Consider the following 57,671-nt stretch of genomic DNA (forward strand, 5'->3'; position numbering starts at 1 on the left):
TATTTGTAGGCCAGCAGCAAGTCCTTGAGCAGTTGCTTCATCGGTACGCGACCACCCTCGAACCGCTGTGGGTCATAGTTGGTGTTCGCAGAGATCGACTGGTCAACGAACTTCTGCATCACGCCAACCAACTTCAGGTAGTCGTCGTTACCAGGCATTTGCCACAGCAACTCGTACTGATCCTTATATTTTTCAAATTCAGGCACCACCTGACGCAAGATACCGTCCTTGGACTGCTTGACGGATACCAGACCACGCGGAGGCTCAATACCGTTGGTGGCATTGGCAATCTGGCTGGAAGTTTCCGAAGGCATCAAGGCGGTCAGGGTGGAGTTGCGCAGACCGTGCTTGACGATATCAGCACGCAAGGCTTCCCAATCCAGGTGCAGCGGCTCGTTGCAGATACCGTCCACATCTTTCTTGTAGGTGTCGGTAGGCAGCAGACCCTTGGCATAGGTTGTTTCGTCAAAGGCATCGCAAGGACCGTATTCACGCGACAACTGTACCGAAGCCTTCAGCAGGTAGTACTGGATGGCTTCAAAGGTACGGTGGGTCAGGCCCAACGCTGCCGGGTCGGAGTAACGGGTGCCGTTCTTGGCCAGGTAGTAAGCGTAGTTGATGACGCCAACGCCCAGGGAGCGACGCTTGTTGGTTGCGTTCAGCGCAGCCTTGACCGGGTAGTCCTGATAGTCCAGCAAAGCATCCAGAGCGCGAACAATCAGTTCAGCCAGACCGTCCAGCTCGTCCAGGGACTCCAGAGCACCCAGGTTGAAAGCCGACAGCGTGCACAGCGCGATTTCGCCTTCGGGATCGTTCAGATCGTTCAAAGGCTTGGTGGGCAGAGCAATTTCCATGCACAGGTTGGACTGGCGCACGGGAGCGCGGTCGGCCTGGAATGGGCTGTGCGTGTTGCAGTGGTCCACGTTCTGAATGTAGATACGGCCAGTGCTGGCACGCTCTTGCATCAGAAGGGAGAACAGCTCCACGGCAGGCAGGCTGCGCTTGCGGATGGCAGGATCTTGCTCGTACATCTCGTACAGACGCTCGAACTCGTCCTGGTCGGCAAAGAAAGCTTCGTACAGGCCGGGCACGTCGTGCGGCGAGAACAGCGTGATATGGCTGCCCTTGATCAAGCGTTGGTACAGCAAGCGGTTGATCTGAACACCGTAGTCCAGGTGACGGATACGGTTTTCTTCCACACCGCGGTTGTTCTTCAGAACCAGCAGTGTTTCCACTTCCAGGTGCCACATGGGGTAGAACAAGGTTGCCGCACCACCACGCACGCCGCCTTGCGAGCAGGACTTCACAGCCGCCTGGAACATCTTGAAGAAAGGCAGGCAGCCGGTGTGCTGAGCCTCTCCGCCGCGAATTTCGCTGCCGACGGCGCGAATGCGGCCACCATTGATACCGATACCGGCGCGCTGCGATACGTAACGAACAATGGCGCTGGTCGTAGCATTGATGCTGTCCAGGCTGTCGTCACATTCGATCAGCACGCAAGAGCTGAACTGACGGGTGGGTGTGCGCACGCCAGCCATGATGGGCGTAGGCAAGGAAATCTTGAATTGCGATACCGCGTCGTAGAAACGTTTGATAAAGCTCAGACGTGTGTCGGCTGGGTAACGGGCGAACAGACACATGGCCACCAGTATGTACAGGAACTGGGGGCTTTCGTAGATGCGCTTGGTCACGCGGTTTTGAATCAGATACTTGCCTTCCAGCTGCTTGACGGCACCGTAGGAGAAGTTCATGTCACGCCAGTGATCCAGATGAGCATCCAGCTCATCGAACTCGGCGCGCGTGTAGTCTTGCAGCAGATGCGGATCGTAGCGACCTTCCTTGGTTTGCAAGGTCACGTGATCGAACAGGCTTGGAGGTTCAAACTGACCAAAAGCGATTTTGCGCAGATGGAAAATCGCCAGACGGGCAGCCAGATATTGGTAGTCAGGCGTATCTTCGGAGATCAGATCCGCAGCCGACTTGATGATGGTTTCATGGATGTCGCTAGTGCGAATGCCGTTATAGAACTGAATGTGAGAGCGCAGCTCTACTTGGGAGACGGACACATTACTCAGACCTTCAGCGGCCCAATCAACCACTCGGTGAATCTTGTCGAGGTTAATAGGTTCTGTACGGCCATCTCGTTTGGTGACCATTAGCTGTTCGGTTGATTGCATGTCAGTCTCTGAAATCGGGGGTGATTGACGGAAGACGCGGCTTTTGCAGCCGCCAGCGTCAGTTGATGCACACCATATATAGTGTGATATTGGCGTCATTCTACTACATATAGCGGATTGAGCGAATAGCGGTTTTGCGACTGCAGAGCAGATTCAGCGCATAAAAATGCAACTAATCTTTGCTCTGCTAACAATTTCCTATTGCGTCTGGAGCTCTTGAACGCAGCGCAGCAAAGCCTCGCCATAGGCCTCTCTTTTGCGTACGCCTATGCCTGTAATCGGCTCCAGATCAGCCTCTGAACTAGGGCAGCGAATGGCCACTTCGCGCAAAGTAGCATCATGGAAAATGACATAGGCTGGCACACCATGTTCGCGTGCGGTGGCCGCACGCCAGGCGCGCAAAGCCTCGAATCGTCTTTGTTGATCGGGTTCAAGAGCAGGTCCGGCAGGCGCCTGACCTTTTACTCGGTGTGCAGCCGGTCCGCGTGTTACGGTTTCGCGCCGCAACATCAGGGTGCGCTCCCCTTTCAGCACTTCGCGGCTGGCCTCGGTCAGCAACAAGGTGCCGTAGCCCTCCGGGTCCACCGTGACCAAGCTATGCGCCAGCAACTGGCGCAGCACTCCGCGCCAGGCTTGATCGGTCAAATCCTTGCCCACACCAAAGACGGTCAGCTTGTCGTGCTCGTGCTCTTTGACACGATCCGTCAGCTTGCCCAGCAGGATGTCGATCAGGTGCCCGGCCCCGAAGCGCTGACCGCGCTCACGCCATAATCTATAGATGGTGGAGAGCATTTTCTGCGCCGCCACTGTGCCATCCCAGGCTTCTGGCGCTTCCAGACAGGTGTCGCAGTTACCGCAAGGTTCTATTTGCTGGTCAAAATACGCCAGCAAGCGCTGGCGACGGCAGGAAATGGTTTCGCAAAGGCCCAACATGGCATCCAGCGCCTGTCCCTGCTGGCGTCGGTGTGCCGCATCGCCTTGCGACTGGTTAATCATGCGGTGCAATTGCACCACGTCCTGCAGGCCATAGGCCAGCCAGGCCGTGGCCACTTCGCCATCGCGCCCTGCCCGCCCGGTTTCCTGGTAATACCCTTCTACCGATTTGGGCAGGTCAATGTGGGCTACAAAACGCACATCCGGTTTATTGACGCCCATGCCAAAAGCAATGGTCGCCACCATGACCACCCCTTCTTCTCGAAGGAAGCGAGCCTGGTTGATGGCGCGCTGCTGCGCGTCCAGTCCTGCATGATAGGGCAAGGCATGAATACCGTTCTTGCACAGGAACTCGGCCGTGTCTTCCACGCGCGAGCGCGACAGACAATACACAATCCCCGCATCTCCGGAGTGCTCTTCCTGAATGAAACTCAAGAGCTGCTTGCGCACCTCGTTCTTTTCAATGATGCGGTAGCAAATATTGGGACGATCAAAACTGGCAACAAAATGCCGGGCATCCTCCAGCTTCAGGCGCTGGGCAATTTCTACCCGCGTCAACTGAGTGGCGGTAGCGGTCAAGGCAACCCGTGGCACACCTGGCCAACGCTGGGCCAGCAAATCCAGACCCAGATATTCAGGGCGAAAATCGTGACCCCATTGCGATACGCAGTGGGCTTCGTCAATGGCAAACAGGGAAATCTGGCCGCGTGCCAGCAAATCCAGGCAGCGGTCTGTCAGCAAACGTTCGGGAGCCACATAGAGCAGATCCAACTGCCCCGTCAGAAATTCGCGCTCGACCTCGCGGGCAGTTTGCCAATCCTGGGTGGAATTCAGATACGCCGCGTTAACGCCCAACTCGTTGAGGGCGTCCACCTGATCCTGCATCAAGGCAATCAGGGGAGACACTACCACGCCGGTGCCGGGTCTCACCAAAGCAGGAATCTGGTAACAGAGCGACTTGCCGCCGCCGGTGGGCATCAAGACCAGGGCGTCGCCGCCTTGGATCAGGGTCTCGATAATCTCGTGCTGAGAACCACGAAAACTGTCATAACCAAAAACTTCCTGAAGAACCTCAAGTGCTGACTGGGCCATGCCGCCTGCTTAAAAAATCGGAATAGAAAAACGCAGCGCGATGTTCGACTGACGACTTTCCAGATGACGGCGAGCTTGCAAACCCACCCTAAGGTGGGGACTGTACCAGAACTGCTGCGTGACCCCAAGGTAGCGGTTCTCCCCGCCGGCAACTACCTGCTGCACCTCGTACTGAGTCTTCACTTCACCCCAGCGGCGCAGGGGCACGGACAGACCGACAATCTGCCGACTGCTGGCCGCATCCACCTTCATGCCCTGGTAACGGCTCAAATCCAGAAAATTGTCCTGGTAGCGTTCACCCTGCCACTGCAGGTGCAAATCATCCAGCACATCCAGGCCGTAGGCTGCCTGATATCGCCACCCCTGCCCCACCGCATGGGAAGCTTTGGCCACGCTGGCTTGCCACACGCCAAAGTCCGGCGATCGATAGGTTGCACCCAGACCGGTCAGCCCAAAATCACGAGCGCTTTCCATCTGGGTATCAATACTGGTACGACTGGTGACATCGGTACTGAGCATCAAGCTGCCAGCCGAAGAGCCATACACAAGATCCCCGTTATCCTGCTTGCCCGTCATGTCCAGCGCGCCAACGGCCAGGGCATAGCGCCATGGCCCGGCCGGGCCCTGCTCGAACTGCTGAGTGATATTGATACCGCCCAGTTCCACGGGCCGCGCCCAGTCCGGTGCGGTAACCGTGTCATTGCCCAGGGTCAGTTGCAGCCCGTCTTCATTCACATAGCGCCAGTTGCGCTCGCCAAACTGCCAGACCTGGTCGGGCGCGCTGCTCAACCAGCGGGCACTCCAAATTGGAGAGGACTGCTGACTATATTGGATGGAGCGCGCCAGACTGGCGGTGCTGGCACCGCTCAGACTGAAATCGGAAAATGTGTAATCCATGGAGGCCGCTGGACTGAGCAGGTCCTGATCTCCTTGGCGATGCCACTGCGTAGCATCAAAAAATGGCTCCACGGGCGGGAGCTCCTGGGCCGGGATGGCCTGCGCCTCATCCACGCCATACACGCGGGTAGCAGACAAATTCTCCAGCCCAACACGATTTTGAGCGGTGGCCAATGGAACAGCGAACAGCATGGCAAGACCGACCAACAGCCCGCCTGCCAAGCCTCGCTGGCAAGCTTTTGTACGCATGATTTATGTCACAAAAAGAGTTTAGCGCCGGGCATCCAGCATCACTTCGCCGCTCGCATCCAGGGAGCGTTTGATGGCGGAGTATTTTTCCAGCACAGCAGACTTATAGACTACACCAATCAGACGGCCCGAGCCGTCACCATTCAATACAGGCAGACGCTCCCCGGCAAAGCTCACAAAGTGTTCCTGAGCCTCGTCCAGACTCATATTCGGGTAGAGCGTCTTGACGAAATCCATGCGCAGAATATCGCCCACCACACGCTCCTGGGCAGCGTTGTCGTCCAACAACATTCGAGTCAGGTCAGGCTGAGCAATCACACCTTGATAAACTTGCTCCTCGTTCACCACATACAAATAGCGCACGGGGTAGTCCAGAAACATCTGCAAGGCATCACGCATCTGGGTGGTGGTGCTGACGACGGTATCAGCCGGACGTACCAGCTCGGCCAAGGTGGTGTGACGCAACTTGTGGCGCAGCAAGGCATCGCGCTCGCGCACCAGGGTGACTTCATACATGGCGACCTCGGCCACACCACGGGACACAAAATAAGCCATGACACAGGCCACAATCAAGGGCAGCACCAACTGATAGCTCAACGTCATTTCAAACAACATCAGTATGGCCATGAAGGGAGCGCTGGTGGCGGCCCCCAGAAACGCGCCCATGCCCACCAAGGTGAACAAGTACAACGGTAAATCCAGACCTGGCAAGATCAGCAAAGTCAGTTGACCAAACAAGGTACCGAAGGCCGCGCCCACAAAGATGGCGGGGGTAAACACACCGCCGACAGCGCCCGAACCAACTGTCAGCCCTGTGGCCAGAACCTTGAACGCCAGGATAAGCAGCACGCTGTACCAGGCCCAGTCGCTGTGCAGCATGGAGGACACTACGCTAAAGCCATTACCCGCCACGCGCGGCATGACAATCAGCAAAAGTCCCAGCAACAAACCACCCAAAGCCAAGCGCAAAGGCAAACCCAGGCCAGTACGCTTGAACAGGGTACGGAACAGATTCAACAATTTCAGGAAAGCGGGTGCAGCCAGACCAATCAGCACACCCAGGACCAGAAAGGGCAAGATGTCCCAACCCGCAACGGCCTGAACATTCGTCATTTCGTAAGGGGCATGATAACCACCCAGCATACGCATGGTCAGGTGAGCACTGACAGCCGCCATCAACAGGGGGCCAAAGCTGCTCATGGTCATGGTGCCCAGCACAATCTCGGCCACAAACACGGCACCGGCGATCGGGGCGCCATAAGCGGCAGCTACACCGGCTGCGGCGCCACAGGCCACCAGCAGGCGCAGACGGGCTTCACCAAACAAGGTGAAGCGGCCAATCGCGGAAGCGGACAAGGAGGCCAGATGCACCATCGCCCCTTCGCGGCCAATCGAGCCGCCCGAGGCCACCGTCATCAAGGACGACAAGGATCGCAGCAGCCCCTGGCGAATGGACAAGCGGCCATCGCCAATGGCCACAGCTTCCATATAGTCAGAATTGCTTCCCGACGGCAGACGCCCTGCCAGCCATAGCAGCATACCGGCACACAAGCCGCCCAAGGTGGGAAACAGGAGGCGCATGTACCAGGGCAGACTTTCCGTGACTGCGACGATCCCCCCGTGCTGACCCGTGACAACTTGCTGCACCAAGCGCATGCCCTGATGAAAGGCCAAAGTCGCCAAAGCACCCAAAATACCAGCCAAGACCGCCCAGGCCAGCATGGCGGGCATATCAGACAACCACTTGAAACCCTGCAGACGCTTGCGCATCGACAGCACGGAATGGGCAATCATAAAAAAGGTCAGCCTTTAAAGCTGGGCGGCAAAGGTGGGCGAGACAATCCAAACATGCGCCAGTACACCCACACGTTGAAAATCAGCACGATGGGCAAGGTAATCACAATCGCCGACAGGATCAGGCTCAGGGCTGGCACCCCGGCAGCGGCGTCCCAGATCGTCATCTCGTCCAGGATCAGATAGGGGAAGAAACTGAACGCCAACCCGGCCATGACGGACACCATCACGAACAGGGTCAGCAAAAAGGGCAAGGTCGTGGTGCGATAGCTGCTGTTGATCATGCGCTGCAGGCTCATTTCAATCGACACAAAGCAGCTGAGAATCAAGGCCCACAGGAACAATACCAAGCCCCAATACGGCCCGTCGCTCCATTTAAGCAGCACGCCGGCATTCACAAAGGCCAACACGACGGACACACCCACGGCACCGGCTGCAAACCAGCGTACCGAACGACGGCCCCAATTGACCGCTCGGGCACGCAGCTCGCCGGCTTCACGCATGATGAGCCAGCTAGCGCCTAGCAAGCAGTACGCGGCAATAGCACAAAAGCCCATGAAGACAGAGAACCAGATATAACCCGCATCGCTCTGAAAGCCCACTACGACCTGCGCCAGCAGCACACCATGGGAAAACGCCGTCAACCAGGACCCCAGGGCAAAACCCATTTGCCAGCGGGACTGACGCTCTACCGGCGCGCGCAGTCGGAATTCGAAGGAGACGGAACGGGCAAAAACGCCCACACCCAGCGCACATAACGGTCCGTACAGGCCGCCCATCACCGCCCCCCAGGCTTTGGGGAAAGCGCAGACAAACAAACCCAGGCCCAGAAACAGCCAGAACTCGTTGGCATCGCGCCAGGGGCTCAGCAATGACAGCATGCGGGGACGCAAGGAGTCTGGTGCCAGCAAGGACAGGCAGCCCACGCCAATATCGAAGCCGTCCAGAACCGTACCGGCCACAATGATCAAAAAGAACAGGGCCAGAAACGCCAGCGGCATCCAGAACGCCGGATCATGGGCACCCAGGCCCAGCGCATTTGCAAAAGAGTCAATCATGCCCGCCCCCGATGACGTGCGATCGGTACCACACCAAAACGAACGGCATGTCGCAACTTCTGGAAAAAACCAATCATGCACAAGACGTAGACCAGACCGTAACTCAGCAAACCCAGCCCGACGGTAAAGACGCTCTCGGTGCTTTGCACTTGCACGGCCTGAATATCGTTACCGACCAGATAAGGCAAAAAGCCCAACAGGACGTAGGCTGCGCCACCCAGCAACATGATCCAGCCCAACACCGAGGCGACCACCATGAGCTGACGTTCTCTATAAGAAAGAGAGTGCGGGTCCAGGCCATAACGGCGAGTGCGCAACAAGACCCACAACAGCAGGAACAGCATCAAGGCTCCTGCCAGCACGGCTACACGGAAGGACCAGAAGGTCAGGGTGACGGGCGGCATGGCGTCGGAAAACTGATCCAGACCCATCAAAATGCCACTGTCATTACGACCCAACCAGCGTCCACCTGCATGAGACCAGCGCAGCACACCCAGAACACTGTCCTGCATGGCGGAGGGCGCCGCCACCAGAATCAAATCAGGCTGCGAGCCGCTTTCCCAGTACGCCGCCGCAGCCGCTGCCTTGGCAGGCTGATGCTCCGCAGTCATGAAACCATTGCCTATCACGGCGAGGATCAGGGCCAGCCAAGCCACCCCGCCCAGAAACAAGGCACTGCGAAAGGCCAGACGCTCCTGATCGGTAACCGGCTTTTGCATGGTCTGGGCGCAGGTTACACCCAACATGAAAAAGGCCACCGTCAGCAAACTGCCTGCAAACAAAAGACCGGCATACCAGGGCAAGGCGGGCGTGCTGAGCACATCCAGCCATTCCATCACCACATAATGGCCTTCAATCACATCGACACCCGTTGGCACCTGCATCCAGGCCACAATCGCCACCAGCCAGAACGCCGTGACGGTAACTCCCAGGGCCACCATCAGCACCACCACGGTATGAACCAGATTGGACAGCATGCGCTGGGCAAACAGCATCACACCCAAAAAGCAGGATTTGAAAATGAACAAGGACAGCATGGAGGCGGCCAGCATGGGACCGATGACATCGCCCACCTGCTCCATCAGGCCCGGCCAGACACTGCCAAACTGAAGCAGCACGGGCATGGACGCCGCAAAGCTTAAAATAAACGCCAGCGCAAACAGACGCACCCAAAAACGGTACGCCCCCATCCAGGCCGCGGCCTTGTTGCCAAAGGTTCTGATCTTGAAATACAGCAACACCCAGGCCAGTCCCAGCTCCAGGGCCAGAAACAGCAGCATGAAGCCCAGGCTAAGGAAAAACTGGGCATGAGACAGAGAAAGGGCGGAGTGCGTCATAATGAGCGCTAGTGTAGGGTGAATTAGCCTGCAAACGCCACCATACTACCCCAAGTTCTTCCCTGATTTTTTAGAACCCGTTCATGGGGTAAATACCCCTCTAAAACAAGAACGTGGCAAAATGGTCGATTAGTCTGTCGGCTTCTTTATTTCAAACGTGTATGACCTCTGACACCACTCCCGCTCCCGTATCTAATTTTCTGCGCACGATCATCGACCAGGATCTGAGCGCTGGCCGTTACGCACAAAAATCCTGGGCCGGTCAGCCAGGCCCGGCCAGTACCCAGGAAGGGGCGGCTGTTGATGCCGCGCGTATCCGTACGCGCTTTCCCCCCGAGCCCAACGGCTATCTGCACATTGGGCACGCTAAAAGTATCTGTTTGAACTTCGGACTGGCCAGCGACTACCAAGGTGCCTGCCACCTGCGCTTTGACGACACCAATCCTGAAAAAGAAGAACAGGAGTACGTGGACGCCATTATCGACATGGTGAAATGGCTGGGCTTTGACTGGACCTTCAATAAAGAAGAGAACCTGTACTTTGCCAGCGACTACTTCGACTATATGTACCAGTTTGCCGAAGCCCTGGTGAACGCGGGCCATGCCTACGTTGACGAGCAAAGCGCTGAAGAAATGCGTGCCAATCGTGGCACCCTGACTGAAAAAGGCGTGAACTCGCACTGGCGCGACCGCCCTGCCCAGGAGTCCATCAAGCTGCTGCGCGAAATGCGCGACGGCAAGCACCCCGATGGCAGCATGGCCCTGCGCGCCAAGATCGATATGGGCTCGCCCAATATCAATATGCGCGACCCGGTCATGTACCGTATCCGCCATGCCGAACACCATCGCACTGGCGACAAATGGTGCATCTACCCCATGTACAGCTGGGCGCACCCCGTGGAAGACGCGCTCGAGCGCATCACCCACAGTCTGTGTACCCTGGAATTTGAAGACCAGCGTCCCTTCTATAACTGGATTCTGGAACGCCTGGTCGAACTGGGTCAGTTGTCCGACCCGCTGCCCAGGCAGTACGAATTCTCGCGTCTGAACCTGTCCTACGTGGTCACCAGCAAGCGCAAGTTGCGCCAGCTGGTTCAGGAAAACCACGTATCGGGCTGGGACGATCCGCGCATGCCTACCCTGGCCGGTTTGCGCCGCCGTGGTTACAGCGCCGGTGCCATCCGCCTGTTCACCGACCGCCTGGGTGTGTCCAAGGCAGCCCAACACGTGGACTACAGCCTGCTGGAACAAGCCCTGCGCGATGATCTGGACCCGGTGGCCGACCGCAGCGTTGCCATCCTGGACCCGATCGAACTGATCATTACCAATTACCCGGAAGGCCAAAGCGAGCTGTGCCACGCACCGCGCAATCCGCACAATCCGGAAGCCGGTCAGCGCGAGTTCCCCTTCTCAGGTCGCCTGTACATCGAGCGCGAGGACTTCAAGGAAGATCCACCCAAAAAGTACTTCCGCCTGTTCCCCGGCAATACCGTGCGTCTGAAGTACGGCTATGTCGTGCGTTGCACCGGCTGCGTCAAGGACGAGCAAGGCAATGTCACCCAGGTTTTGGCGGAATACCTGCCCGACACCAAGAGCGGCACGCCCGGCGCGGACTCGGTCAAGGTCAAGGGCAATATCACCTGGATCAGCGCCGAGCACGCGATTGCCGCCGAGATTCGTCTGTACGATCGTCTCTTTGCCCACCCTCAGCCCGATGCAGCCGACCAGGACTTCCTGGAGCACATCAACCCGAACTCGCTGCGCGTGATTCAGGGGTGGCTGGAACCCGGCACCAAGGCCACGCCCGATGCCCGCTGGCAGTTTGAACGCCTGGGCTACTTTGTGGCGGACCGTGTGGACTCCACGCCAGAAAAACCCGTTCTTAACCGTACTACGACTCTGAAAGACACTTGGGTCTAAGGCTATTGACGTGAACGATCAGACTCATGCCAAAGGGCCGCAGGCCCTGGATTTCAAAAGCGCCACGCTGTACGCCGTACGGGTGGTCCTGCGTTCGGCTGACACGGCCGAGCAGTTAGCCGCTCTGTCTCAACGCATGAAAGACGCTGGCTCCTTCTTTGAGGACGAACCCGTCGTCATTGATGCCAGCGCGATTGATGCGCCGGTGGATTGGGCCACCCTGGTTGCCGCTTTGCGTGAGCACAAGCTGCACCCGGTGGGTATCATTGCCCACCCTGACCATGCCGATAACGCCATCGACAGCGGCTTGCCGCATGTGGAGTTGTCCAACCCACCAGCCCGCCCCCAAACCCAGGCCGCACCGGACAAGGAAGTGCCCGTGTTGTCGCAAGCCTCCCAGCAAGAAGCACCAGCGGCGGTCGCCCCGCCACCGCCCGCTATTGCTCCGGCTGCGCTCATCATCAACCGTCAGCTGCGTTCCGGCCAGCGCATCTACGCGCGCCACACGGATCTGATCGTGATCGGGGCGGTCAGCCAAGGTGCAGAAGTGGTAGCCGATGGCAATATCCACGTCTACGGTCCACTGCGCGGCAAGGCCATGGCTGGTGCCCGTGGCGATGCAAAAGCACGCATCTTCACCACCGAGCTGGACCCGGAACTGATTGCCATTGCCGGTGTGTATCGCATTATTGAAACGCGACTGGATGCACAGCTACGCAACAAGCCCGTTGTCGTCACGCTGGAAGAAGATACGCTCAGATTTGATCCTCTGAGCTCCTAGCAGTACAAGGCGCCGGCTTTTACCGGCGCTTTTTATAGAGGCTTGCACTGAGAGCCCGCATGAGAGCAAGCAAGTGCAAGCGCAACCGTGTAAGCTGACACGGAACAAAGCAATTGATATGTTTTGTTTCTAAGCAGTAGGCTAAGTGGCAGAACGGATGTCAAAATTAGGCCCGTTATGCTTTACGATTATGTGACTTGAAAAACAAAGGAATCCGATTGTCATGGCGCGTATAGTTGTAGTGACCTCCGGCAAGGGTGGTGTGGGCAAAACCACCACCAGTGCCAGTTTTGCATCTGGTCTTGCGATGCGCGGTCACAAGACCGTGGTCATCGACTTTGACGTTGGCTTGCGCAACCTGGACTTGATCATGGGTTGCGAGCGACGCGTGGTGTATGACTTCGTCAACGTGATCCAGGGCGAAGCCACATTGAACCAGGCCCTGATCCGTGACAAGCAGCTGGAAAATCTGTTCATCCTGCCCGCTTCCCAGACGCGTGACAAAGACGCGCTGACCCGCGAAGGTGTGGAGAAAGTACTGGAAGAGCTCAAGGGCATGGGTTTTGAATACATTGTGTGCGACTCGCCCGCAGGTATCGAAACCGGCGCCTTGATGGCCTCCTACTTCGCAGATGATGCGCTGGTTGTGACCAACCCCGAAGTGTCCTCGGTTCGTGACTCGGACCGCATCCTGGGCATTCTGGCCGCCAAATCGCGACGTGGTGAACAGGGCAAAGAGCCCATCAAAGAATATTTGTTGTTGACCCGTTATAGCCCCAAACGCGTGTCGGACGGCGAGATGCTGTCCTTGCAAGACGTTGAAGATATCTTGCGCATCAAGCTGATCGGTGTCACCCCCGAGTCGGAAACCGTGCTGCAAGCATCCAACCAAGGAGTACCCGTTATCCATATCAAGGAAAGTGATGTGTCCCAGGCCTATCAGGACATCGTAGATCGTTACCTGGGTGGCGAAAAACCATTGCGTTTTGTGGATTACGAAAAGCCAGGTCTGTTCAAGCGCCTGTTCGGAGGAAAGTAATATGTCTTTCCTGTCCTTCCTGCTCGGTCACAAGAAAACGTCGGCAACAGTTGCCAAGGACCGTCTGCAACTGATCCTTATTAACGAACGTGGCCAAGGGGGTGTTGCTCCGGACTACTTGCCCCGCTTGCAAAAAGAGCTGGTCGAAGTGATCTCGCGCTACGTGAAGATTAATCCCGATGACATCAAGGTGAACCTTGATCGCCAGGACTCGCTGGAAGTGCTGGAAGTTAAAATCGAAATGCCGCAAATTGATGCCAGCACGCTGGAAAACAAGTAAAGCGTTGCTGACAGAAAAACTTTGCTGCTTGAAATGGCCATCCGCAAGGGATGGCCATTTTCATGGCTGCTCCCTATACCAAAAGCAAGCCGCAAAACACCTGCAACGAGCAGCGCAATGCGGCTAGGCGGCTAATAGATCAGGTACAATTTTCCCTTGGTAATCGGCCCGTTCCGATTTTTCTTCGCGCCAGAGATGGCAAGTAGTGCCATCGATGTCCCCTGAGGCCTGGCTTATTGACCCATGCGGAGGGAATCATGACCGAGCTCGGTCAGATGGCACGTCTTGTGCCCGCTCACCCCCAGCTTCCTGTTAGCGCCTATTTCGACCACGCTCTGTTCGAGCGCGAACAAGAGCGTATTTTTCAGCAGTCGGCCTTGTACGTCGGCAATGAAAAACTTGTTCCCGAACCCGGCGACTGGCGCACCTTGATCCAGGAAAACGCTGCCCGTACTCTGATACGCAGCCAACACGGCGTAGAACTGCTCTCGAACGTCTGCAGGCATCGCCAGGCCCTGATGCTTGGTGGCATGCCCGGCCAGTCCAATCAGGCCAGCCACGGCTCCCTGAGCAGCACAGGCGGCAATATTGTCTGCCCCCTGCACAACTGGACCTATAACGCGCAAGGCGACTTGCTGGCGGCTCCCCGTTTCAAGGACAAGCCCTGTCTGAACCTGGAACGCTACCCCTTGCGGGATTGCCATGGCCTGCTGTTTGAAGGCCCGCGCGATCCAGCCCAGGATATGGCCGCCTTGTTCAGCCGCCCTGAATTCGACTTTCAGGACTATGTGCTGGATCACGTCGAAATCCACCAGTGCAACTACAACTGGAAAACCTTTATCGAGGTCTATCTGGAGGACTATCACGTCGCTCCCTTTCACCCTGGTCTGGGTCAGTTCGTAACCTGTGACGATCTGGAGTGGGAGTTCAGCGACTGGTATAGCCTGCAACGAGTCGGCGTGCATCAGGCCCTGGCCAATCCAGGCTCAGCTACCTATCGCCAATGGCATGACAATCTGCTGGCCTACCGCCAGGGCGAAGCACCGGATTTCGGTGCCGTCTGGGTAACCTACTTCCCCACCCACATGATCGAGATCTATCCGCATGTGCTGGTGCTCTCTACGCTGTACCCCAAGGGGCCGCAGGAAACCATGAATGTGGTGGAGTTCTACTACCCGGAAGACATCGTGGCCTTCGAGCGTGACTTTGTGCAAGCACAACGCGCCGCCTATATGGAAACGGCCATAGAAGATGATGAGATTGCCGAACGTATGGATGCCGGCCGCCGCGCCTTGATGGAGCGTGGGGTCTGCGAGGTAGGCCCCTACCAGTCACCGCTGGAAGACGGCATGAAGCACTTTCACGAATGGTATCGCTCCATGATGGACGAGCGGCACCACCCGTAAGACATCACCGCAAGCCTGCTTACTGCCCTAAGCAAGAAAAAAGCCTCAAAGCCGGGAGGGATCTCCCAGGCTTTGAGGCTTTTAATCCGATGAGCGTTTCAGCTCAATCAGAGAATTTGAATTTAGCGGTTCTTGCCGATCTGATCGCCGATCACGCCACCAATCGCTGCGCCACCGACCGTACCCAGAACGCCACCATTAGTGATGACTGCACCAGCCACACCACCCAGACCAGCGCCGGTTACGGCACCCTTTTGACGTTTGCTCATACCATCCCAGGAAGAGCAGCCCGCCATCACGACGGCCAGAACCGTGGCCATACCCACTTTAGTGATAGTCGTCATTTTCATCCGTAAACCTCCGTGAAGTATCCGTGCTCAACACGGCATTAAAGTCTATCTTCACCCTACGGAGCCAATTAGTCCAGACCCTATTGTTAGGCAACGCAACAGATGTAATTCAGCTTTTGTTCAGTTTATTTGATCAGGGCCAGAACCTGCTTGAATACGGGGTTAGCCGGCGTTTCCAACAATTCAAACATGGCCATTTCGGCGCTAACGCGCTCCAATCCATGCATCGCCCAGCGATCCCAGGCAGCTTGTCGGGACTCGGGATGGCGCGAGCCTACGCAGTCCCCGACCAGCACAGGTTCATAACCACGCTCCATCAAACCCAGGCCAGTTTGTAACACACACACGTGAGACTCTGTACCCAGTAACAAGACTCGTGTGCGCCCTACCGGCAAGGCAGGCAAAAAATCGGCTTCGCGCGTGGCATCGAAGTGGGTTTTATGCAGCACTTTATCAATATGTGGTAACAAAGAAGCATCGGTTGGGCCGATTTTCTCGGCCCAATGCTCGGTTGCCAGCACCGGCACCCCTAAAAGACGCGCCGCCTGTGCCAGCTTCCCGGCCCGTTCGACCAAGGCTTGGTGGTCTGCAATGGCGGGCAGGAGCCCCGTTTGCATATCCACAATCAGGACGAAAGACTGGTGAGCATTGAGCACAGGCATGGCACTTTCCTTATTTCAGGGACTTGTAGCGGATACGACGAGGTTTGGCAGCATCTTCGCCCAGACGCTTCTTCTTGTCTGCTTCGTATTCCTGATAGTTGCCATCAAAGAATACGACCTGCGAATCACCCTCAAAAGCCAGAATGTGGGTGGCGATACGGTCCAGGAACCAGCGATCGTGACTGATCACCATGACCGAGCCGGCAAACTCCAGCAGGGCATCTTCCAGAGCACGCAGGGTTTCCACGTCCAGGTCGTTGGATGGTTCGTCCAGCAGCAAGACGTTGCCGCCTGCGATCAGGGTCTTGGCCAGGTGCAGACGACCACGCTCCCCGCCAGACAGATTGCCCACGATCTTGTTCTGATCCGCGCCCTTGAAGTTGAAGCGGCCCAGGTACGCACGCGATGGCATTTCAAAGCGGCCCACGGTCAGCAGGTCTGCGCCATCGGCAATCGCGTCAAAGACGGTCTTTTCATTAGCCAGGGCATCGCGCGACTGATCCACATAAGCCAGCTTGACGGTTTGGCCCAGTTTGACCGTACCGGAATCAGGCTGCTCTTTACCGGCCAGCATGCGGAACAAGGTGGACTTACCTGCGCCGTTAGGACCAATAATCCCGACGATGGCACCAGCTGGCACCTTGAAGCTCAAGTTGTCGATCAGCAGACGATCGCCATAGCCCTTGCTGACGTTTTCAAACTCAATAACTTCATTACCCAAACGCTCGGCCACAGGAATGAAGATTTCCTGGGTCTCGTTGCGCTTCTGGTATTCGTGCGAGGACAGTTCCTCGAAACGGGCCAGACGGGCCTTGGCTTTGGCCTGACGTCCCTTGGGGTTCTGGCGCACCCACTCCAGCTCTTTCTTGATGGTGCGCTGACGAGCACTTTCCGACGCCTCTTCCTGCTTCAGACGGTCGTCTTTCTGCTCCAGCCAGGAGCTGTAGTTGCCCTTCCAGGGAATACCGTGGCCACGGTCCAGTTCCAGAATCCACTCGGCGGCGTTGTCCAGGAAGTAACGGTCGTGAGTGACTGCTACTACAGTGCCGGGGAACTGGCGCAGGAACACTTCCAGCCAATCCACACTTTCCGCGTCCAGGTGGTTGGTGGGCTCATCCAGCAGCAACATATCAGGCTTGGACAGCAGCAACTGGCACAGGGCCACGCGGCGCTTTTCACCACCGGACAGGTTTGCAATGGAGGCATCCCAAGGTGGCAGACGCAGCGCATCGGCCGCGATTTCCATTTGGGTTTCGATGTCGTCCGCACCACTGGTCGCGGCGGCGGCAATAATGGATTCCAGTTCGGCCTGTTCGGCGGCCAGAGCGTCAAAATCTGCGTCGGGCTCGGCGTATTCGGCGTAGACCTGTTCCAGACGCTGACGCGCCTCGAACACCTGACCCAAACCGGCCTGCACGGCTTCGCGCACGCTGTGTTCGGGATTCAGCTGAGGTTCTTGTGGCAGGTAACCGATCTTGATCCCCGCCATGGGGACGGCTTCGCCCTCGATCTCGGTATCTACCCCGGCCATGATCTTTAGCAAGGTGGATTTACCCGAGCCGTTCAGGCCCAGCACACCAATCTTGGCACCTGGAAAAAAAGACAAGGAGATATTGCGCAGAATCTGCCGCTTGGGCGGCACAATCTTGCCCACGCGGTTCATCGAATAAACGTATTGAGCCATATAAACCTAAAAAGGAAAAACAGGTCGTGTTCGGAAAACTGGGATTGTAGGCGTTTGGCGCCCGAAAGGTGCGCTTCTGTCAGGTTCAGAACGAAACACCCGGCCTGAGTGCAGGCCTGTCTCAGGTAATATACTCACTTTTGCTGACAATCCAAAAACGCCATGCCCACACCTGACGCCCCTGAACTTGTATTTACCACCGAAGAGATCGAAACCCTGGGCCGCACTGCCGATGCGCTGAGTGCCTACCTGGGTCGTGCCGTCCTGGCCGAGATCGTGGGAGCGGAAGAAACCGGCTTTGAATGGGTCATCTTTGCCATGCCCCTGGACAAGAATGAAGACGAAAGCGAATTCACGATTGTGCAGGTAGGCGGCGAACAGGCCCGCATCGTGGGCAACCGCGGCGGCTTGGACCCCAAGGACACGGCGGTCTATGCCTGCCGTTACCTGTGGGCCATCCAGTTAAGCGATGCCGAGCCTGTGCGCTTTATCAAAGTGGACGAAGAAGGCGAGGAAGTCGCCTGGACCGAGACCCTGGAAGAATTGCTGCCCTTCGCCCTGAGCGAAGATGCCTTCGCCGTCGAGGATGAGACGGATGAAGACGACGAGGACGACGATGATGACAGCCCGGAACCGGGCGTGCACGGCCACACCCTGCACTAATCGCGTTCAGGCCCGTCGCTTGTCCCGCAGATATAAAGCAACACCCACCGGCCACATCAAACCCACCAGCAGATAAGACGCCAGGCCTTTCAAGCCATAGCCTGCTGGTGGCTTGCGCCCACTGGCACGCAGGTGCAGCCCAAAGCGGGTGTAACGCGCGGCAGCCATCAAGAACGCCTTGGGCTCGTAGCGGAACCAGGGCAGACACTTCACCACCGTATCCTGCGCCAGCAGCCACAAGCCCAGTGCATGTTGCTGGCTGGTTTTGCCTTGCACCGACAAGGAGTCCGGGCTGTCGTGGTAGACACGGAATACGGTGTTCACAAATCGGTTCTTGTAGCCCGCACGGGCAATCGCCCGCCACACCAGGCTTTCTGGCACAAAGCCGTCGATCTGATCGGGAAAGGGAAACTTGCGCAACACAACGGTACTCAAACAGCCGAACTTCTCGCCCCGCACGTGGTAGCGAAAACTCATGTCCAAAGAGCTGGCATCAAAAATATCCTGGGGGAACATATCACCGACGACCTTACCATCCGGTCGCACACACAGGCCTGTAATGCCCGCATAGCCCGCTCGTTCTGATACGGGGATGTCGGCCCAGATCTGCGCCATATCGTAGAGCGCATTCACCAGCAGGGTGTCATCACTGTCCAAAGCAACGACCAGTTCACCTTGGGCCAGAGCCACGCCGTGATTGAACGCCGCCTTCTTGTGACGATTTTCCTGCCAGGCATAATGAATCGGAAAGGAGGCTTGCTGTTGCCAGCCTTGCACCAGTTCCCTTGTCCCGTCTGTGGAACCATCGTCAATGACCACCCATTCAAAATCCTGACAGGTTTGCTCGCACAAGGAAAGATACACGCGCTCCAAGGTGTGAGCGCGGTTATAGCTAGGTGTCAGGACGGTGAACAAATGGCGCCATTCCATACGCGGGTGTCCCCATAAACCACTGTTTTGATTATTGTTACGGGCAGCTACTTAGATCTGCATCAGAATGACATCATCATAAAGCAAGCACGGCGCTGTGCAGCGCACTATCTGCAGGGCTCCAGACAAACCCGAAGCAAAATCAAACGCGCACAAAAAAACCACAGGCAAGCCTGTGGTTTTTTTGCTGCTGGGTGTGATTTCAAGCTGAAAAATCAGGTTTCTGCTTGTACACCGCTCAAGCCAGGCACTTAGACGCGCTTGACCTTTTCCAGCATTTTGAAAACGCCCTTGGGTGCGCGCACAAACAGACGTTTGAATGCTTTACCCAGGCAACGACGCTCCAGCGTGTTGCGGCGAGTGCGTTTGATTTCCGCCATGGTGATCTCCGATCTTAATGTAAGCCCTGCCGGATGATCCCGACAAAAGCGCAATAGCTAACCAGAAATTCTACCGTAATCCGCGTTAAGATACAAAGGCTAGAGTGTGCATCCCTGGCAACACCTTGCTGGCGTGTACCGCTCTCACTGGCGCATGGGGCCTGTTTGACAGGCCTTTTCGCTGCCGCTTCCCTACTCTGCCCTCTCCAGAAAGCCGACCTTGCCATGAGCTCAGAAATTCGCATTTTTGGCGCCCGCCAGAACACTCTGAAAAACCTGAATGTACGTATCAAAACGGGCGAGTTATTGGTTATTACCGGCGTTTCCGGCTCAGGCAAAAGTTCGCTGGCCTTTGACACTCTGTATGCAGAAGGCCAACGACGCTATGTAGAAACCTTCTCCCCCTATGCGCGCCAGTTCCTGGACCGCATGGACAAACCTCAGGTCGATCGCATTGAAGGCATCTTGCCCGCCATTGCCATTGATCAGGTGAACCCGGTACGCAACTCGCGCAGCACCGTGGGCACCATGACGGAGCTGAACGATTACATCAAGCTGCTGTACGCCCGCTTGGGCGAGTTGTATTGCCGCCAGTGCGCCCAGCCTGTGCGCCGCGACAATGCCGACAGCATCGCCAAGCAGATTCGCAAGCTGGCAGAGGACCACGATGACCCACGCCTGGTTCTGACCTTTGCCGTCAAGGTTCCGGCCAACTTCACGCAGCAAGAAATTGAAACCTTGCTGCATCAGCAGGGCTACACCCGCCTGCACCACGAAGAAACACAGACCGTCACAGCCAGCAGCAGCACGAAAAAGGGCAAAAGCAGCAAAGCCGCCCCCACGGAGCAAAAGCTTCTCTATGTGATTCAGGACCGCTTCCGTGCCAGCACGGTAGAGCCGGAACGTTTCATGGAAGCGATCGAAGCGGCCTTGCGCCACGGACAAGGCAAGTTGACGGTGTATGCTTCGGCCAGTGTCGATGGCCCGGAAACCGCCTGGCGTTTCAGCCAGGGCCTGCACTGTGCTCAGTGCGATATTGAATACAGCACGCCCGTAGCCAGCACCTTCTCCTTCAACTCGCCCCTGGGCGCGTGTGAATCCTGCCGTGGCTTTGGCCGCGTGATGGGTATTGATTACGGCCTGGTCGTTCCCGATCCCAGCAAAAGCCTGCTGGAAGGTGCGATCCGCCCTTGGCAGACAGCCAGCTACAAAGAATGTCAGGTCGAGATGGAGCGCTACGCTCCGGCAGCCGGTGTACGCCTGAGCGTGCCCTGGAAAGACTTGAGCCAGGAAGAGCGCGACTGGGTGATTAACGGCACCCCGGACTGGAAAGGCGGCAATCAGGCCTGGAAAACCCAGTGGTACGGCGCGCAACGCTTTTTCGACTGGCTGGAGTCGCGCGCCTACAAGATGCACGTGCGTGTGCTGCTGTCCAAATATCGCAGCTACAACACCTGCCCGGCCTGCGCCGGCTCGCGTCTGAAACCCGAAGCCAGCTTGTGGCGTGTAGGCGATCAGGCGGCCCCCGCCGATTCCCGCTACCCACGTTTCATGCCCGTGCATTCCAACTGGCTGCGCGAGCAACTGGATGCCATGCCCGGCCTGAGCGTTCCGGACCTGATGCGTTTGCCTATAGAGCACGTACGCAGCTTTTTCCAAGGCCTGCACTTTGGCGATGCACGCGATGCGGCCATTGATCTGCTCTTGAAAGAAACCCTGTCCCGCCTGGATTATCTGTGCGATGTGGGCCTGTCCTATTTGTCGCTGGACCGCCAAAGCCGCACCCTGTCTGGCGGTGAAGTGCAGCGTATCAACCTGACCACGGCACTGGGCACCTCGCTGGTAAACACCCTGTTCGTGCTGGACGAGCCCTCGATTGGCCTGCACCCACGCGATATGCACCGCATTATTGAAGTAATGCATCGTCTGCGCGGCAATGGCAACACCCTGGTGGTGGTCGAGCACGACCCGCAAGTGATGGTGGCCGCCGACCGTATTCTGGACATGGGCCCCGGCCCTGGCGAGCGTGGCGGTCAGATTCTGTTTGATGGTTCGCCCCAAGCCTTGCGCGGTGCAGAAACGCTGACAGGCCGCTACCTGAGTGGCGAGCTGAGCATCGAATCGCCCCGCCCTATGCCTGTGGCCGACAACACCCCGCGCCTGCTGCTGGAAGACGTGAGCGCACACAATCTGCGCCATATCTCCGTCTCCATTCCGCTGGGCCGTCTGGTCTGCGTAACGGGCGTCTCCGGCTCGGGTAAGTCCACGCTGATTCAGGACGTGCTCTACCCGGCCATCCTGAAACAACAAGGCAAACCAACGGAAGCCCCTGGCCCTTACGGTGCCTTGCTAGGCGCCGAGCAAATTGCCGAAGTAGTGATGGTGGATCAGACGCCTATCGGCAAAACGGCCCGCTCCAACCCGGCCAGCTATGTCGGTGCCTTTGACCCTATCCGCAAGCTGTTTGCCCAGGCTCCGCTGTCCAAAGAACGCAGCTACACGCCCGGCACCTTCAGCTTCAATAGTGGCGATGGCCGCTGTCCAACGTGCGGCGGCACGGGCTTTGAACATATCGAAATGCAGTTCCTGTCGGACGTGTACCTGCGCTGCCCGGATTGCGATGGCAAACGCTTCCGCCCCGAAGTGCTGGAAGTGCGTATCGAACACTTTGGTCGCAGTGCCTCGATTGACGAGGTGCTGGACATGACCGTGCATCAAGCCATGGAGTTCTTTGAAGGCCTGCGCGATGTGCAAACCGGCCTCGCGCCATTGGCCGATGTAGGTCTGGATTACCTGAAACTGGGCCAACCTGTGCCTACGCTCTCGGGCGGTGAGGCACAACGCTTGAAACTGGCAGCTTATTTGGCCCAGGCTTCGCGCACCCGTCTAAGCCAGGTGAAGGTCGCCAAGAAAGGCAATCTGTTCCTGTTCGACGAGCCCACCACCGGCCTGCACTTTGACGATATTGCCCGCCTGATGCGCGCCTTCCGCAAGCTGCTGGCCGCTGGTCACAGCCTGCTGATTATTGAGCACAATCTGGACCTGATCCGCGCGGCAGACTGGATTATTGATCTGGGCCCCGAAGGCGGCGAACATGGCGGCCAATTGCTGGGCACGGGTACGCCGGGCGACATCATGGCGCTGGAGCAATCGCACACCGGCCATGCCCTGAAAGAATACGAACAAGCCATTCTGGGTAAAGGCTCGGCCCTGTTCCAGGAACCCGAGGTGGATTACAAGGCCAGCTCGGGCGGCAGCAACGATGGCCAGATCGCCATCCTGAATGCGCGCGAGCACAATCTGAAAAACATATCGGTGCACATCCCGCACAATACCTTCACCGTCGTGACAGGTGTCTCCGGTTCGGGCAAATCCACCCTGGCCTTCGATATTCTGTTTAACGAAGGCCAACGCCGCTACCTGGAATCCCTGAACGCTTACGCCCGAGCGATTGTGCAGCCTGCCGGTCAACCCGATGTGGACGCAATCTACGGTATTCCGCCTACCGTTGCCATTGAGCAGCGCACCAGCCGCGGGGGCCGCAAGTCCACCGTGGCCACCATGACGGAAATCCACCATTTCCTGCGCTTGCTGTATGTTAAGCTGGCCACCCAATACTGCCCGGACTGCCATGTGCCTGTGGCCCCGCAAACGGCCGAGCAAATCGCCGCGCAATTGCTGCGTGATCATAAGGGTGAGCATATTGGTTTGCTGGCTCCCCTGGTCACCGCTCGCAAGGGCTACTACACTGACCTGGCCAAATGGGCGCAGGGCAAGGGCTATACCCATTTGCGCGTGGATGGCGAGTTCATCCCCGTCAACCCTTGGCCGCGCCTGGACCGTTACAGCGAACACACGCTGGAACTGCCGGTGGCCGACCTGATTATTGACCCTCGCCACGAACTGCAACTGCGCCAAGCCATACGCGAGGCGCTGGAGCTGGGTCACGGCTCCTTCAGTGTGCTGGCTCCCCTGACGCCATCGGGTTCCATGTCGCTGGAGCAACGCCGACAAGGTCAACCGCTGTCCACGGCCAGCCAGCAACACTTCTCCGTCAAGCGGGCTTGCCCGTGCTGCGGCACCAGCTTCCCCGAGCCGGACCCACGCATGTTCTCCTACAACTCCAAACACGGCTGGTGCAAGGACTGCTTTGGTACGGGCTTGAAGCTGACCGGCTTCGACCAGGAACAAACGGGCGAAGAAAACAGCTGGAATAACGGCTACGAAGGCGAAGCCGTGGAATGCCCAAGCTGTCACGGCCAACGCTTGAACCCGGTCTCTCTGGCTTTTGAATGGCGCGACCAATCCATTGCCAAGCTGGCCGGTTTGCCCGTGGATGAAGCGCAGACCTTTTTTGGCAGCCTGAACATGAGTGGCCGCGAGGCCGATATTGCGCGCGACATTCTGAACGAAATCCGCAGCCGTCTGGACTTCATGCACGAAGTGGGCCTGGGATATCTGGCGCTGGATCGTGCCGCCCCCACCTTGTCGGGTGGGGAAGCCCAGCGTATCCGTCTGGCGGCCCAGTTAGGCTCAAACCTGCAGGGCGTGTGCTATGTGCTGGATGAACCCACGATCGGTCTGCACCCGCGCGACAACCAGATTCTGCTGAACGCCATGGCGCGTCTGGAAGGCAACGGCAATACGCTGGTGGTTGTCGAGCACGATGAAGACACCATACGCCGTGCCCAGCACATTATTGATATGGGCCCCGGTGCGGGCAAACGCGGCGGTGAAGTCATCGCCCAAGGCACGCTGGCAGAAATCGAGGCCAACCCCAATTCGCTGACTGGCCGCTATCTGCGTGAGCCGCTCAAGCACCCCATGCAGGCACGCCGTCCCGTCCAGGCCGATGCACCCATGCTGACGGTGCACGATGCCAGCCTGCATAACCTGAACAAGGTCCAGGCCGGTATTCCGCTGGGCAAGCTCAGTCTGGTGACGGGCGTGTCAGGTTCCGGCAAATCCACCTTTGCCCGCGATGTGCTGCTGGATAACTTGCAACGTGTTGTCGGCAGCAAAGAAAAACCGGTGTGGCAGGGTTGTTCCAGCATCAGCGGCTGGGAAAGCCTGGACCGCGTGCTGGAAGTGGACCAAACCCCCATTGGCAAAACACCCCGCTCCTGCCCGGCCACCTATATCGGCTTCTGGGACGAGGTGCGCAAACTGTTTGCCAACACCAACGATGCCCGTCTGCGTGGCTGGAGCGCCTCACGCTTCTCCTTTAATACCGGCGATGGCCGTTGCCCCTTGTGCGAAGGCCAAGGCATGCGCACCCTGGAAATGAGCTTCCTGCCGGATGTGAAGGTTCCTTGTGACGCCTGCCACGGCCAGCGCTTCAATCCGGAAACCCTGGCGGTGACCTGGCGCGACGTCTCCGCCGGTCAGCTTTTGCAAATGGATGTGGATGAGGCGGTTGAATACTTTGCCGCACATCCTAAAATATTGCGCCCCCTGCAACTGATGCAAAGCGTGGGCCTGGGTTATCTGACCCTGGGCCAACCCTCCCCCACCCTGTCCGGTGGCGAGGCGCAGCGCGTCAAGCTGGTCAGCGAACTGGTCAAGGCTCGTTTGGACGAAGGTCTGACTCGCACAGGCCGCGCCTACAAGGCTCCGCACACCCTATACGTGCTGGATGAGCCTAGCGTGGGCCTGTCCATGGCGGATGTGGAAAAGCTGATTGTGGTGCTGCACCGACTGGTCGATGCCGGCCATACCGTGCTGGTGATTGAACATAATCTGGATTTGATTGCCGAAGCAGACTGGATTGTCGATCTGGGCCCCGAAGGCGGCTCGGGCGGCGGCAGACTGGTGGTGCAAGGCACGCCGGATCAAGTACAAGCCAACCATGCCTCGCATACCGGCATGGCCCTGGCGGAATTTTTAAAGGAACACGGCGCATGTATGGCCGATTTGAAGACAGACTAAAAGGCTATGCGCTGGAAATGCAGGGCTACCTGGGCCATATCCAGGCTCGTAGCCCTGAGGACTTAAGTACTGCTTTTGAAAAAATCGAACAGGCTCGCCAAGCCGGCCACTGGGTGGCCCTGGCACTGGACTACGAACTGGCCGAGTTGTTCGAACCCCGTCTGTCTGCGCGTGATGCAGCGTCCCATGCGCCCCTGAATGCGCTGGTGTTTGAGCAGGCTCAGGAAGTGGCTTTATGGGATAGTCAGGCAAAGCCCGAATTGAAGGTCAGCCTTCAAATCAGTCAGAAAGACTATCGGGATGCGCTGGCCCAGGTTCAGCAAGGTTTGCAGGCCGGGGATTTTTACCAGATCAACTACACCATGCCCCTGTGCATTCAATCCGGCATGGCACCGCGTGATCTCTATACCGCACTGGCCAGCCGCCACCCTGTAGCCTACGGTGCTTATCTGGATCTGGGTGATCGTCATATCCTGTCGCTGTCACCCGAGCTGTTTCTGGAAAAACGTGGCAACACTGTGCGGACCCGCCCCATGAAAGGCACCCGCCCGCGCGATACCGACCCTGTTCAAGATCAGAAAAACGCCCATGATCTGCAGAGCAGCCTGAAAGACCTGGCTGAAAACCTGATGATTGTGGATTTGCTGCGCAACGATCTGGGCCAGGTAGCCCGCACCGGCACCGTACAAACCACCAGCTTGTTCGATGTAGAGCAATATGCCTCGGTCTGGACCATGACATCCAGCATTCAGGCAGAGGTAGACCCGGACTGCAGCCTGGAGACCCTGCTACGCGCTCTGTTTCCCTGTGGTTCGATTACCGGCGCCCCAAAGCTGGCCGCCATGCAATGCATACGCCAACTGGAAACGCAGCGACGCGGTATTTACTGCGGCTCGGTGGGGTATCTCAGCCCCCAGGGCGACTTGTCCCTGAATGTCAGCATCCGCAGTCTGGAGCTGAACAATCATGGTCAAGGAACATTTGGCGTGGGCGGTGGCATTGTGCTGGATTCGGACCCGGACCAGGAATGGTTGGAGTGCTTGTGGAAAGCACGCGTATTGCAGGCCCCTGTAACACTGATTTAAAGGCAGCATCATGAGCCAAAGCAAACCTGAATTGATAGAAACCTTGCGGGTAGATGCAGACGGCCAGATCCCCCTGCTGGAACTGCATCTGGAGCGCGTGGCACGCAGCTGCGCGGAACTGGGCTACGACTGGGATGCACAAACCTGGTTGCAGGCCATGCATACGGCGCTGGGCCAGGCTCCGGTCAACACACCCTTACGACTGCGTATCTTGTGGGGTGCCGACGCCAGCGCCCAGGCACAGGCGAACGCACTGCCAGCACTGGAAGGCCCCTTACAGCTATGCCTGTCCCGCACACCCCTGCCCGCTCAGGACCCGCTGCTCTCGCACAAGACGACGCATCGCCCCTGGTATCAAGAGGCCAGCGCCCTGCTGGAAAAGCATCCCCAAATCTTTGATGTGATCTATCTGGATACACAGAATCGGGTTTGTGAAGGCAGCCGCAGCAATATTTATATTCAGGACGAACAGGGCCAGTGGTGGACACCGCCCGCCCAAGGCTGGCTCTTGCCCGGCGTGCAACGGCAGGCGCTTCTCAATAGCAAGCTGGTTCGTGAAACCGAGATTTCCCTGGAGGATTTACTGAACGCCAAGGCAATCCGAGTCTCGAATGCCTTGCGTGGCTGGCAGGACGCCTTACTGGTTCAGTATCCGGTTTAAGGCGTAGTCGGCGGCCTGCATGCCCATGCTGGCCGTCACAGTGACCCCGGAGCCATAACCCGCGCAGGCCAGTCCTTGCAGCGCACCGTCTTCGGCCTGGGTCCAGTTCTGTGGCAGACGCGTTTCCTGCTCGAACCACAGGCAATCCACTCCCATGCGAGGCACACGCTTCAAGGCGCGGCCCTGAGCATCGCTGCCACGTGCAAAGCCATGCTGCTTGCGCAGGATCTGGCGCAGCTTGCCCAACAAGGCATCATGGCGTGCTACCGACAAGTCTCCCCGGCGCAACGTCAGCGGGTCGGTTTTGCCTCCTGCCCCGCCGCAGCTCAGCAGGGGCACCTTGCAGCGCCTGGCCTGCAAGATCAGAGCAATCTTGGCACTGGCCTGGTCAGTGCAATCCAGAAACACGTCGGGACGCTGCTCCATCAGGCTGGCCGCATTATCCTCAGTGACAAAATCTTCAATCAGCTGCAGCTGGCACTGAGGATTGATCTGCGCAATGCGCTGGGCCATGGCTTCAATCTTGGCCATGCCCAAGGTGCTGTCCAGGGCAGGCAACTGGCGGTTGATATTCGATTCGGCAATATTATCCAGATCAATCAGGGTAATCCGGCCCACAGCAGAACGGGCCAGCGCTTCCACCGCCCAGGTTCCCACGCCCCCGATACCCGCCACCATCACATGGGCGGCCGCCAGACGCTCGCGCGCTCCGGCTCCATACAAACGATCCAAACCGCCGAAACGGCGTTCGGCATCCATGTTGTGCTGCTCTGTCATGCAATCTGTCCATCACCGGCCCATGCGGCCAAACCCGTTAATTCTACGTCTAATTGCCCCTGACCAGCCTGTGAAACGGGCCTTATGCCCTGGTGGCTTGACTGTGCCCTGCCAAATAGCAACACTCATATAAGCAAATTAGTATTTTTCCTTAGTTATCAGCATCAAAGCCCGCTACAGTGGACTGTGCTTGCTCTACAATTGTCATAGGTTTCAAGCATCTGTGATTTTGGCTTACCACCCCTTTTTGCCGTGAACATCGATTCTATTTCCGCCTCGCCTTCCGCCGTACCCACACCGTGCAGCTTTCGTGTCCTGACTGACGAAGAGCGCAACGCCTCTTTGCGTCAATCCTTGGAAGAGGTGCAGTGGTGTGAAAAACAGGACCTGTGGGTCTATGGTTACGGCTCTCTGATCTGGCGTCCCGATTTTGAATTTGCCGAGCAGCGCCAAGCCTTGCTGCGCGGTTACCACCGGGCGCTGTGCTTGTGGTCACGTATCAACCGCGGTACGCCCGAGCAGCCCGGTCTGGTTTTCGGGCTGGATGTAGGCGGTTCTTGCCGGGGCATGGCTTTTCGTATTCCCGCCGAAAGCGTACCCAAGGTATTTGACGCCCTATGGCTGCGCGAGATGCCCAGCGGTGCCTATATTCCTCGCTGGTTGCGCTGCCGCACCAGCCAGGGCGATATTCGTGCCCTGGTCTTTACCATGAACCGCAAGACCGACGCCTACGTCCCCCGTATGCCGGACGAACAGCTGCGACAAGTGGTGTACTCGGCCCAGGGAACCAACGGCCCTTGCATCGAATACGTCATGGAAACCGCCTCGGCGCTGCAACGCTCTAAAATTCTGGATAAACGCCTGCAATCAGTGGTTCAATTACTACAGAGCCAGACTGCACTGCTTAATCCTCAACAAGCCTGAGAGCGCCCCATGTCCCTTGCCGATTTGCGTAACGAATACGAACGCTTTTCCCTGAGCGAAAACGAACTCTGTGCCGATCCTAGCCAGCAATTTCAACGCTGGCTGGATCAGGCGATTGAGCTGAAGGAAGTCGAACCCACGGCGATGACGCTGGCCACCGTGAACCCGGAAGGTCGCCCATCGGCGCGCATTGTTCTGCTCAAAGGTTACGACGAACAAGGCCTGGTGTTCTTTACGAACTACCAATCTCGCAAGGGTACGGACCTGGACCATAACCCGTGGGCCAGCCTGTCCTTTTTCTGGGCCTCCATGCAACGCCAGGTGCGTTTTGAAGGCCGCATCAGCCGCATCAGTGCGGCCGAGTCCGACGAATACTTTCACAGCCGTCCTCTGGGCTCGCGCATTGGTGCCTGGGCCTCGCCGCAAAGCCAGCCCATCAGCCGCGCAGAGCTGGATGCCCGTGCCAAGCAGTACACTGAAAGCTTAGGTGAACATCCCGCCCGCCCTGAACACTGGGGTGGCTTCCGACTGACTCCAGACCATGTCGAATTCTGGCAAGGCCGTGCCTCGCGCCTGCACGACAGGCTGGTGTTCGACCGCAAGGACACATCTGACTGGCAGGTGAGCCGACTGGCTCCTTAAGCCGTTCCCTTGGGGACGCCTGCCCTCAGCATTGATGCAATGACTGTTTTTTCTTCTACCTTCGATAGCGACTTCTTCCGTTCGGCACTGGGCCGTTTCGCCACTGGCGTGACGGTCGTGACCGGTGCCAACAAAGACCACCCGGATCAGGCCATTGGCCTGACCGTCAGCTCCTTTAACTCTGTTTCCCTGGACCCACCTCTGGTGCTGTGGTCGCTGGCCAAGCGCTCCCAGTCCCTGCCACACTTTGTGGACGGCCAGGGCTACGTGATTCACGTTTTGGGAGCCAGCCAGCTATCGCTGGCCAAGCGCTTTGCCTGGGGCGATCAGGCCGAGCGTTTTCGCGATCACCCCATCAAGCGTTCCCCGCACGGCTTGCTCATGCTGGACGACGAGCGTTGCAGTGCCTGGTTCGAGTGCAAGCCTTATGCCGTGCATGAGGCAGGCGATCACCTGATCTTTATCGGTGAAGTCACCCACTGCGAACGTAGCGCCCATCAGCCCCTGATCTACCATGCGGGCGACTTTGACCTGACTCCCTCCCTGGCGTGACGGGGTGTTGCAACGCAGCCCTGACGCCGACAGCATGGCGGGAGTACACTACGCCTTTTGCTCCAACGCGCCAATAAGGTCCTGATTCATGGCAAACGATGTCGATTGCATAGTGCTGGGAGCGGGAGTCGTAGGTTTGGCCTGCGCCCGAAAAATGGCCCAGCAAGGCATGGAGGTTCTGCTGATCGAGCAAACCGCCAGCATTGGCAATGGCGTCAGCTCCCGCAATTCAGAGGTCATACACGCGGGCATTTACTACACGCCGGGCAGCCTGAAGGCTCGCCTGTGTGTAGAAGGCAAGGCCCGGCTGTATGACTACTGCCAGGAGCACCATATAGCCCACGCCCGTTGCGGCAAGCTGATTGTGGCGACCACGCCCGGACAGGAAGCCGATCTGCTCAAGCTGCAGGCCCAGGCGCGCGCTTGTGGCGTGGACGATTTGCAGTGGCTGGATGCCGCCCAGGCCCATGCTCTGGAGCCGGCCTTGAATTGCAGCGCCGCCCTGCTCTCTCCTTCCACCGGCATTGTAGATACCCATGCCTTGATGCTGGCCCTGCAAGGCGATGCAGAAAACCACGGTGCCCAACTGGTCTTCAATACGCCTTTTGTCAGTGCGCGAGTCCTGCCCGGACAAGGTTTCGAAGTGCATGTGGGTGGCGCAGAAGCGTTCAGCCTGACAAGCACCCATCTGATCAATGCGGCTGGTTTGGGCGCGGTCGCCGCCGCACGCCAGATCGAGGGGCTGGATGCCAGCCATATCCCGAATGCCTATCTGTGCAAAGGCAGCTATTTCTCTTTGGCGGGTCGCTCGCCCTTCAAGCACCTGATCTACCCCATGCCCAATAAAGCCGGGCTGGGTGTGCATCTGACGCTGGATCTGGCCGGTCAGGCCCGCTTTGGCCCGGACACCGAATGGGTACAGGACGAGAACTACGATATGGACCCGCAACGAGGCCAATCTTTTTACGCCGCTGTGCGTGAATACTGGCCCGCTTTGCCCGATAACAGCCTGAACCCCGCCTATAGCGGTATCCGGCCTAAAATTGTGCCCGCAGGTCATGCGGCAGCCGACTTCGTCTTTTCAGGTCCCGCCGAGCACGGCATACCCGGACTGCTGAATCTGTTCGGCATCGAATCCCCCGGCCTGACCGCGTGTTTAGCGATTGCACAACACAGCCAAGAAACCCTGGCCCAGGCAGCTTAAAAATTTTTCTGAAATCTTTACAATACTGTCGATGAACGATTACATCTTGACCCTATCCTGCCCGGATCGTACCGGCATTGTCCACAGCGTATCGGGCTGGCTGCTTGAGCAGAACGGCAACATTCTTGAGGCACAGCAGTTCGGCGACGCCGCCACCAACCGCTTTTTCCTGCGCATCCAGTTTTCCCTGCCCGAAAAGCAGGACGTCAACGCACTGCAAACCAGCTTCGCCCCCATTGCTGAAAAATTCAGCATGGACGCCAATATTTATGACGCCCAGCGCAAAGCCCGCCTGCTGATCCTGGTCAGCCGCCAAGGCCACTGCCTGAACGATCTGCTGTTCCGCGCCCACAGCGGCCAACTGCCGGTGGAAATTGCTGCCGTGGCCTCCAACCATACCGATCATGCCGGTCTGGCTTCTTCTTACGGCATCCCCTTCCATCACCTGCCCGTGACACCGGAAACTCGCCCCGAGCAAGAGCAGCAAATCATCGACCTGGCTCGTGATCTAAAGATTGATCTGGTTGTGCTGGCCCGCTACATGCAGATTCTGTCCACCAATCTGTGCCAATCCCTGTCTGGCCGCGCCATCAATATTCACCACAGCTTCCTGCCCAGCTTCAAGGGCGCACGCCCCTACCATCAGGCACATGCTCGCGGGGTGAAGATTATTGGTGCTACCGCCCACTACGTAACAGCTGACCTGGACGAAGGCCCGATCATCGAGCAGGACGTGGAACACGTGACCCACTCGGTCAGCCCAGCCGAACTGACCCAGATCGGTAGCGATGTGGAGTCTCTGGTTCTGGCCCGTGCCGTGCGCGCCCACGTGGAGCACCGTATCTTGCTGAACGATCAGCGCACGGTGGTATTCCGCTAAGCAGCGAGATCAGGCCTACCTTAAGCCTAAAAAAGCCCTCAATGCTGTGGATACAGATCCACGCATTGAGGGCTTTTTAATGGTCTCCCATTTTTCAAAATGCCAGACGATTTGAGCCTGCTAGCTACTTGGCAATCAGCTCTACCAGCCTCAGGCAACGATCGACTGCTGTCTCTACCAATCTCTGACGAGTATCTGCTTCAAATCGCCAACAGCCTCTCCCGCATACTGGCTGCTTCCCCAAGTCCACCATACGCTTACAGCATGTCTCGTCGGCAAGACCCATGTTTACCTCGGGTACACGGCTACAAGCTCTGCTTATTGCCCTAACGCCAAACCTTCACGCCGGGGGTCTACCCCGGCCTCCAGTCCATCCTGAGTCCAGCGAATCACATGCGTACCGCTAGGAAAAGGCTGCTCACGCACCTCGTGCCCCATTGCCCTCAAAGCCTGCGCCTGTTCCGTCACAGCGGTCCCAGCCTCCAGCTCTGTCGCCCAATTGCGGCTGCCGTAATGGGGCAGGCTGACTGCCTGTTGAGCATCCAGATTCCACATCAACATGCCGGTCAGGGCTTGAGCCACATAAGGAATAATGGCACTGCCACCGGGTGAGCCCAGGGCAATGACAGGACGGCCATCCTGCATCACCATCATCGGTGCCATGGAACTACGTGGACGCTTGCCGGGTTCCACCCGATTCACGGACAGGCGTCCCATTTCGTCTTTGGGGCTCAAGGCAAAGTCAGTCAGCTGATTGTTCATCAAGAAACCATGCACCATGATCTTGCTACCAAAAGCTGACTCGACCGAAGTGGTCATGGACACCACTTGCCCCTTGGCATCCGCCACGGACAAATGCGTCGTGGAAGGCAGCTCGGGCGTGTTGTCGCTGGCAGCTTGTGAGTCGGCCAAGGGCTTACCCGGTTGAGCGTGTCCCATGGATCGGTCTGGCTGAATCAAGGCAGCGCGGGATTTCAGATACTCCGTAGCCAGCAAAGCCTGCTGAGGGACAGACACAAATGCCGGATCGGCCACCCAGGCATCCCGATCCGCGAAGGCCAAACGCCCCGCTTCAGAGAAATAGTGAATCGCTTCCACAGATTGCGGCTTCGCTGCAGCAATGGGCGTGTGCTGCAAGATACCCAGCATCTGCATCACACTGATAGCCCCGGAACTGGGCGGTGCCATGCCACAGAGGGCCACTTGCTGCCAGTCCATACAGAGGGGTTCACGACGCAAGGCGCGGTACTGCGTCAAGTCAGACACGGCCAGATCGCCCGCAATGGGATCGGCAGCGACGGCAGCCACCATATCCTGGGCAAGTTCACCTTGATAAAAAGCCTGTGCACCCTGCCTGGCCAACAAGCGCAGCACCTGCGCGTATTCCTTGTTCTGCAAACGATGACCAACTGGCCAGGGCTTGCCTTGCTCGTCCAGAAAATAGGCACGTGTAGCCGCCTTGTCAGCCAGTTCAGGATTATCGGCAATCAAGGTATTCAAGCGTGGGCTGACCTCAAAACCGACCTCGGCAAGCTCAATCGCCGGGTCAAACAAATTCGCCCACGGCAGCACGCCACCGTCTTTATGCATCAACTCCAGGGCACGCAGCAAACCCGGCACGCCTACCGAACGACCACTATTGACCGCCTGCTTGAAGGACATGGTTTTACCGTCCAGCTCGAAGCGATCCAGACTGCTGGCTGCGGGCACCGTTTCCCGTCCGTCATAGCTCATCAGGCCGGTCTTGGGCTGGAACATCAGCAAGAAGCCGCCACCGCCAATGCCGGAAGACTGTGGTTCCACCAGCCCCAGAACCAACTGAGCCGCAATGGCTGCATCCACCGCACTGCCTCCCTGATCCAGGATGCGCAAACCCGCTTGTGTCGCCAAAGGATGTGCCGTCACCACCATGCTTTTCTGGGTGACAAGCTTGTCACGCTGCATGACACTGCTGGCGGTTTCCGGGTTCAAATGCTGGCTGGCTGCTTCCCCAGCATGCGCAGGTAGCGCCAGAGCCAAGGTCAAGGCAGCCGACAACAGAGCCGGTTTCCAGTGCAATCTCATGTGTTCTCCTTTTGGTACTCAAGCAGCCATTGTTCCAGCAAAAGCACCGCTTCGCTGGGCTCATTGGCCGTAGGATAACTAAAAAAATAGGCCTCACTGACAGGCATGGCATGATCCAGCGGCATGATCAGCTCGCCCTGCTCCAGCGCCTGTTGCACCAGAAAACGCGGCATCAAGGCCACGCCCATGTCGGCATGCAATGCCGACATCACCAGGCTGAAAAGCTCGTAACGCGGGCCGGAACTGACACGCAAATCAGGCTCCAGACCGGCAGATCGATACCAGTCCGACCAGCTATCGGGGCGAGTGGACATATGCAGGTGAACCAGCTTTTGCCAATCGCCACTGGCGGCCAGCTTGGGCGAGCAGACCGGCACCAGTTCGCCTTCGTCAAACAGCTTGATCCCTTCAGTTTGCGGCCACAACTGCCGTCCATGATAAATGGCAGCATCAAAGGGGTGGTCGCCAAACTGAAACGGAGTGGTACGCACGGACAGGCTGACGGTGATATCCGGATAGCGCTGGGAGAAACGGGCCAGACGCGGCATCAACCACACGGTCGACAAGGTAGGCAACACGGCCAGATGGATGCTGCGGCCCACACCGGCGCGTGCAATCAGGCTGAAAGTATCCTTGCCGATTTGCTCCAGATGGTGACGGATGCGAGCAGCATAATCGCGCCCTGCCGGAGTCAACACCAGACGCCGCCGCACCCGTGTCAGCAAGGTCACACCCAGCCGCTGCTCTAGGCCGCTTACCTGCCGGTACACCGCGCTATGCGTCAAGGACAATTCCTCGGCCGCACGGGAAAAAGTCCCCAAACGGGCCGTGGCCTCAAAGGCCTGTAATGCGCCCAAACTGGGTACGCCTTGTCTCATAGGTCTTCCTCTTAATCATGCCGCCTCCGCCCTCCTCATTCAGTGCAGGACCGGATCGTTACGCCAGAACACGACATTGTGCAATTTTATCAATTGCCTTGTGCGCTTTATGCACACTATGCTGAGACTTTATATTGATCTCGCTGATTCACAGCCACCTGATGATGCGCTTGCTGCTCATAGTGGCGACTGTCAGCGATACTTAAGCAGCTCTTTTCTATTTTCCAGACTGATGGCGCCCATCCAGGCTCCACCTGACTGACCCTCTTTGATCTTCCCGGAGTACCTCTATGTCTGCCAATCCCTCTTTCCATTGGGACGACCCCCTGCTGTTGAATCAGCAGTTGAGCGATGAAGAGCGCATGGTGCGCGATGCCGCCCACGCCTATGCACAGGAAAAGCTGCTGCCACGCGTACTGGAGGCCTTTCGCCACGAACAGACTGACCCCGCCATCTTTGCCGAGATGGGCTCGCTGGGCCTGTTGGGGGCCACCATTCCCGAAGCCTATGGCGGCGCTGGTCTGAACTACGTCAGCTATGGTTTGATCGCCCGCGAAGTGGAGCGTGTGGATTCAGGCTACCGCTCCATGATGAGCGTGCAATCCTCTCTGGTCATGGTGCCGATTTTTGAATTTGGCAGCGAAGAACAAAAACAGAAATATCTACCCAAGCTGGCCAGCGGCCAATGGATTGGCTGCTTTGGCCTGACTGAACCCAATCATGGCTCAGACCCCGGTGCCATGGAAAGCCGCGCCGTAAAAGTGGACGGTGGCTATCGTCTGAGCGGCAACAAGACCTGGATTACCAACTCCCCCATTGCTGATGTGCTGGTGGTCTGGGCTAAAGTCGTGGGCGGTGACGACGACGGCAAGATCCGCGGCTTCATTCTGGAAAAAGGCATGAAAGGTCTGTCCACCCCGGCCATTCACGGCAAAGTAGGCTTGCGCGCTTCCCTGACCGGCGAAATCGTCATGGCCGATGTGGAAATTGCAGACAGCCAGATGCTGCCCCATGTCTCGGGTTTGCGTGGCCCTTTCACCTGCCTGAACTCGGCCCGCTTCGGGATTGCCTGGGGTGCCTTGGGCGCCGCCGAATCCTGCTGGCATACCGCCCGCCAGTACACCCTGGACCGCAAGCAGTTTGGCCGCCCCTTGGCGGCCAATCAGCTGATCCAGAAAAAACTGGCTGATATGCAGACCGAAATTACACTGGCGCTGCAAGGCTGCCTGCGTCTGGGACGCATGAAAGACGAAGGAACAGCAGCGGTCGAAATCACCTCCATCATGAAGCGCAACTCCTGCGGCAAGGCACTGGATATTGCCCGACTGGCACGCGACATGCTGGGCGGCAATGGTATTTCTGACGAGTTCGGTATTGCCCGCCACCTGGTCAATCTGGAAGTGGTGAACACTTACGAAGGCACCCACGACGTACATGCCCTGATTCTGGGACGCGCACAAACCGGGATTCAGGCTTTCTTCTAAAGCAAACCAAACAGGGCAAAGCCAAAGGCTTTGCCCTTGTCCGGTTCAACCCGAACAAACTGGTGAATTACATGCTGTAAGGGGATTTCTCTCCCGTCTGCATTTGCGGTTATTACTACCGAAAGACTCGAGGTAAACAGCATCCCTTCATAAGCAGCGGGCAAAAGGTCTGGAATGAAGGCTCTTTCCAGTCGCAGGGCCGTCTCAAGAACAAAGTGGCCGCTGGAAAGTTGGTAAACCAAAACTATGCGGTGGGGGTCTTTTTATTCTTGTTAGGACTTCAACTCAAACATGCTGGTCGCTTCCATTTCCAGCACCAGCTCATCACGCTGATTGAACACATTCCAATTCCAGCGAATGATGCCCAGATCTGAACGGCTGCTGGACACACGCTTGGACACCACCGTGGCCTCCAGACGGATTGAATCACCGGCTCGCACAGGCAAGACCCAGCGCAGACGCTCCAGACCGGGCGAACCAAAGGACTCGGAATCGTGCAAGGCAGAATCCACGGCCATGCGCATGGTTTTGCCACAAGTGAGCCAACCGCTGGCGATCAAACCGCCCCAATGGCCTTCTTCGGCCTGCTTGTCGTCAATATGAAAGGACTGCGGATCGTATTTCTGGGCAAATTCCAGCATTTCTTCGCGAGTCACAGGGACAAGTGGGTGCTTGATGACCATACCCACTTCAAATTCAGCAAATTTCATGTTGTTGTACAACGAAAAAAGCCCCCACGCTGCGCCTTCGGCTTGCTGCCCCAAGGGGGAGCTTTCACCTTGGGACGGCCCGGCGGCAAAAAAGATCGAGAGCGCCACTCTACCATCTCTGCCAGAATTTGCAGCCCCTGCCCCTACTGCGCCACAAACCGCAGCAAACTGTCCACATCCGGTATCAGGAGAAGCCAGCCTGTGCGTCTTATACCAATCTATGGCATAAAGAGAGTTTCCTGATTACTAATTACCTGAGCGCCCGGTTTGTTCGGGGCTATGCACAACCAAGGCTATGACAACACTCGATTCATCTTTGCAATTTGCGAGCCTGACTCAGGGCTCACAAGCCATCCAGCTGGAATATCAACGCATTGCCCCCGAACGGGAAACCGCCCCTTTGCTGGTGTTCCTGCACGAAGGTCTGGGCTCGATTGCCATGTGGAAAGACTGGCCGGCACAACTGTGCGAACAAACCGGCTGTAGCGGCCTGATGTATTCCCGCTATGGCTATGGCCGCAGCACCCCTCGCCCGGACAATCGCCCCAAAGAGCCCGACTACCTGCATGAGCAGTCGCTGGACGTGCTGCCTCAACTGCTGGAGCAACTGGGCGAAGACGGCAAGAAGCGCCCGATTGTACTGGTCGGCCACAGCGATGGTGGCTCGATTGCCCTGCTGGCGGCCAGTGGCTTTAGCGACAAGCTGCAAGGCATTGTAGTGATGGCCCCGCACCTGTTCGTGGAAGACATTTCCCTGCGCGGCATTCTGGTTGCCCGCGAAGCCTACGAGCAAGGCTTTTTACGCGAACGTCTGGGCCGCTATCACGATGATGTGGAATCCGCTTTCTGGGGCTGGAACGCCACCTGGACCGATCCCCGATTCCGCGACTGGAATATTGAACAAGAGGTCAGCCGTATCACCTGCCCGATTCTGGCGATTCAGGGCGTGGATGATGAATACGGCACGCTGGAACAGATTCGCCGCATCAAGGAGCTGGTGCCCCACACCGAGCTGCTGGAACTGGAGCAATGCGGTCACCTGCCCTACCGGGATAAGGAAGCGCAGGTGAACCAGGCGATTGTGGACTTTCTGAAACGAACAGCCCGCTAAGTAGCGAACTCACTCAGTCCCTAAGCTCAGCCCTTAAAGCACACACGCACTACTAAACAGCAGACTTATTCAAAGGCTGCTGCTGCTCGGCCCAGGCGGTCATTGACCGCCTGCCAGTCCGGCGTATCCGGGCAACGCTGCACCCAAATATGCTGATACTGGCCTTGGTCCAGACGACGCAACATAGCGTACAAGTCCTGGGCATAAAGCTGCGCATCCGGGCTGCACACATACCAGTCGTGCACCTCCGCCGAAAATGGCGGCAAGGAGGCAAAAGCGACAATGGCCTGCTTGCCCCCCTGGCTCAAAGCAGCCTGCACCGCAGCCGCGCTGTCTTCATCAAACAAAGATAAAGGGGTACGCGGCGCATAGTGCGCTTTCAAGCTGCCCGACACTTGCGGGGCTTGTTGATCCGGACTGGCGGGTTCGTAGCCGATGACCTCGGCAATCATGGCTGCCGTGATATGGCCGGGCCGCAACAGCACCGCACCCACGCCTTGATGGGTACGCGAGGCGTCCACAATGGTGGACTCTATACCCACTTCCGACGGGCCCGCCTCCACAATCAGCAGTTCCTCTGCACTCATGTCCGCAAATTCATCGCGCACATGCTTGGCGGCCGTAGGCGATACCTGACCAAACTTGTTGGCCGAAGGCGCCGCCACACCCGCCTGACCGCTGGGCTTGAGTTCCGCCATGCGCTTGAGCAAGGCTTGAGCCACCGGATGGGAAGGACAACGAATACCAATGCTGCTTTGTCCGCCACTGACCGTATCCGGAATAGCCGGATTGCGCGGCAAGATCAGCGTCAAGGGACCGGGCCAGAAGGCATCCATCAATTGCTGCGCCACGGGCGGAATATCCGTCACCCAGTAACGCAGGTCGGCACCCGGGGCCACGTGCACAATCAAGGGATGATTCGCAGGGCGGCCCTTGGCCTTGTAAATCAGTTGCACTGCAGCCGGGTTTTCTGCATCCGCGCCCAGACCATAGACCGTCTCGGTTGGAAAGGCCACCAGCCCCCCTTGTGCCAGCACACGGGCGGCTTGCTCTATCTGCTGCTCGGAAGGGCTACGGGTGGAATCACTCATGATCAAACGCGATACGCAAGGCAGCGGCGGCTCGGGCAGTGCGTTCACGCACTTGCTGATCCGACTCGCCCACAATATTGACGTGACCCATCTTGCGGCCAACACGGGCCTCGGCCTTGCCGTACAGGTGCAAGGACACGCCAGGCACAGCCAGCAAGGCAGCCCAATCCGGCTCACGCATCTGGCCCTGTTCATCAAACCAGATATCGCCCAGGATGTTGAGCATCATGGAAGGACACAAAGCGCCGGTGTCACCCAGGGGCAAAGCCGCCATCACACGAGCCTGCTGTTCGAACTGGCTGGTGACGCAAGCATTCATGGTGTAGTGACCGCTATTGTGCGGACGGGGAGCCACTTCATTGGCCAGCAAACGGCCGTCTTCCAGAATGAAGAACTCCACACACAAGACACCCACGTAGTCCAGCGTACGGGCGATAGCGGCAGCCGCCTGACGGGCCTGCTCGGACAAGGCATCATCCTGAAACTGGGCGCTGATGGTGGACACGGCCAAAATGCCATCACGGTGCTCATTACGGGCACATGGGAAGGTTTTGACCTGATCGTCCAGGCCACGAGCCAGGACAACCGAAATTTCGGACTTCAAGGGTTGCAGGGCTTCCAGCACACAGGCCTGAGAACCGAACTCCTTGAAAGCAGCCAGAGCCTGTTCACGGTCTGCTACACGAGCCTGGCCCTTGCCGTCGTAACCAAAGCGTGCCGTCTTCAAGATACCGGGAAACAAGGCGCTGTCAGCAGCCTGCAAATCGTCCAGACTTTCGATGGCCGCATAAGGAGCCACCGGCACACCCGCCTGCGAGATAAAGGCTTTTTCACGAATACGATCCTGCACAATGCCTACGGCATCACCAGACGGTGTGACTCGTGTGTGCTGGGCCAAGGTCAGCAAGGACTGCGCCGGGACGTTCTCGAACTCGGTACTGACGGCTTGGCACAAGTCCCCCAGACGGGAAAGCGCTTGTGCGTCATCGTAGGCCGCACAGATATGCAGATCCGCCACTGCGCCTGCAGGGCTAAGGGTGTCCGGGTCCAGCACGGCCACCTTGTAGCCCAGGCTTTGGGCGCTATGGCAGAACATGCGGCCCAGTTGGCCGCCTCCAATCATGCCCAGCCAGGAGCCAGGGACCAGAAGGGCAACATCAGTCATGGGGGTCATCATCACAAAATAAAATCAGGCAGTAGCAGGAGGAACACGCATAGCTCGGGCGGCCTCGGTCTGGCGGGCACGGTACGCAATCAGTTTTTCAGTCAGCACAGCATCGTTGACCGCCAGATTGGCAATCACGTGCAGCGCGGCATTGGCAGCACCAGCCTCGCCAATGGCGAAGGTGGCAACCGGCACGCCCTTGGGCATTTGCACAATCGACAGCAGGGAATCTTCACCGCGCAGGTAGCGCGAAGGTACAGGTACGCCAAACACGGGCAAGTGCGTCAGGGCAGCCAGCATGCCGGGCAAGTGAGCCGCGCCGCCTGCACCGGCAATAATGGCTTTCAGGCCACGGGCCGGAGCCTGGGCACCATAGTCCACCATATCAATCGGCATGCGGTGGGCAGAGACCACACGGCACTCATAGGACACGCCAAATTCGTCCAGAATGGCCACAGCCTGGCTCATGACATCCCAGTCGCTGGAGGAACCCATCACAATGCCCACTGTGGGGACCGCAGGAGTTTGTACGCTCATTAGAGATACGCCCTAAAAGGAAGAAGGCGCCATGCTGCCAGGCGCCTTGGTAAATAGAAAAACAGCAGGGTCCATCCAATGATGGGTTTTCCGGCGAGGCAGACTTTGCTCTGCCCATCGCCCTCCCCAAAAGCCCGGCTCGCTGTAGCTAAGTTGTCCAAGGACATGCAGCCGCTTGGCACCCTGCGAAGGACGAGCAGGCAGCTCGTTTACGGCGAGCGCCTGTCCGGGCTGTAAACCGTTCACGCTGTCAGGCGTTCCAGGGCTTCACGGTATTTGTCAGCCGTACGCTCGGCCACCTCAGCAGGCAAGCGAGGAGCGGGTGGCGTCTTGTCCCAAACCTGGGTTTCCAGCCAATCGCGCACAAATTGCTTGTCGTAAGACGGTGGGCTGATGCCTTCGGCATAGCTGTCGGCTGGCCAGAAACGCGAGGAGTCCGGGGTCAGCACTTCGTCCATCAAATGCAGCTGGCCTTGATCGTCCAGGCCAAATTCAAATTTGGTATCGGCAATCAGAATGCCACGGCTGGCCGCGTAGTCGGCAGCTTCGGTGTACAGACGCAAGGTGACGTCACGGATCTGCTCGGCCAGTTCCTGACCCACTTCCTTGACCACGTGGGCGAAATCCACGTTCTCGTCGTGCGAGCCCATTTCGGCTTTGGCAGCCGGGGTAAACAACACGTGGGGCAGCTTGGCCGCTTGCTTCAAACCAGCCGGCAAGGTGATGCCACATACCGCGCCGGTAGCCTGGTAGTCTTTCCAGCCCGAACCGATCAGATAACCACGAGCCACGGCTTCCACCATGATGGGCTTCAAGCGCTTGACCACCATGGAGCGGCCTTCCACTTGGGCGCGCTCTTCAGGCGCCACCACATCAACCGGGTTCACGCCAGTGGTGTGATTAGGGATGATGTGCGCCAGCTTGTTCAGCCAGAACTCGGTCATCTGCGTCAAGACAGCGCCCTTGCCGGGAATGGGGTCGTCCAGAATCACATCGAATGCCGAAATGCGATCACTGGCCACAATCAACAACTTGTCCTCACCCACCGCATACATGTCCCGAACTTTGCCGCGCGCGAGTAGCGGCAGGGAGCTCAGGCTGGATTGATGTAAGGGCTCTTGCACGATTTCATCCTTAAAACGAAAACATCCCGCTGACTATGGATGCAGGCGGGACGACAATCCCGGCGCCTGCGGCACCGGGCAAAGACGCGGAGACCGGGGCGGGCAGTCGTGCTGCCCACTCCTGCTCCGCCTGACAAAATTACTGAACGATCTGGGACAACTCGCCGGTGCTGTACTGGCGGGCGATTTCCTGCAAAGGAATGGCCTTGATCTTGGAGGCCTGACCGGCGGCACCAAACTGCTGGTAGCGGGCCACGCACACTTTCTTGGCGGCTTCGCGAGCAGGTTTCAGGTATTCGCGTGGGTCGAATTTCTCCGGGTTTTCGAACAGGAAACGACGGATGGCAGCGGTCATGGCCAAACGGATATCGGTGTCGATATTGACCTTGCGCACACCGTACTTGATGGCTTCCTGAATTTCTTCCACAGGCACGCCGTAGGTTTCTTTCATGTTGCCACCGAACTGGCGGATTTCAGCCAGCAGTTCCTGAGGCACGCTGGAGCTGCCGTGCATGACCAGGTGAGTATTGGGCAAACGACGGTGAATTTCTTTCACGCGCTCGATGGACAAAATGTCGCCGGTAGGCTTGCGGGTGAACTTGTAAGCACCGTGGCTGGTACCGATGGCGATGGCCAGTGCATCCAGTTGAGTGCGTGTCACAAACTCAGCGGCCTGCTCGGGGTCGGTCAACAACTGGTCCAGAGTCAGAACGCCGTCAGCACCGTGACCGTCTTCCTTGTCGCCCTGCATGGTTTCCAGGGAACCCAGGCAGCCCAGTTCACCTTCAACGGTCACGCCCAGCTTGTGAGCCATTTCGACCACTTTGCGGGTAACTTCCACGTTGTATTCAAAATCGGCAATGGTCTTGCCGTCGGGCAGCAAGGAGCCGTCCATCATCACACTGGAGAAACCCAGTTCGATGGCGCCTTTGCAAATCTCGGGGGACTGGCCGTGGTCCTGGTGCATCACCACAGGGATGTTGGGGTAGGACTCGACAGCAGCTTCGATCAGGTGACGCAGAAACGCTTCGCCTGCGTATTTACGGGCGCCGGCCGATGCCTGCATGATGACGGGGCTATCCGTCTCCGAGGCGGCTTCCATAATGGCCTGGACCTGCTCCAGGTTATTGACGTTGAACGCTGGAATACCATAACCGTGCTCGGCCGCGTGATCGAGCAGCTGGCGCATGGAAACTAGGGCCATGAGAAGACCTCCTGAAGACTAAAATAATTGAAAAACTTGGCCGGGCACGGTTCCGTGCACAGCCGATTGTTTGTAAGCGTGTTAACTGGCGGTCCGGCGCGCCGACTTGGGGCGGAACGCATTGACCACATGCTCGTGAGTTTGTGCGTAAGGTCCACCAATCAGGTCGATGCAATACGGGACAGCTGCAAAAATACCCGGCACCAATACTTGTCCGGTTTCCGTATCCCGTAATCCTTCCAGAGTTTCCTGAATGGCTTTGGGCTGCCCAGGCAGATTGATAATCAGAGCAGCGTGGTCCTGAATTTCTCGGATGACCGCAACTTGCCGCGACAAAATCGCTGTTGGTACGAATTTTAAACTGATTTGGCGCATCTGTTCACCGAAACCGGGCATTTCGCGCGTTCCAGCGTCCAGAGTGGCCTCCGGCGTCACGTCGCGACGCGCCGGACCAGTGCCACCGGTAGTCAAAATCAGGTCGCAACCCGCTTCCACCAAGTCGACCAGGGTGTCGGTAATCTGGGCACGCTCGTCGGGAATCAGCCGTTCCAGATAGGCAGGTGCTACCGTCAAGGCGGAGTCCAGCCAGCGGCGCAGCGCCGGTATGCCTTGATCCTGGTACTGTCCGCTGGAGGCGCGATCTGAAACCGACACCAAGCCGATACGCAATTGATCCGGATGCTCGCGGGGAGACTGTCGATTGAATGTCATGCTTTTCCTTGGAAGCGAAATAAACTACAGGCCCTGAACGGGCCTGCCAATAGCACGATTGTAACGAATCGCAGTGGGGCTTAAATACAACGGCCGCCGTCTACTTCGATGCAAGTGCCTGTAATGAACTCGGCCTCGTCCGAGGCCAGATACAGCGCTGCCGCTGCCACGTCCTTGGGTGTGCAAAAACGTCCCAGCGGAATTCCCGCCAAGAAACGGCTGCGGTTTTCCGGCGTATCGGGCATGCCCATGAACTGTTCCAGCAACGCCGTGTCACCAATCACCGGATTAATGCAATTCACCCGGATATTGTCCGGCCCCAACTCGGCCGCCATACCCTTGCTGATCGTTACCACCGCGCCCTTGGTGCCGTTGTACCAGACCAGTCCGGGGCGCGGACGCAAGGCGGCGGTAGACGCAATATTGATGAAAGAGCCCGAGCCCTGGGCGCGCAGATACGGCACAAAGTGTTTGGCGGTCCAGTAAATGCTTTTCACGTTAACGGCATAGATCAGATCGAACTCGCTTTCGCTGACCTCCAGCAACGGTTTATTGCGATGCGTGGTGCCCGCATTGTTCACCACAATATGCAGCCCACCGCATTCGCGCAGGGCAATATCCAACAGGGCATGAACTTCGTCCCCTTGCGAGACATCGCAAGCGGCAAAAATGGCCTGACCACCCTGTGCCTGAATCTGGGCCGCTGCGGCCTGCCCTTGCTCTGCATTCAGGTCGGCAATCAGTACACGCGCTCCTTCGCGTGCAAAGCGCTGTGCAATGCCCAGGCCAAAACCCGATGCACCGCCCGTCACGATAGCCACTTTGTCTTGCAATCGCATGTTTGTCTCCTTCTGCTTTTTATATAGAAATGGCGGCATTGCGCCGCCATTGGTGAAACCTGTTTAGCGTTCAGCTGCCATGCTGCCAGAAAACCGGAGCCGCCACAGCCGCGCTAACCCCTAAATACCCTACGATCAGCTGGCCGCATGACGTAGCGCAACCGTTTTCAGGGAAGTCAGGGCGTACAAGGCTTCAAAGCCCTTCTCGCGGCCTATGCCGGACTGACCGGTTCCACCAAAAGGCAGTTCCACCCCACCTGCCGCACCGTAATTATTCACAAAGACCTGCCCGGCTCGCAGTTGTCGGGCCATACGCACTTGACGAGCCCCGTCGCGGGTCCAGACCCCGGCCACCAGACTGTAAGGCGTGCCATTGGCCATGGCGATGGCTTCTTCCTCTGTACCGAAGGGCTGGGCCACCAGAACAGGACCGAAGATTTCCTCCTGCGCCAGACGATGTTCAACAGGCACATGGCCCAATAAAACAGGCACTTGGTAAAAACCGCCTGCGGGGGCCTTGGAGTCCAGCTTGCCTTGCGCCAGCACCACAATGCCGTCCTGGTCCAGATTTTCCAGATAGGAACGCACCCGCGCTTGCTGCTGCGCGCTGATCAGGGGACCGCAATCCAGATTGTCGCTGGCCGCCCCGGTCAGCAGCGCCTTGAAGGCTTCGGCCAGACGCTCGGTAAAGTCGCCATAAATAGCGCGCTGAATCAGCACTCGACTCCCTGCCGAGCAGGTCTGCCCGGCGTTCTGCACAATCGCATTGACCACGACCGGCAAAGCGGCATCCAGATCCGCATCCGAGAACACGATTTGTGGAGACTTGCCGCCCAGCTCCAAGGTGACCGGCACAAAATTCTGCGCTGCTTGCAAGGCCACCTGACGGCCTGTGTCGGGAGAGCCAGTAAAGGAAATGTGATTGATATCCGGATGAGCAGACAAAGCCTGCCCGGCTTCACTACCCAGCCCCGTGCAGATATTCAGCACTCCCGCTGGCAAACCCGCTTCGTGCAACAACTCGGCCACGCGCAGCAAGGACAGACTGGCATCCTCTGCCGGTTTCACCACGCAGGTATTACCCGCAGCCAGGGACGCGGCTACGCTGCGCCCGAAGATCTGCAAGGGGTAATTCCAGGGGATGATGTGCGCGGTAACGCCCAAGGGTTCACGCAAGGTGAACGCCGTCATCTCCCAGCCCAGCGGGATGGTTTGACCATGCAGCTTGTCCACCGCGCCCGCATAGAACTCAAAATAGCGGACAATGGCAGCAGCATCGGACTGGGCCTGACGCAAAGGCTTGCCGGTATCGCGAGACTCCAGCCGCGCCAGCTCCTCTCGGGCATCAGACAGAGTTCGAGCGCAACGCAACAATAACTGGCTGCGTTGGGCGGCCGTCAGACGGCTCCACGGCCCCTGGCTGGCACGTCGGGCGGCCTGTACGGCCCAATCAATATCCACCTCGGACGATTGCGCCAAGCGGGCGAAGGTCTCGCCTGTGGAGGGGTCGATAACCGGTAGCAAACCACCGCCCTCCGCGCCAAGTTGCTGTCCGTCAATCCAATTGCGACACTCCATGACCGCCTCCAATGCTATTGTTATCTCAGCCAATCGAGCTTTGCTCGAGATCATTCTACTCAAGGACCTGCTGCTTTGGACTCTCGACAACGTACTTTGCTCTTAGCGGGCGCTGGCGATCTGGGCACCCGCACCGGGATGCTGGCCCGCCATCACGAATGGCCGGTGATCGGCCTGCGCCGTCATGTTCCCCTGGACGATCACAGCGGGATCGAATGGGTGGAAGCTGATCTGAGCGAGCCCACCTCCCTGCGCCTGAAGCACCGTAAAATCACCCACGTACTTTACGCCGTCTCTCCCGACCAGCGTAGCCAGGCAGCTTACGAACGAGTATTTCTGCACGGCCTGGAAAACCTGCTCAACGAGCTGGACCTGAAAGTCCTGAAACGCTTTGTCTTTGTATCGTCCAGCGCCGTCTACGGGCCGAGCACTGAATGGGTGGACGAGAACTCCCCCACCGAACCCACGCAGTTCAATGGCAAAGTACTGCTGGAGGCCGAGCAACTGCTGCACCACCGCATCCCGGCCCAAGCCGTCGTCATCCGCCCCAGCGGCCTGTACGGGCCAGGGCGTACCCAATTGCTGGACCGCCTGCGTGAAGGCCGTGCCACCGTGCCGGACGACCCGGAGCACTGGGCCAACCGCCTGCATATTGAAGACGCCGCGCGCGCCTGCTGGCACCTGCTGCGCACTCCCGCGCCCTTCCCTTGCTATATAGGTACGGACAGCCGACCTTACCGGATTACTGAGCTTTACGACGGACTGGCGGATCTGCTGGAAGTAGCCCACCCCGAACGGCGTCAGTCCAATGAAGGTGGCAAGCGCCTGAGCAACCAGCGACTGCTGGACAGCGGCTTTCAGCTGGACTGGCCCGACGCCCTACAGGGGTATGCTCAGTTGATTAAAGATGGGGCGTAAACTTTCAGATCCAACAAAAAAGCCAGCCAACGTTCGTTGACTGGCTTTTTCTGACGAAGCAAAGACTGGCTTAAGCCTTGTCTTCCAACGCAGCCACGGCTGGCAAACGCTTGCCTTCCAGGAATTCCAGGAATGCACCGCCGCCCGTGGAGATGTAGTCCACATCTTCGCCGATGTTGAACTGGGCAATCGCTGCCAGGGTGTCGCCACCGCCAGCAATCGAGAAGGCCTTGGAGCCTGCAATCGCACGCGACAGGGTTTCCGTGCCTTGTGCGAAGGCGGGGAACTCGAACACGCCCAGAGGGCCGTTCCAGACCACGGTGCCAGCCTTGGCAATGATGTCAGCGATCTGCTGAGCCGTTTGCGGGCCCACGTCCAGAATCATGTCATCGTCCTGAACCTGATCAGCAGCCTTGATTTCAGCCGCTGCATCGGCAGCAAAGGACTTGGCGCACACCACATCCACCGGGATAGGTACTTCTGCGCCGCGCTCTTTCATGATGCGGATCACTTCACGGGCTTCTTCCAGCTGGCTTTCTTCCACCAGGGATTTGCCCACGGACAGACCACTAGCCATCATGAAGGTGTTGGCAATGCCGCCACCGACCACCAGTTGGTCAACTTTTTCAGCCAAAGCACGCAGAATGGACAGTTTGGTCGATACCTTGGCACCGCCCACAATCGCAACCAAAGGACGGGCTGGCTGATTCAGAGCACGGCCCAAGGCCTTCAACTCGGCTTCCAGCAAAGGACCGGCGCAAGCCACGGGGGCAAAGCGGGCGATACCTTCGGTAGTCGCTTCAGCACGGTGGGCCGTACCAAAGGCATCGTTTACGTAAACGTCACACAAGGCTGCCATTTTGCGAGCCAACTCGGGATCGTTCTTCTTTTCCCCCACGTTGCAGCGGCAGTTCTCCAGCAAGACCACTTGACCGGGCGACACTTGCACGCCATCCAGCCAATTGCGACGCAGCTCAACGGGCATGCCCAGCAACTCGGACAAACGTTGCACCACGGGCTCCAGCGAATCCACAGGCTGGCACTCGCCTTCTTTGGGGCGACCCAGGTGAGACGTGACCATCACCGCAGCGCCGGCATCCAGCGCCATGCGAATGGCAGGCACCGAGGCACGCACGCGCGTATCTTCGGTGATACGTCCGTCTTGCAGGGGGACATTCAGATCAGAGCGGATAAATACCCGCTTGCCTCGCAGCGCGTCCGTTTCGGCCAGCGCAGACAAGGTCTTGATGCTTGTAGACATGATTTTTTGTTCTGGGAATTAACGTGACAGGGGCGGGAAATCCCGCCCCTGCTATTCAGATCTTACTTGGCCGACATCAGTGCAATGGTGCTGTCGAGCATGCGAATGGAGAAAGCCCATTCGTTGTCGTACCAGGCAGCCACTTTGACCATATTGCCGCCGGTCACTTTGGTCAGCAGAGAATCAACCGTGCTGGAAGCGGTGGTATGGTTGAAGTCGATGGAAACCAGAGGTTCGGTGCAGTAGTCCAGAATGCCCTTCATGGCGCCTTCCGAGGCGGCTTTCAGAATACCGTTCACTTCTTCAACGCTGGTGTTGCGGCTGGCCACGAAAGTCAGGTCAACCATGGACACGTTGATGGTGGGAACGCGCACGGCGTAACCGTCCAGCTTGCCATTCAGTTCTGGCAGCACCAGACCCACGGCAGCCGCTGCGCCGGTCTTGGTGGGGATCATGCTGCTGGTGGCCGAACGGGCACGGCGCATGTCCTTGTGACGCACGTCGGTCAGGACCTGGTCGTTGGTGTAAGCGTGGATGGTGGTCATCAAACCGCTAACCACACCCAGTTCCTTGTGCAAGGGAGCAACCAGGGGAGCCAGACAGTTGGTGGTGCACGATGCGTTGGAGATAACGGTATCGGTGCTCTTCAGAATGTCGTGGTTCACGCCGTACACGATGGTGGCGTCCACATCCTTGCCACCGGGGGCCGAGATGATGACTTTCTTGGCACCGGCTTGAATGTGCTCACCAGCCTTTTCCTTGGTGGTGAAAGCGCCGGTACATTCCAGCACTACGTCCACACCCAGCTCAGCCCAAGGCAGGGTCAGCGCATCGCGCTGGCTCAGCAGGCGGATACGGTCGCCGTTGACCACCAGATGATCGCCATCCAGCGACACATCAGCGTTGAAACGGCCATGCACGGAGTCATAGCGAGTCAGGTGTTCGTTGATCTCGGCACCGCCCGAGGCGTTGATGGCCACGATCTCGATATCGTGTTTTTTGCCGTACTCGTAGTGGGCACGCAAGATCATGCGGCCGATACGACCATAACCATTGATTGCGACGCGAATCGTCATGTCAGACTCCAATTACAAAATTTCTTGAACGGCCGCAGCGACCTTCTCTGCTGTCAGACCAAAATGCTTGAACAGGACGCCAGCCGGGGCGGATTCGCCGTAGGTATCGATACCCACTACAGCGCCTTCCAGGCCCACGTACTTGAACCACAGACCTGTGGTACCGGCTTCAACCGCAACACGCGGGATGCCGGGTGTCAGGACCTGATCACGCCACTGCTTGTCCTGCGCGTCGAACAGGTTGGTACAAGGCATGGACACCACACGAGTCGCAATACCTTGCTGAGCCAGCTGCTCCTGTGCTTGCAGCGCCAAACCCACTTCCGAGCCGGTTGCCATGATGATGGCGCGCGCATCTTGCGCATCACGCAGCACGTAGCCACCACGACGGATGTTCTGGATGGTTTGCGCATCGCGCTCGACGAAAGGCAGATTCTGGCGCGACAAGAGCAAGGCGCTAGGACCACCGTCCTGTACGTCCATACCGATGCTGGTAGGACGCTCGACCGAGCAAGCCCAGGCCACAGCCGTTTCCGTGGTGTCGCAAGGACGCCAGACATGCAGGTTGGGGATCAAACGCAGGCTGTTGGCGTGCTCGATGGACTGGTGTGTCGGACCGTCTTCGCCCAGACCGATGGAGTCGTGGGTGAACACGTGCACAACACGCTGCTTCATCAAGGCAGCCATACGGATGGCGTTGCGCGAGTAGTCGGAGAAAGTCAGGAAGGTACCGCCAAAAGGCAGGTAACCACCGTGCAGAGCCAGACCATTCATGATGGCGGCCATACCGAATTCACGTACACCGTAGTTGATGTGGCGACCGAAATGCACACCGTCGGCGTGGGCACGTACGGCTTCGGCACCCTTCCAGTCGGTGAAGTTCGAGCCGGTCAGGTCAGCCGAGCCACCCAGCATTTCTGGCAGCACATTGACCAAAGCGCTAATGGCCAATTGCGAGGCTTTACGCGACGCAATGGTTTCGGCTTTCTGAGCGGTTTCTTCAATAAAGGCCTGTACTTTGGCGCTGTAGTCGGCAGGCAGCTCGCCTTTCAGACGGCGAGCCAGTTCTGCGGCCAGTTCAGGGTAAGCCTGGCTGTAAGCGTCAAAGCGCTTTTGCCATTCCGCTTGCTGGGCGCCGCCTTTTTCGCGGCAATCCCAACCTTGGTAGACTTCCTGAGGAATTTCAAACGGTCCGTGGTTCCAGTCCAGTGCTGCACGGGTGGCGGCAATTTCATCAGCGCCCAGTGGGGCACCGTGAACCTTCTCGGAACCAGCGGCGTTAGGAGCACCCTTGCCGATCACGGTACGGCAGCAAATCAGGGTAGGACCCGTGCCCTCTTTCGCGTTGCGGCGAGCCTGTTCAATCGCGCTATTGATCGAAGCGGCATCGTGGCCGTCAACCGCGCGTATCACGTTCCAGCCGTAGCTTTCAAAACGGGCGGGCGTATCGTCACCAAACCAGTTCTCGACCTTACCGTCGATGGAGATGCCGTTATCGTCGTACATCACGACCAGCTTGGACAGTTTCCAGGTACCGGCCAAGGAGCAAGCCTCGTGCGAGATACCTTCCATCAAACAGCCGTCGCCAGCGAAAACCCAGGTCAGGTGGTCGACCACATCGTGGCCTTCGCGGTTGAACTCGCGCGCCAACAAGGCTTCAGCCAATGCGAAGCCAACAGCATTACCCAAACCCTGGCCCAAAGGACCTGTGGTGGTTTCCACGCCCGCGGTAATACCCACTTCAGGGTGGCCAGGAGTGCGTGAATGCATCTGACGGAAGTTGCGCAGCTCGTCCATGGGCAGGTCGTAGCCACTAAGGTGCAACAAAGCGTAGATCAGCATGGAACCGTGGCCGTTTGACAACACAAAACGGTCGCGATCAAACCAGGCAGGGTCGGCAGGGTTGTGTTTCAGGTGCCGGGACCAGAGAACCTGGGCGATATCGGCCATGCCCATGGGCGCACCGGGGTGGCCCGAATTAGCTTGTTGCACGGCATCCATAGACAAGGCACGGATGGCATTGGCTAGGGTTTTATCAGAGGCTGACGCAATATCCATTAGAAGCTCATTGGGGCGGCGGCGCGACAATTCCGACAGGCGGACGGCTCACGGCCCTGATTAGTTTATAAAACGCGCTATTTTAGCATTGCTGGCGCTAAATCGCCCCCACTTGAGCTGGGGCCTTGCGCTTTCTCCCCGAAGCCTGGGTACGGTATGCTTGTGCGGTTTTTTATGCTTGATGGTGTCTTGATATGACAGCTCCCCGTTTCTACCACCCCCTGGACTTGACGGCCCAGACCGAGATCGCCCTGCCCGAGGCTCTGGCGCATCACGCTATCCGGGTGCTGCGTTTGAAGGACGGTCAGGACATTGTCCTGTTTGACGGGCGCGGAACCCAGTATCCCGCCATCTTGCGCATTGATGGCAAAAAGGGCTTTGCCAGCCTGGGCGATGCCCAAACACCTGTCCGCGAGCTGGCCGGTCGCATAACGGTGCTGCAAGGCATTGCCTCCAGCGACAAGATGGACTGGATTATTGAAAAAGCCGTGGAAATGGGCGTCAGCCGCTTTGTGCCGATTCGCGCGCAACGTAGCGTGCTGCAACTGAACGCGGAGCGGCAGGCCAAGCGCATGGGCCATTGGCAAAGAGTGATTGAGTCGGCCAGCGAGCAGTGTGGTCGCAACCGCTTGATGGAACTGTCAGCGCCGCTGACATTGGCCGAATACTTCCGCGAGGCGGAAACTGGCCTGCATCTGTTCTGTGATCCCGATGCGCCCCAGCAATTGGCGCAGGCCATCGGACCGCAAGATCAGGCCATGACTATCTTGATTGGCCCCGAAGGCGGGTGGTCGCCCGAAGAGCAGAAGGTGGCACTGGGAGCCCAGGCTCAGGCGATTCGTTTCGGGCTCCGCGTGCTGCGAACCGAAACCGCCGCCTTGGCGCTGACAGCAGCGATCAGCGCCTTGCAAGGCTGGGAATAAGGCTTATTCTTCGTCCTGGCTGGAGTAGGAAGCAGGGGTCTCACCCGGTTCAGGGTCAGGATGCTTGCCAGCGTGCAGAACGACACATACAAAACGGCGCTCGTTGTTCGAGGCCCAGGCATGCACATCTTCACACACGCCCAAAATAGCCTGGGCGTCTTTTTCCAACGCAGGATCACCACTGTGCAGATTGTCCAGCCACAGGGCCAGGCCTGCTTTCTGATCCAGCACGGTGTCACACAGGCAATCGTAGAGCGCATCCAGATTGCCACCAAAAAATTCAGGGTAATCGACAGCCTTGGCGACTGCTCGCAGCACAGCGGAACGATTGCGCGCACGATCGCAACTTACTTCCAGGGCGGTAAGCCCCTGGTCCTGTGCCTGCTCCAGAAAATCAGCAGCCGTCAGGCCCGTTGCGTCGAGCACACCGCCTTGTTGCAAAGCTTCTTGCAAAGTCAGGGATTGGCTCATCAGGACGCTTCCTTAAAAAACGCTAACACTTCTTCACGACGACTCATGGTATCGGTCTTTCCTAACTCGATCAGCTCTTGGGTGTAGCCGGACTCGAATAACAAATATGAAATTAATGCACCGCCTGTGGTCGGACCGGACTTTGAAGATACACCAAGTACTCGAAATAGGGTACGTGCAGCAGTTGGCATCTGATGAATATGCCGAGTGGCAATTTCATCCAGCGAGCGGCTGGGGGTGATGGCAAACGTGCTGACAGGACGCAGCGATTGGCTTTGTAATACATTTGCAGGCATATAGGCAAGCAATGTATTGATGCGTTCCATACGCTCAATATCCGTTGACACACTATCGAGGAATATGTTGGATAAAGCATAGCCACTGATCTGCGCCAAAGAGGGGTATGGCGGATCCCTGGATTCCTGCTCGTGATAGGTGTTGTCGGCGTATCCGGTACCCACAATCAGCACCTTGTGCGCTCCCAGATGAATGGCCGGACTGATGGGTGCCAACTGACGCATCGTCCCGTCCCCGCACCACTGGGTTTGCTTGCCCACTTGCAGAGACTGAGCCGGAAACATGAAGGGAATGGCGCTGGAAGCCATCAGGTGGTCCACCCCGATGACACCGGGGATGGCACGGCGCAGATTGCGCGTCCAGGGGCGAATACGCTCGTCAGACTGATAGAAAGTCAGGTGCTCACCAGTGGTGTAGGCCGCTGCCGTAATCGCCAGCGCGCCCACATGCTGCTGGGCCAGATTGCGCTGCAAACGGTCGAAGTCCAGGCTCTCTTCCAGCAGGTCGCGCAGGGGCGAATTATCCAGCATGGAGTGCGGCACATGGTCACGCAGACGCGGCGCCAGCCAGCCCAAGGCCAGCGTGGCCACCCAGTGCACACTGGTCGCCAGCAACTGCAAAGGGTCAGCATGAAAAATATCGTTGGTGCGCAACGAGCCCCACAGCTGTTGTATATGGTCTACAGCCTCATGAGGCCTGTCGGCGCGGCACGCCAATCCGGCAGCGTTGATGGAGCCTGCCGAAGAGCCACAAATAATATCGAAGGGATTGCGAAACTGAGGGTTGCGATCAGGGTCCAGCAGCTCCAGCAAACCGGCCAGCACCCCGGCCTGATACGCACCGCGCGCCCCGCCCCCATTCAGGACCAATGCCACAGGAGCGGGAGAGCGCTGGATCATGATCGGTATCAGCCTTCAGTAGCGACGTTGGCATCCACTACCGTGACCGCCGTCATATTGACGATACGGCGCACCGAAGAAGTGGACGTCATGATGTGAACCGGTGCTCGTGCCCCCAACAGGAAGGGGCCGATTGCCACGTTACCACCGGCAGCCGTCTTGAGCAGGTTGTAGGCAATATTGCCTGCCTCCACGTTCGGGCACACCAGCAAGTTCGCCTCGCCAGTCAGGGCCGAGGTGGGCAGGATTTGATGGCGGGCCTTTTCATCCAGCGCGCAATCGCCGTGCATTTCCCCGTCCACCTCCAGACTGGGGTCCAGCTTGCGCACACGCTCCAGCGCACCCCGCATGGTGACGGCGGCAGGCGAATCATTGGTGCCGAAGTTGGAGCTGGACAGCAAGGCCACCTTGGGTTCGATATTGAACTGACGCATCTTGCGAGCTGCCGCCAAGGTGATCTCGGCTACCTGATCCGAATCGGGATCGTGGTTCACGTGCGTGTCCGTCAAGGCCACGGTACGCTCGCTAAGCAGCAGAATATTCATGGCCGCATACGTTTCCACGCCGGGGGCTTTGCCAATCACCTGATCGACCAGCTCCAGATGGTTCTCGTAACGGCCCACCGTACCGCAAATCATGCCATCAGCATCACCCAGATGCAGCATCATGGCGCCGATCAAGGTTGGGCGACGACGCATTTCCACACGCGCCATCTCTTTACTGATACCGCGACGGGACATGATTTCCCAATAGCTGGTCCAGTAACGGTGAAAGCGATCATCCTGTTCGGGGTTGGTCACTTCCACATCAATGCCCAAACGCAGGCGCAGGCCATAGCGTTCAATACGCTGCTGCAGGACAGCCGGACGCCCCACCAGAATCGGGCTGGCCAAACCTTCATCCACAATAATCTGCACGGCGCGCAGCACACGCTCGTCCTCGCCCTCGGTAAAGACCACACGAGACTTAGCGCCTTCCTGCACCAGGCCACGGGCCAGCGAATAGATGGGCTTCATGAAGGAGCCGGACTTGTAAACGAACTGACGCAGCTGATAGATATAGCTTTTCAGGTCCGCAATCGGACGCGTCGCCACGCCTTCCTCCATCGCTGCCTTGGCAACGGCAGGAGCAATGCGGACGATCAGGCGCGAGTCAAAAGGACGGGGAATAAAGAAGGAGGGCCCAAAAGACACTTCCTCCAGCCCATAGGCAGCCGCAACCCCTTCGTCCTGCTCTTCGCGTGCCAGCTGACAAATGGCCAGCACAGCGGCTTTTTCCATGCCGCGTGTAATCGTGGTGGCGCCTACGTCCAGCGCGCCACGGAAGATATAGGGGAAGCACAGCACGTTATTGACCTGGTTCGGGTAATCCGAACGGCCAGTTGCCATGACCACGTCGTCGCGCACGGCGTGAGCGTCTTCGGGCAGAATCTCGGGGTTAGGATTGGCCAGGGCCAGAATCAATGGCCGGGCGGCCATCCTCTTCAACATTTCGGGCTTGAGCACACCACCAGCGGACAGGCCCAGAAAGACATCGGCCCCATCAATCACATCATTCAGGGTACGGGCATCGGTCTGTTTCGCGAAGCGGGCCAGCTCGGGTACGGGATTGCCGGGGCGGCCTTCGTACAGCACACCATCAATATCCGTCACCCAGATATTTTCCAGCGGCAAACCCATATCAATCATCAGGTCCAGGCAAGCCAGCGCGGCCGCACCGGCCCCAGAAGTCACCACCTTGACCTGCTTGATGTCTTTTTCAACAACGCTCAAGCCATTCAAGAAGGCTGCTGTCACACAAATGGCGGTGCCATGCTGGTCATCGTGAAAGACAGGAATGCTCATGCGCTGGCGCAGCTTGCGCTCCACCTCGAAACACTCGGGTGCTTTAATGTCTTCCAGATTGATGCCGCCAAAGGTCGGCTCCAGACCTGCAATAATGTCCACCAGCTTGTCTGGGTCGGTTTCATTGATCTCGATATCAAAGACATCCAGACCCGCAAAACTCTTGAACAGCACGGCCTTGCCTTCCATGACCGGCTTGGAGGCCAGCGCGCCAATATTGCCCAGCCCCAGCACCGCCGTGCCGTTGGAAATCACCCCGACCAGATTGCCCCGACCGGTATAGCGGAAGACATTTTGCGGGTCGTTGACGATTTCCTCGCACGCGGCCGCCACACCGGGCGAATAGGCCAGTGCCAGATCGCGCTGGTTGGAGAGTTGCTTGGTCGGCGTGACCGATAACTTTCCGGGCCTGCCCTGTTCGTGATATTCCAGGGCTGCTTTCCGAAAATTGGCGTCCATGCTTATACCTACCCAAAAATCCATTCAAAACGGACCGGGATCGCCAGAGCGTCGCCATTGCCTGTCAACGTGAATTCAAACAAGCGCGTGGCTTGATACGCTGAATGCTGTTCTCGTCTCCGAAACCCCGGTCACCTTGCCTGGCCCTCAAGGCCAAAGCAAGGACCATTCTAGCCCTTGAGTTACAACATGGGTCAAGCACAGGCCAGGACAAACTTATAGCGTTTGGCCCGGATAGGAAAATCGGTCCGCTGGATCAAACAGAGCTTTGATGCGGCTATCCACATCCTGGGCTTGCCAGGGCTGCTCCTGATTCGGCCAGGACCAGTCTTGCGGGTCCGAGCCGCTTAAAACGGCATCATCCAGCACCAGCCATTCCACCCAGGCCAAATCACCGCCGTGGCCCAGCATCAGATGAGCCAGATTGATGCCCTCGCCCTCAAGCGGCTCCAGCGCATCCAACCTATAGCGGCAAGGCCATTGTTCCTGTCTCAAGGCCTGCGTTTCGGATTCGCCCATCAATTGGAACAGGGCCGGAATCAACTGCTGCATGCGCAGGCTATCAAGCGGGTTGCGGTTTTCCTGACCAAAGGGACCCAAGGCTGCCTGCGTGTTGTCAGCCAGAATGACCGAGCAGTGCAATACGCCCGACAAGGCAGTGCGACCTGTGGGCCAATCATGCTGG

The 57,671-nt window shown here is 58.0% G+C and carries 48 protein-coding genes (2 of these 48 running past the window's edge); 18 read left to right on the plus strand and 30 right to left on the minus strand.

Annotated features, from left to right (window positions below; all coding sequences use genetic code 11):
* From nrdA to MID00_RS03570, 6 genes are all read right to left on the minus strand, one after another.
* Nucleotides 1-2,177, minus strand: partial view of a class 1a ribonucleoside-diphosphate reductase subunit alpha gene (nrdA, locus tag MID00_RS03545; protein WP_031232983.1) — the 5' portion only. 103 nt of this gene lie to the left of the window's left edge; only the first 2,177 of its 2,280 coding nucleotides appear in the window; the start codon lies at nucleotides 2,175-2,177; the stop codon falls past the left edge of the window.
* 198 nt (nucleotides 2,178-2,375) lie between these two features.
* Complete coding sequence (recQ, locus tag MID00_RS03550) at nucleotides 2,376-4,202, minus strand: DNA helicase RecQ (protein WP_254499703.1); 1,827 nt, start codon at nucleotides 4,200-4,202, stop codon at nucleotides 2,376-2,378.
* Nucleotides 4,203-4,211: 9 nt separating this feature from the next.
* Nucleotides 4,212-5,348 carry a hypothetical protein gene (locus tag MID00_RS03555; RefSeq protein ID WP_035271098.1) on the minus strand — a complete coding sequence of 379 codons (1,137 nt, stop codon included), beginning with the start codon at nucleotides 5,346-5,348 and terminating at the stop codon, nucleotides 4,212-4,214.
* 21 nt (nucleotides 5,349-5,369) lie between these two features.
* Complete coding sequence (locus tag MID00_RS03560; protein ID WP_022983447.1) at nucleotides 5,370-7,142, minus strand: ClcB-like voltage-gated chloride channel protein; 1,773 nt, start codon at nucleotides 7,140-7,142, stop codon at nucleotides 5,370-5,372.
* Between the two features lie 8 nt (nucleotides 7,143-7,150).
* On the minus strand, nucleotides 7,151-8,200 hold the full coding sequence (locus tag MID00_RS03565) for a cytochrome d ubiquinol oxidase subunit II (protein ID WP_009455069.1): 1,050 nt from the start codon (nucleotides 8,198-8,200) through the stop codon (nucleotides 7,151-7,153).
* The gene (locus MID00_RS03570; protein WP_009455071.1) at nucleotides 8,197-9,537 is read right to left on the minus strand and encodes a cytochrome ubiquinol oxidase subunit I; all 1,341 of its coding nucleotides are present in this window, start codon (nucleotides 9,535-9,537) and stop codon (nucleotides 8,197-8,199) included. The genes MID00_RS03565 and MID00_RS03570 overlap by 4 nt, the downstream gene beginning before the upstream one ends.
* 161 nt (nucleotides 9,538-9,698) lie before the next feature.
* On the opposite strand from MID00_RS03570, the gene MID00_RS03575 reads away from it, so the two are divergent.
* The 5 genes from MID00_RS03575 (at nucleotide 9,699) to MID00_RS03595 (ending at nucleotide 14,962) form a co-directional block, all read left to right on the plus strand.
* Nucleotides 9,699-11,456, plus strand: a complete 1,758-nt coding sequence (locus MID00_RS03575; RefSeq protein ID WP_254499704.1) for a glutamine--tRNA ligase/YqeY domain fusion protein — start codon at nucleotides 9,699-9,701, stop codon at nucleotides 11,454-11,456.
* 10 nt (nucleotides 11,457-11,466) lie between these two features.
* Complete coding sequence (minC, locus tag MID00_RS03580) at nucleotides 11,467-12,237, plus strand: septum site-determining protein MinC (protein WP_009455075.1); 771 nt, start codon at nucleotides 11,467-11,469, stop codon at nucleotides 12,235-12,237.
* A 223-nt stretch (nucleotides 12,238-12,460) separates the two neighbouring features.
* A complete protein-coding gene (gene minD, locus MID00_RS03585; RefSeq protein WP_009455077.1) occupies nucleotides 12,461-13,276 on the plus strand; it encodes a septum site-determining protein MinD in 816 nt (271 codons plus the stop codon).
* Nucleotide 13,277: 1 nt separating this feature from the next.
* Complete coding sequence (gene minE, locus MID00_RS03590; protein ID WP_009455079.1) at nucleotides 13,278-13,556, plus strand: cell division topological specificity factor MinE; 279 nt, start codon at nucleotides 13,278-13,280, stop codon at nucleotides 13,554-13,556.
* 257 nt (nucleotides 13,557-13,813) lie between these two features.
* Nucleotides 13,814-14,962 carry an aromatic ring-hydroxylating dioxygenase subunit alpha gene (locus MID00_RS03595; RefSeq protein ID WP_254499705.1) on the plus strand — a complete coding sequence of 383 codons (1,149 nt, stop codon included), beginning with the start codon at nucleotides 13,814-13,816 and terminating at the stop codon, nucleotides 14,960-14,962.
* Nucleotides 14,963-15,084: 122 nt separating this feature from the next.
* On the opposite strand, the gene MID00_RS03600 is transcribed toward MID00_RS03595, so the two are convergent.
* The 3 genes from MID00_RS03600 to ettA form a co-directional block, all read right to left on the minus strand.
* Nucleotides 15,085-15,312: a glycine zipper 2TM domain-containing protein gene (locus MID00_RS03600; protein WP_009455083.1), complete on the minus strand. Its 228-nt coding sequence runs from the start codon at nucleotides 15,310-15,312 to the stop codon at nucleotides 15,085-15,087.
* A gap of 125 nt (nucleotides 15,313-15,437) precedes the next feature.
* A complete protein-coding gene (locus MID00_RS03605; protein WP_254499706.1) occupies nucleotides 15,438-15,974 on the minus strand; it encodes an isochorismatase family protein in 537 nt (178 codons plus the stop codon).
* A 10-nt stretch (nucleotides 15,975-15,984) separates the two neighbouring features.
* Complete coding sequence (gene ettA / locus MID00_RS03610; RefSeq protein ID WP_009455087.1) at nucleotides 15,985-17,658, minus strand: energy-dependent translational throttle protein EttA; 1,674 nt, start codon at nucleotides 17,656-17,658, stop codon at nucleotides 15,985-15,987.
* Between the two features lie 162 nt (nucleotides 17,659-17,820).
* On the opposite strand from ettA, the gene MID00_RS03615 reads away from it, so the two are divergent.
* Nucleotides 17,821-18,321, plus strand: coding sequence for a hypothetical protein (locus MID00_RS03615; RefSeq protein ID WP_083054116.1), 501 nt, complete (start codon nucleotides 17,821-17,823; stop codon nucleotides 18,319-18,321).
* A 6-nt stretch (nucleotides 18,322-18,327) separates the two neighbouring features.
* Here the strand turns inward: MID00_RS03615 and MID00_RS03620 are convergent, their stop codons facing one another.
* Nucleotides 18,328-19,251 carry a glycosyltransferase family A protein gene (locus tag MID00_RS03620; RefSeq protein ID WP_009455091.1) on the minus strand — a complete coding sequence of 308 codons (924 nt, stop codon included), beginning with the start codon at nucleotides 19,249-19,251 and terminating at the stop codon, nucleotides 18,328-18,330.
* Nucleotides 19,252-19,502: 251 nt separating this feature from the next.
* On the minus strand, nucleotides 19,503-19,631 hold the full coding sequence (locus MID00_RS20600) for a hypothetical protein (RefSeq protein WP_003803595.1): 129 nt from the start codon (nucleotides 19,629-19,631) through the stop codon (nucleotides 19,503-19,505).
* 225 nt (nucleotides 19,632-19,856) lie between these two features.
* Between MID00_RS20600 and uvrA the strand changes: the two genes are divergently transcribed.
* Genes uvrA through MID00_RS03635 form a run of 3 tightly spaced genes read left to right on the plus strand, consistent with a single transcriptional unit; the run spans nucleotide 19,857 to nucleotide 27,305 of the window.
* Complete coding sequence (uvrA, locus tag MID00_RS03625; RefSeq protein WP_254499707.1) at nucleotides 19,857-25,559, plus strand: excinuclease ABC subunit UvrA; 5,703 nt, start codon at nucleotides 19,857-19,859, stop codon at nucleotides 25,557-25,559.
* Entirely contained in the window at nucleotides 25,532-26,644 is a 1,113-nt protein-coding gene (gene pabB / locus MID00_RS03630) for an aminodeoxychorismate synthase component I (protein WP_254499708.1), read from the plus strand. Before uvrA ends, pabB begins: the two co-directional genes overlap by 28 nt.
* Nucleotides 26,645-26,654: 10 nt before the next feature.
* On the plus strand, nucleotides 26,655-27,305 hold the full coding sequence (locus MID00_RS03635; protein WP_009455099.1) for an aminotransferase class IV: 651 nt from the start codon (nucleotides 26,655-26,657) through the stop codon (nucleotides 27,303-27,305).
* Here MID00_RS03635 and MID00_RS03640 read toward each other — a convergent pair.
* Nucleotides 27,282-28,082 carry a ThiF family adenylyltransferase gene (locus MID00_RS03640; RefSeq protein WP_035271118.1) on the minus strand — a complete coding sequence of 267 codons (801 nt, stop codon included), beginning with the start codon at nucleotides 28,080-28,082 and terminating at the stop codon, nucleotides 27,282-27,284. The two genes, MID00_RS03635 and MID00_RS03640, sit on opposite strands and share 24 nt — an antisense overlap.
* Nucleotides 28,083-28,334: 252 nt before the next feature.
* Between MID00_RS03640 and MID00_RS03645 the strand changes: the two genes are divergently transcribed.
* The 5 genes from MID00_RS03645 (at nucleotide 28,335) to purU (ending at nucleotide 32,284) form a co-directional block, all read left to right on the plus strand.
* On the plus strand, nucleotides 28,335-29,006 hold the full coding sequence (locus tag MID00_RS03645; protein ID WP_009455103.1) for a gamma-glutamylcyclotransferase: 672 nt from the start codon (nucleotides 28,335-28,337) through the stop codon (nucleotides 29,004-29,006).
* Nucleotides 29,007-29,015: 9 nt separating this feature from the next.
* Nucleotides 29,016-29,648 (plus strand): pyridoxamine 5'-phosphate oxidase, encoded by a 633-nt coding sequence (gene pdxH / locus MID00_RS03650; protein ID WP_009455105.1) that lies wholly within the window; start codon nucleotides 29,016-29,018, stop codon nucleotides 29,646-29,648.
* A 39-nt stretch (nucleotides 29,649-29,687) separates the two neighbouring features.
* Nucleotides 29,688-30,200, plus strand: coding sequence for a flavin reductase family protein (locus MID00_RS03655; protein WP_009455106.1), 513 nt, complete (start codon nucleotides 29,688-29,690; stop codon nucleotides 30,198-30,200).
* A gap of 88 nt (nucleotides 30,201-30,288) precedes the next feature.
* A complete protein-coding gene (locus tag MID00_RS03660) occupies nucleotides 30,289-31,404 on the plus strand; it encodes an NAD(P)/FAD-dependent oxidoreductase (RefSeq protein WP_254499709.1) in 1,116 nt (371 codons plus the stop codon).
* A 25-nt stretch (nucleotides 31,405-31,429) separates the two neighbouring features.
* Nucleotides 31,430-32,284, plus strand: coding sequence for a formyltetrahydrofolate deformylase (gene purU / locus MID00_RS03665; RefSeq protein ID WP_164837966.1), 855 nt, complete (start codon nucleotides 31,430-31,432; stop codon nucleotides 32,282-32,284).
* 318 nt (nucleotides 32,285-32,602) lie between these two features.
* Here the strand turns inward: purU and ggt are convergent, their stop codons facing one another.
* Complete coding sequence (gene ggt, locus MID00_RS03670; protein WP_254499710.1) at nucleotides 32,603-34,348, minus strand: gamma-glutamyltransferase; 1,746 nt, start codon at nucleotides 34,346-34,348, stop codon at nucleotides 32,603-32,605.
* Nucleotides 34,345-35,226 carry a LysR substrate-binding domain-containing protein gene (locus MID00_RS03675; protein ID WP_239055160.1) on the minus strand — a complete coding sequence of 294 codons (882 nt, stop codon included), beginning with the start codon at nucleotides 35,224-35,226 and terminating at the stop codon, nucleotides 34,345-34,347. Before MID00_RS03675 ends, ggt begins: the two co-directional genes overlap by 4 nt.
* Before the next feature lie 290 nt (nucleotides 35,227-35,516).
* Between MID00_RS03675 and MID00_RS03680 the strand changes: the two genes are divergently transcribed.
* Nucleotides 35,517-36,710, plus strand: coding sequence for an acyl-CoA dehydrogenase (locus MID00_RS03680; RefSeq protein WP_022983442.1), 1,194 nt, complete (start codon nucleotides 35,517-35,519; stop codon nucleotides 36,708-36,710).
* A 272-nt stretch (nucleotides 36,711-36,982) separates the two neighbouring features.
* Here the strand turns inward: MID00_RS03680 and MID00_RS03685 are convergent, their stop codons facing one another.
* Nucleotides 36,983-37,420 carry a MaoC/PaaZ C-terminal domain-containing protein gene (locus MID00_RS03685; RefSeq protein WP_254499711.1) on the minus strand — a complete coding sequence of 146 codons (438 nt, stop codon included), beginning with the start codon at nucleotides 37,418-37,420 and terminating at the stop codon, nucleotides 36,983-36,985.
* 295 nt (nucleotides 37,421-37,715) lie between these two features.
* On the opposite strand from MID00_RS03685, the gene MID00_RS03690 reads away from it, so the two are divergent.
* Complete coding sequence (locus tag MID00_RS03690; protein WP_060185596.1) at nucleotides 37,716-38,531, plus strand: alpha/beta fold hydrolase; 816 nt, start codon at nucleotides 37,716-37,718, stop codon at nucleotides 38,529-38,531.
* 65 nt (nucleotides 38,532-38,596) lie between these two features.
* Here MID00_RS03690 and MID00_RS03695 read toward each other — a convergent pair whose 3' ends face one another.
* From MID00_RS03695 to MID00_RS03730, 8 genes are all read right to left on the minus strand, one after another.
* Nucleotides 38,597-39,622: an L-threonylcarbamoyladenylate synthase gene (locus MID00_RS03695; RefSeq protein WP_254499712.1), complete on the minus strand. Its 1,026-nt coding sequence runs from the start codon at nucleotides 39,620-39,622 to the stop codon at nucleotides 38,597-38,599.
* Nucleotides 39,615-40,787: a 5-(carboxyamino)imidazole ribonucleotide synthase gene (locus MID00_RS03700; protein WP_254499713.1), complete on the minus strand. Its 1,173-nt coding sequence runs from the start codon at nucleotides 40,785-40,787 to the stop codon at nucleotides 39,615-39,617. Before MID00_RS03700 ends, MID00_RS03695 begins: the two co-directional genes overlap by 8 nt.
* Nucleotides 40,788-40,811: 24 nt before the next feature.
* Nucleotides 40,812-41,324, minus strand: coding sequence for a 5-(carboxyamino)imidazole ribonucleotide mutase (purE, locus tag MID00_RS03705; protein ID WP_226348940.1), 513 nt, complete (start codon nucleotides 41,322-41,324; stop codon nucleotides 40,812-40,814).
* Nucleotides 41,325-41,566: 242 nt separating this feature from the next.
* The gene (locus MID00_RS03710) at nucleotides 41,567-42,448 is read right to left on the minus strand and encodes a phosphoribosylaminoimidazolesuccinocarboxamide synthase (RefSeq protein WP_009455127.1); all 882 of its coding nucleotides are present in this window, start codon (nucleotides 42,446-42,448) and stop codon (nucleotides 41,567-41,569) included.
* A gap of 139 nt (nucleotides 42,449-42,587) precedes the next feature.
* Complete coding sequence (gene fba / locus MID00_RS03715) at nucleotides 42,588-43,652, minus strand: class II fructose-bisphosphate aldolase (RefSeq protein WP_009455128.1); 1,065 nt, start codon at nucleotides 43,650-43,652, stop codon at nucleotides 42,588-42,590.
* An 81-nt stretch (nucleotides 43,653-43,733) separates the two neighbouring features.
* Nucleotides 43,734-44,363, minus strand: a complete 630-nt coding sequence (mog, locus tag MID00_RS03720; protein WP_252606045.1) for a molybdopterin adenylyltransferase — start codon at nucleotides 44,361-44,363, stop codon at nucleotides 43,734-43,736.
* An 80-nt stretch (nucleotides 44,364-44,443) separates the two neighbouring features.
* Nucleotides 44,444-45,202: an SDR family oxidoreductase gene (locus tag MID00_RS03725; RefSeq protein ID WP_083054124.1), complete on the minus strand. Its 759-nt coding sequence runs from the start codon at nucleotides 45,200-45,202 to the stop codon at nucleotides 44,444-44,446.
* A gap of 135 nt (nucleotides 45,203-45,337) precedes the next feature.
* Nucleotides 45,338-46,780 carry an aldehyde dehydrogenase family protein gene (locus MID00_RS03730; RefSeq protein ID WP_022983437.1) on the minus strand — a complete coding sequence of 481 codons (1,443 nt, stop codon included), beginning with the start codon at nucleotides 46,778-46,780 and terminating at the stop codon, nucleotides 45,338-45,340.
* A 75-nt stretch (nucleotides 46,781-46,855) separates the two neighbouring features.
* Between MID00_RS03730 and MID00_RS03735 the strand changes: the two genes are divergently transcribed.
* Nucleotides 46,856-47,698: an NAD-dependent epimerase/dehydratase family protein gene (locus tag MID00_RS03735; protein ID WP_254499714.1), complete on the plus strand. Its 843-nt coding sequence runs from the start codon at nucleotides 46,856-46,858 to the stop codon at nucleotides 47,696-47,698.
* Between the two features lie 70 nt (nucleotides 47,699-47,768).
* On the opposite strand, the gene MID00_RS03740 is transcribed toward MID00_RS03735, so the two are convergent.
* From MID00_RS03740 to tkt, 3 genes are all read right to left on the minus strand, one after another.
* Complete coding sequence (locus MID00_RS03740) at nucleotides 47,769-48,959, minus strand: phosphoglycerate kinase (protein ID WP_022983435.1); 1,191 nt, start codon at nucleotides 48,957-48,959, stop codon at nucleotides 47,769-47,771.
* Nucleotides 48,960-49,021: 62 nt separating this feature from the next.
* Nucleotides 49,022-50,035, minus strand: a complete 1,014-nt coding sequence (gap, locus tag MID00_RS03745) for a type I glyceraldehyde-3-phosphate dehydrogenase (RefSeq protein WP_009455139.1) — start codon at nucleotides 50,033-50,035, stop codon at nucleotides 49,022-49,024.
* Nucleotides 50,036-50,047: 12 nt separating this feature from the next.
* Nucleotides 50,048-52,093, minus strand: a complete 2,046-nt coding sequence (gene tkt / locus MID00_RS03750; protein WP_035271142.1) for a transketolase — start codon at nucleotides 52,091-52,093, stop codon at nucleotides 50,048-50,050.
* A 194-nt stretch (nucleotides 52,094-52,287) separates the two neighbouring features.
* On the opposite strand from tkt, the gene MID00_RS03755 reads away from it, so the two are divergent.
* The gene (locus MID00_RS03755; protein WP_254499715.1) at nucleotides 52,288-53,016 is read left to right on the plus strand and encodes a 16S rRNA (uracil(1498)-N(3))-methyltransferase; all 729 of its coding nucleotides are present in this window, start codon (nucleotides 52,288-52,290) and stop codon (nucleotides 53,014-53,016) included.
* Nucleotides 53,017-53,019: 3 nt separating this feature from the next.
* On the opposite strand, the gene MID00_RS03760 is transcribed toward MID00_RS03755, so the two are convergent.
* From MID00_RS03760 to MID00_RS03775, 4 genes are all read right to left on the minus strand, one after another.
* A complete protein-coding gene (locus MID00_RS03760; protein ID WP_009455142.1) occupies nucleotides 53,020-53,487 on the minus strand; it encodes a barstar family protein in 468 nt (155 codons plus the stop codon).
* Nucleotides 53,487-54,683: a patatin-like phospholipase family protein gene (locus MID00_RS03765; protein WP_009455143.1), complete on the minus strand. Its 1,197-nt coding sequence runs from the start codon at nucleotides 54,681-54,683 to the stop codon at nucleotides 53,487-53,489. Before MID00_RS03765 ends, MID00_RS03760 begins: the two co-directional genes overlap by 1 nt.
* Nucleotides 54,684-54,691: 8 nt before the next feature.
* On the minus strand, nucleotides 54,692-56,986 hold the full coding sequence (locus tag MID00_RS03770) for an NADP-dependent malic enzyme (protein WP_254499716.1): 2,295 nt from the start codon (nucleotides 56,984-56,986) through the stop codon (nucleotides 54,692-54,694).
* A 216-nt stretch (nucleotides 56,987-57,202) separates the two neighbouring features.
* A protein-coding gene (locus MID00_RS03775) for a hypothetical protein (protein WP_009455144.1) crosses the window boundary here: on the minus strand, nucleotides 57,203-57,671 show its 3' portion. It continues 431 nt past the right edge of the window; 469 of the gene's 900 nt are visible here — the last part of the coding sequence; the start codon falls outside the window, past its right edge — the gene reads right to left on this strand; it ends in the stop codon at nucleotides 57,203-57,205.

The organism is Alcaligenes sp. NLF5-7 (assembly GCF_024266725.1).
Lineage (GTDB): Bacteria > Pseudomonadota > Gammaproteobacteria > Burkholderiales > Burkholderiaceae_B > Alcaligenes > Alcaligenes phenolicus.

Bases quoted from the DNA above. Each gene is read 5' to 3' on its own strand.
- recQ (WP_254499703.1), bottom strand. From the start codon at position 4,202: ATGGCCCAGTCAGCACTTGAGGTTCTTCAGGAAGTTTTTGGTTATGAC.
- MID00_RS03555 (WP_035271098.1), bottom strand. From the start codon at position 5,348: ATGCGTACAAAAGCTTGCCAGCGAGGCTTGGCAGGCGGGCTGTTGGTC.
- MID00_RS03560 (WP_022983447.1), bottom strand. From the start codon at position 7,142: ATGATTGCCCATTCCGTGCTGTCGATGCGCAAGCGTCTGCAGGGTTTC.
- MID00_RS03565 (WP_009455069.1), bottom strand. From the start codon at position 8,200: ATGATTGACTCTTTTGCAAATGCGCTGGGCCTGGGTGCCCATGATCCG.
- MID00_RS03570 (WP_009455071.1), bottom strand. From the start codon at position 9,537: ATGACGCACTCCGCCCTTTCTCTGTCTCATGCCCAGTTTTTCCTTAGC.
- MID00_RS03575 (WP_254499704.1), top strand. From the start codon at position 9,699: ATGACCTCTGACACCACTCCCGCTCCCGTATCTAATTTTCTGCGCACG.
- minD (WP_009455077.1), top strand. From the start codon at position 12,461: ATGGCGCGTATAGTTGTAGTGACCTCCGGCAAGGGTGGTGTGGGCAAA.
- minE (WP_009455079.1), top strand. From the start codon at position 13,278: ATGTCTTTCCTGTCCTTCCTGCTCGGTCACAAGAAAACGTCGGCAACA.
- MID00_RS03595 (WP_254499705.1), top strand. From the start codon at position 13,814: ATGACCGAGCTCGGTCAGATGGCACGTCTTGTGCCCGCTCACCCCCAG.
- MID00_RS03600 (WP_009455083.1), bottom strand. From the start codon at position 15,312: ATGAAAATGACGACTATCACTAAAGTGGGTATGGCCACGGTTCTGGCC.
- MID00_RS03605 (WP_254499706.1), bottom strand. From the start codon at position 15,974: ATGCCTGTGCTCAATGCTCACCAGTCTTTCGTCCTGATTGTGGATATG.
- ettA (WP_009455087.1), bottom strand. From the start codon at position 17,658: ATGGCTCAATACGTTTATTCGATGAACCGCGTGGGCAAGATTGTGCCG.
- MID00_RS03615 (WP_083054116.1), top strand. From the start codon at position 17,821: ATGCCCACACCTGACGCCCCTGAACTTGTATTTACCACCGAAGAGATC.
- MID00_RS03620 (WP_009455091.1), bottom strand. From the start codon at position 19,251: ATGGAATGGCGCCATTTGTTCACCGTCCTGACACCTAGCTATAACCGC.
- MID00_RS20600 (WP_003803595.1), bottom strand. From the start codon at position 19,631: ATGGCGGAAATCAAACGCACTCGCCGCAACACGCTGGAGCGTCGTTGC.
- uvrA (WP_254499707.1), top strand. From the start codon at position 19,857: ATGAGCTCAGAAATTCGCATTTTTGGCGCCCGCCAGAACACTCTGAAA.
- pabB (WP_254499708.1), top strand. From the start codon at position 25,532: ATGTATGGCCGATTTGAAGACAGACTAAAAGGCTATGCGCTGGAAATG.
- MID00_RS03635 (WP_009455099.1), top strand. From the start codon at position 26,655: ATGAGCCAAAGCAAACCTGAATTGATAGAAACCTTGCGGGTAGATGCA.
- MID00_RS03640 (WP_035271118.1), bottom strand. From the start codon at position 28,082: ATGACAGAGCAGCACAACATGGATGCCGAACGCCGTTTCGGCGGTTTG.
- pdxH (WP_009455105.1), top strand. From the start codon at position 29,016: ATGTCCCTTGCCGATTTGCGTAACGAATACGAACGCTTTTCCCTGAGC.
- MID00_RS03655 (WP_009455106.1), top strand. From the start codon at position 29,688: ATGACTGTTTTTTCTTCTACCTTCGATAGCGACTTCTTCCGTTCGGCA.
- MID00_RS03660 (WP_254499709.1), top strand. From the start codon at position 30,289: ATGGCAAACGATGTCGATTGCATAGTGCTGGGAGCGGGAGTCGTAGGT.
- ggt (WP_254499710.1), bottom strand. From the start codon at position 34,348: ATGAGATTGCACTGGAAACCGGCTCTGTTGTCGGCTGCCTTGACCTTG.
- MID00_RS03675 (WP_239055160.1), bottom strand. From the start codon at position 35,226: ATGAGACAAGGCGTACCCAGTTTGGGCGCATTACAGGCCTTTGAGGCC.
- MID00_RS03680 (WP_022983442.1), top strand. From the start codon at position 35,517: ATGTCTGCCAATCCCTCTTTCCATTGGGACGACCCCCTGCTGTTGAAT.
- MID00_RS03685 (WP_254499711.1), bottom strand. From the start codon at position 37,420: ATGAAATTTGCTGAATTTGAAGTGGGTATGGTCATCAAGCACCCACTT.
- MID00_RS03690 (WP_060185596.1), top strand. From the start codon at position 37,716: ATGACAACACTCGATTCATCTTTGCAATTTGCGAGCCTGACTCAGGGC.
- MID00_RS03695 (WP_254499712.1), bottom strand. From the start codon at position 39,622: ATGAGTGATTCCACCCGTAGCCCTTCCGAGCAGCAGATAGAGCAAGCC.
- MID00_RS03700 (WP_254499713.1), bottom strand. From the start codon at position 40,787: ATGACTGATGTTGCCCTTCTGGTCCCTGGCTCCTGGCTGGGCATGATT.
- purE (WP_226348940.1), bottom strand. From the start codon at position 41,324: ATGAGCGTACAAACTCCTGCGGTCCCCACAGTGGGCATTGTGATGGGT.
- fba (WP_009455128.1), bottom strand. From the start codon at position 43,652: ATGGCCCTAGTTTCCATGCGCCAGCTGCTCGATCACGCGGCCGAGCAC.
- mog (WP_252606045.1), bottom strand. From the start codon at position 44,363: ATGACATTCAATCGACAGTCTCCCCGCGAGCATCCGGATCAATTGCGT.
- MID00_RS03725 (WP_083054124.1), bottom strand. From the start codon at position 45,202: ATGCGATTGCAAGACAAAGTGGCTATCGTGACGGGCGGTGCATCGGGT.
- MID00_RS03730 (WP_022983437.1), bottom strand. From the start codon at position 46,780: ATGGAGTGTCGCAATTGGATTGACGGACAGCAACTTGGCGCGGAGGGC.
- MID00_RS03740 (WP_022983435.1), bottom strand. From the start codon at position 48,959: ATGTCTACAAGCATCAAGACCTTGTCTGCGCTGGCCGAAACGGACGCG.
- gap (WP_009455139.1), bottom strand. From the start codon at position 50,035: ATGACGATTCGCGTCGCAATCAATGGTTATGGTCGTATCGGCCGCATG.
- tkt (WP_035271142.1), bottom strand. From the start codon at position 52,093: ATGGATATTGCGTCAGCCTCTGATAAAACCCTAGCCAATGCCATCCGT.
- MID00_RS03755 (WP_254499715.1), top strand. From the start codon at position 52,288: ATGACAGCTCCCCGTTTCTACCACCCCCTGGACTTGACGGCCCAGACC.
- MID00_RS03760 (WP_009455142.1), bottom strand. From the start codon at position 53,487: ATGAGCCAATCCCTGACTTTGCAAGAAGCTTTGCAACAAGGCGGTGTG.
- MID00_RS03765 (WP_009455143.1), bottom strand. From the start codon at position 54,683: ATGATCCAGCGCTCTCCCGCTCCTGTGGCATTGGTCCTGAATGGGGGC.
- MID00_RS03770 (WP_254499716.1), bottom strand. From the start codon at position 56,986: ATGGACGCCAATTTTCGGAAAGCAGCCCTGGAATATCACGAACAGGGC.